Origin of the sequence: Rickettsia rickettsii, from assembly GCF_001951015.1 — a bacterium.
Classification (GTDB): domain Bacteria; phylum Pseudomonadota; class Alphaproteobacteria; order Rickettsiales; family Rickettsiaceae; genus Rickettsia; species Rickettsia rickettsii.
This window is the reverse complement of record NZ_CP018914.1, coordinates 230686-288356: the sequence shown is the minus strand read 5'-3', so window position 1 is coordinate 288356 and position 57671 is coordinate 230686. Positions and strand designations below refer to the sequence as shown.

Sequence of the window (57671 nt, the reverse complement as noted above, 5' to 3'; positions counted from 1 at the left end):
AGTTGATTTCCGACCAACCTGAGCTAACCATCGCGCGCCTCCGTTACTCTTTGGGAGGCGACCGCCCCAGTCAAACTACCCACCATGCATTGTCTCGGATCCTGATTCAAGGACCTCGGTTAGATGTCAAGCACCAAAAGGGTGGTATCTCAAGGGTGACTCCACAAAGGCTGACGCCTTCGCTTCGTAGTCTCCCACCTATCCTGCACATCTGATTCCTAACACCAGTGCAAAGCTATAGTAAAGGTTCACGGGGTCTTTCCGTCTGACCGCGGGAACTCCGCATCTTCACGGAGAATTCAATTTCGCTGAGTCGATACTGGAGACAGTGGGGAAATCGTTACGCCATTCGTGCGGGTCGGAACTTACCCGACAAGGAATTTCGCTACCTTAGGACCGTCATAGTTACGGCCGCCGTTCACTGGGACTTCAATTCAGAGCTTGCACCCCTCCTTTTAATCTTCCAGCACTGGGCAGGCGTCAGACCCTATACATCGTCTATTGACTTTGCAGAGCCCTGTGTTTTTAATAAACAGTCGCTACCCCCTAGCTTGTGCCACCTGCACATGGTTGCCCATATACAGGTCATCTTTCTTCCGAAGTTACAGATGCAATTTGCCTAGTTCCTTCAGCATCGTTCTCTCAAGCGCCTTGGTATACTCTACCTGTCCACCTGTGTCGGTTTCGGGTACGGTCTATAATGAAGGTGTTATTTCCTGGAAAATATTCACTGCACAATCAATCCAATAAGACTGTACAATTTACTATTTTCGTCACATCCTTCAGGTTCAGGAATATTAACCTGATTCCCATCGACTACGCCTTTCAGCCTCATCTTAGGGGCCGACTAACCTTGCGCAGATTAACTTTACGCAAGAACCCTTGGACTTTCGGCGAGAATGTTTCTCACATTCTTTATCGCTACTTATGTCAGCATTCTCACTTCCGATACCTCCAGCAAACCTTACGGTTCACCTTCGCAGGCTTACGGAACGCTCCGCTACCATTTATGCCAAATGCATAAACCCGCATCTTCGGTACATGACTTGAGCCCCGTTACATTGTTGGCGCAAGAAAACTTATTTAGACTAGTGAGCTATTACGCTTTCTTTAAATGATGGCTGCTTCTAAGCCAACATCCTAGTTGTTTTGGTCTTCTCACATCCTTTAACACTTAGTCATGATTTAGGGACCTTAGATGGCGGTCTGGGCTTTTTCCCTCTCGACTATGGACCTTAGCACCCATAGTCTGTCTGCTATGCTGTACTCATCGACATTCGGAGTTTGATTGAGTTTGGTAAGTCTGTGGGACCCCCTAGCTCATTCAGTGCTCTACCTTCGATGGTAATCGCTATAACGCTCTACCTAAATAGATTTCGCGGAGAACCAGCTATATCCGAGTTTGATTGGCCTTTCACCCCTAACCACAGCTCATCCCCTACTTTTTCAACAGTAGTGGGTTCGGTCCTTCAGTGGATTTTACTCCGCTTTCAACCTGGCCATGGCTAGATCACCCGGTTTCGGGTCTAATTCATCTAACTAAACGCCCTATTCAGACTCGCTTTCGCTACGCCTACACCTAACGGCTTAAGCTTGCTAGATAAACTAAGTCGCTGACCCATTATACAAAAGGTACGCCGTCACAAGACATATAAATACGCTTGCTCCGACTGCTTGTAAGCATTTGGTTTCAGATACTATTTCACTCCCCTTGTCGGGGTACTTTTCACCTTTCCCTCACGGTACTTGTTCACTATCGGTCACTAGAGAGTACTTAGGCTTAGAGGGTGGTCCCCCTATGTTCAAACAGGATTTCACGTGTCCCGCCTTACTCAAGGACTTCAAACTTTTTACCTATACGGGACTATCACCCTCTATGGTCAACCTTTCCATGTTGTTTTAGTTATTTTTTTGAAGCCACTGGCCTGGTCCGCGTTCGCTCGTCACTACTAACGGAGTCTCGGTTGATGTCCTTTCCTCCAGCTACTTAGATATTTCAGTTCGCTGGGTTTGCCTCATATAGCTATGTATTCACTATACAATACCTAATAAATTAGGTAGGTTTCCCTATTCGGAAATCTTCGGATCGAAGTTTATTCGCAACTCCCCGAAGCTTATCGCAGCGTATTACGTCCTTCATCGCCTTCTAGTGCCAAGGCATCCACCAAATGCTCTTATTATATTTACTTATGCTTTTAACTTGAGATTACACAATGCATACAGAATTAATTTCACAATTATTTTTCTTATTTTCAGCATCTACTCACGATATAAATTTTTATTATCGCGGTGTATTTAGTTTTTAGCTTTACCAACTTTTTAAACAGCTACAAAGTTTTACGTTTCAAACCTTGTGTGATGATTTTATATCTATATTTTTAAAGCTTGTCAAACACTAATTTCAAATAATTTTAATTTTATTTCTTATGAGAGGGCTTAAAGTTATTTAAACCTCTTTTTAAGGTAGGCTTTGTCGGCTTTTTGTTTAGATTTGTAGTCCCTAATTTATCTACCTTACCGCCTAAATCTTCAAACAAAAATCTGCCTTTTTGTAAAATATGATTTACTGCTGTTATTTCTCCTTCTCTGTTTATCACACCGCTTTGAGTTTTAACCCATAATAATCTACCGTCTTTTCTAAAGACTGGATTTTCATCAATTGCAAAATCTTTAGTTATACTTAAATTACCGTTCTTATCAAATTTACCTAAAATATTTTTCTGTAAATCAGCAAATACGGCATGAGCGTATAATTTTGAAATTTCTTTTATTTGTTTTGGATCGTTTATATGTTCGCCGGCTTTGTTAATAAAGCCGCTAATTTCATATTGAGATGTTTTACCATGTGGAGTTTTTGTCACAAGAAATTGAGTTTCCGTAAGTAGCTTAGTTTGATCCTCTACTTCATCATCTACTATAGATGCTTATAATGCTATCAAAGCTTTGTTACCATATTAATTACTTTCCTTTTTAAAGAATAAATATCACTATTCTTTTCAAACTTTGAGGTAAACTCCTTAACGTCTCAATTATCATTAAACCTAACTTCTTTTTTATCTTTACCCATAATAATACTCTTATTTTAATACTGTATCTTTTAAAATATTTGTACCACGTAAAAATTCTTCTATACTCAAAGCTTTTTTACTCTCTTGCTGAAGTTTTTTCACGCGTAATATACCGCTTCCACAAGCTATTTCCAGCTTATCGCTAATAACGGTACCGGAAGTAAAGTGATGATCCGCATTTAAATATTCTGCTTCAAGGATTTTAATTATTTTATCATTATAACTAAAATATACTCCGGGCCAAGGATTCATGCCCCTTATTTTACAATCTATTTTATATGCGGATTCATGCCAATTAATTTTTCCTTCTGCTTTAGTTAATTTATGAGCATACGTAACGCCGTCACTTGGCTGTGTTATTGGTACTATATTATCGATATTTGCAAGTGTTTTAATTAATAACTCCGCTCCGAGATTTGCACATTTGTTATGCAGTTCTTCCAATGTTATTCTTTCTTCTAAATCAAAATCTTCTTTCATCAATATATCACCTGTATCAAGCCCTGTATCCATACGCATAATACATACACTACTTTTCCGGTCACCCTCTATAATAGTACGCTGCAGAGGAGCCGCTCCTCTGTGACGAGGCAAATCAGATGGATGGATATTAAGACAGCCGTATTTCTTAGCTTCTAATATAGCTTTCGGCACAATAAAACCATAGGCAATAACAACTATAATATCAGCATTAACTTTATTAATTAGATTTATTATTTCATCATTACGAAGAGTAGAAGGAGTATAAACAGGAATTTGATGCTCAAATGCTAATTGATGTATTGGAGATTTAGCTAAGTTAAGTCCTCTGCCCTTAGCTTTAGGTTGCTGTGTAAAAACAGCTTTAACTTCGTGATGAGTTATAAGTTTTTTAAGAGCGGGAACAGCGAATTCAGGCGTTCCCATAAAGATTACTTTCACACTATATTATTTTTAAGTTTCTTAAGCTTACGAAGTACTACATCTCGTTTTAAATTACTTAAATAATCAATCATAAGCTTACCTTCTAAATGATCATACTCATGCTGGATAACTCTTGCAAGCCAATCATTTGCTTTAAGCTCTTGCGATTTACCATGATAGTCTAAATACCTAATCTTTATAGATTCCGGTCTTGCCACCTCAATACGTTGCTCCGGTAATGAGATACAACCTTCGTTAGCCGTAACTAGCTCTTCTGCTTTTTCTATTACTTCAGGATTCACTATAAAAAGCGGATAAAAATCTTTTGGTCTTGCTACCGAATCATGATCTTGTATATCAATTACTAAAATACGTTTCAATACCCCTACTTGTACTGCTGCAAGCCCTGCACCGTCTTCATGGTACATAGTTTTAAGCATATCATCCATAAATTTTCGTGTTTGATCGGTAAACTCTAAAACCGGCTGAGATTTCTGCTTTAATCTTTCATCAGGTGCCGTTACTATCGGTAATATTGACATAATTAAATCTTAATATTTAATTTTAATATACTATAAAATCACCAAAATGTAAAGAAAGCAAACCTGCCTAATTCCGGCAATAGTTGCATAATAAACTCACCTATTTGCAATAATTTGTCGAATTAATAATATTTAGTAAAAAATAATAGCAAATATCAGATAACATGTTAATAAATAAGGCTTGCATAAAATTAAGGAGGAATAATAATGCATTGGGGTGATATTGAAGAAATTGCAGAACAACTCGAAGAACATTGTAGCGATCAGTATAATGAAAAAAAAAATTTCATTATTAAAGCTAGAGAAACTGATTAGAGATTTAAAGGACTTTGAAGATGGAGAGAAAAAAGTCGAAGAAGTTACATTAGAAGAAATTTTAGACAAATGGGAAGAATTACGTGAAGAAATTAGAGAAATCGATTAAGTAGCTTTTGAGTTATTTTCAGACATTTATAAATTAACTTTATAAAAATACATTATAATCAATAAAAATATAGCAACTGCCTGAAAAAAAACCCTTAAAGTCATTAACTTTGAACTAAATTTCTTATCAAACTTTCCTGCGATAGCCATCGATACTACCCCTATAATAAGCACCGCAACGGTTAAACCAATCGCAATTAATAACCACATCATAATTTATTACCAATATATCACTTTCCACACAAAGATTATATGCTTGTTCTCTTTTAAATCAATTATATAATATTTGAGATTTGATTAAAAAATTCACTAATTCTTCGTAAAAAATAATAATTCAAGGAACACAAATATCTAATTTATCAAATATAGATAATTCAACAATTACTTTAAAAGCAAAAGAGATATTAGGCTCTTGCGTTCTTATTAATTTTTGCTCAAAAATATCTAAAAACACAAATAATTTAATTTTCTGCACGCAAGAACCTAGAGTATTTTGAGAAACCTCGTCCTATTGCTAAAATATTTATTAATGCTCACGGTGGAACATGACTTGCTCTGTGCAAATTTGCTTAAATTAAGCTTTCTGAGTTACACTATTATCTATCAGTTTAACAAAAGCACCATTTCCTAAAACATTAGCACAAGTGATCACAGGATCAAATAAGATATAAAGAGCTGTAATCAGAGACATCATATTAGTATTAAAACCTAGATATTGTTCAAGTATAGGGGGCATTACAATAATTCTACCACCTGGTATAGCTGCTACTGAAAATTTTGCCAATACAAAATAAAAAGTAAAATAATTAAATAAAGTAGGTTCAGCTAATCCATAACTTTTTAGTATAGCATAAGCCAAAATCGATATGGCAAAACAATCGCCAACAAGATGAATATTGACTGTTATTGGTCAACGGTACGAGCGAGTGCTTTATTATTTGTATTATTTTCTGCTCCTATTATACTAATTGGCATACTTATAACACTAGACATTGCACTAAATCCACTTATAGACGCTGGCATCATATTACTAAAGCTAGCTATGCATTCCTTAACTCGACAGTTACTCAAAATAAAATAAGCAAGAAAGATATAACCAAACTGAGCAAATACGATCGTCACAAAAATGAACATATAATCTTTAATAATTATATCTAATACTTCATCAAACTGTAGTTTTACGATAAAGCCCATTATAAATAAGGGCATTATATAGCAACAATCGCAATATTTTTGCCACAAATGCTTCTAGCTTACAAGCCAATCCAATTGCAACTTCAGCACACAATTTTGAGGAAATAAAGCTTAAGATAATACTACTAAATACGATTTTATCATTAGAAATAATATTAGGAAAATTAAGCAACAATAAAGGCTTTAAACTAGCATTTTCTATAGGAGAGCTCATTGATAAAGCGAATTGATATATGTATATACCTACATAATGACTTATGAAGGTAGAACAAACATTAGACCCACATACTAGTAATAATATTAAAAAACTATACGTGTTGCATCTTTGACTAGCATTACAACAGATTTAAAAAGTAAACCAAAAATAATTAAAGGCAGAAATAATCCAATTATAGAAATAGATAGACTTATTGAATACAATAACCTTTGTACTTCTAAACTCATTAGTGGGTTTAACAATATGATAGCTATGATAATAGCCATTAAAATAAGTAGCATTTTACGCAACATAAAACTTACCTAATAATTAGTTAATTTAAATAGATGAATATAATTAAAAGAAAGATATAGAGATATTGTGACCGGCTTAGACCGGTTATAGTAGTAAAAAAAGACTGGAAAGTTAATATCTGCATATTAATTCAACATAAAGTTATTATAGAGAGCAAAATTAGTGTTGCAATACTTTTCTAGAAGTTCTTTTTTTTTGGGGGGGGGTATTGTTAACTAAAAGCAGATCAATTAATAAATTAACGTCATTGCGAGGAAAATTACAAAGTACGTCTGCAATCTCAGGAGTTTTATTATTTCATGAGATTGCCACGTAACCTATGGCTGCTCACAAGGCATTGTTGCGTGAAGCAATTTCACCTCTGTCATCCCGTGGCGTGACCACGGGGTGACACAGTGGGTTTTACCGATCCACGCAACAATACCTCCTCGCAATGATGACTTAGGTATCTATGCAAAATGCTTTCGCAAGAATGACATCGAGAGCTTTTTAAGAGCTATGCGGGAATCACAACGCCTCAGCCCTTACACATCTTCAGATTGCTCTAATCCCTCTTCCTCTAACTCACTATCTTCTTCTCTTTCAGCAGTTTCAGCAATTAAAGAGACAGACACGACTTTTTCACCATCATCTAGCTTAAATAGGATTACGCCGCTAGTATTACGTCCCGTAATACGTATTGACTCAAGTTTACAGCGAATTAACTTACCGCTATTGGTAATCAGCATTAACTCATCATCCATTTTAACCGGCATAACACCGACGACTAAACCAGTTTTGTCGTTAATATCCATATTGATTATACCGCTACCGCCACGGTCAGTAATTCTATAGCCATAAGCTGAACTTCTCTTACCAAAACCGTTCTCAGTTACGGTTAAAATGAATTCTTCGGAATTTGCCATTTCTACAATAGCCGGGGCAGTTAAGCTTACGCCAAGTTCTTCAGGATTAAACTCCTCACCTTTAGCAATCTCTAATCTCTGCTCCCACGGCACTGATAAATAAGCATCTCTATCCTCTTTTGTACTACTAATACCTTTAAGCACAGTCATAGAAATTACGGAATCCTCTTTGGCAAGCTTCATACCTCGTACCCCATCAGAAGTACGGCTCTTAATAACACGCAGCGATTCAACAGGGAATCTTAAAGCTTTACCGGCTTTGGTAGCAAGTAAAATATGCTCATCTTCTTTACATGGTTTTACATCTATTAATTTATCGTCCTCATCAAGCCTAATAGCAATTTTACCGTTCGACTGAAGCTTTTTGAAATCTAATAAATCGCTTCTTCTGATATTACCTTTGGCAGTTGCGAACATAATGTTTAAATTATCCCTCTCATCCTGATTTTCAGGTAGCGGCATAATATTCGTAATATGCTCATTTGCTTTCAGCGGTAATATATTAACCATCGGTCTACCCTTACCCTGCGGATTACTTAAAGGCAGTTTATACAGTTTTAAACTATAAACCTGACCGATATTTGAGAAGAACAACATAGGAGTATGGGTACTACCGACAAAAACTTGCGTGGTAATATCTTCATCACGCATTGAAAGCCCTGATCTTCCTTTACCGCCACGTTTTTGCGCACGATAGCTACTTAGAGGTACACGCTTGATATACCCGCCAAGCGTTACGGTTACAACCATTTCTTCACGCTGAATTAAATCTTCTATATCTTGATCAAATTCGCCAAATTCAATTGAAGTAAGACGAGGAGTCGCAAATTCTTCTTTAACTTTAATGAGCTCTTCCTTTAAAATTTCAAGTAACCTTGTACGAGAGCCAAGTATATTAAGATATTCGGTGATTTCCGTAGTGAGGTTCTTTAAATCCTCTTCAAGCTTGTTTTTCTCCATAGCGGTCAGGCGTTGCAATCTCATTTCTAAGATTGCCTTAGCTTGCACTTCGGTAAAGTTACATTTACCCTGCTCGTTTAACATTGCTTTATCATCAACCAACTTTACAAGAGGTAGGATATTTAATGCTTCCCACTGACGAGCCATTAATTCTTGTTTAGCTGCATTCGGGTCATTTGAAGCTTTAATAATACGTATTATTTCATCGATATTACTAACGGCAATAGTTAGTCCTAGTAAAATATGAGCTCTATCTCTTGCTTTATTGAGTAAATATATAGTACGGTTAGTAACTACTACTTCCCTAAAACTAACGAAAGCTGCAATTACTTCTTTCAAATTCATCACTTTCGGTAACCCGTCTTTAAGAGCAAGCATAATAACACCAAAGCTAGTTTGTAGCTGAGTACATGCGTATATTTGATTTAAGACTACTTCAGCAACTACGTCTTTCTTTAACTCAATAAAAATCCTTACACCGTTTTTATTCGATTCATCACGTAAATCACTTATACCTTCTATACGCTTTTCCTTAACCATTTGAGCGATTTTCTCAACAAGCCTTGCCTTATTTACCATATACGGTATTTCGGTAATAATAATTGCTTGACGGCTATTACCGATATTCTCAATCTCGGCTCGACCTCGTATAATGATACTACCTCTACCAGTAAGATATGCCGATCTAATACCGCTAATGCCTAAAATCATTGAACCTGTAGGAAAATCCGGTCCTTTAACAACTTCAAGTAAATCTAATATTTCTATATCGTTATTATCTATATATAAACAGCACGCATCGATAACCTCACCAAGATTATGAGGCGGGATATTAGTTGCCATACCGACCGCAATGCCTCCGCTACCGTTCACCAATAAATTGGGAAACATTGCAGGAAGTACGGAAGGCTCTTCTTCAGAACCATCGTAATTAGGGTTAAAGCTGACAGTCTCTTTATCGATATCCTCTACGAGCTTATACGCAACTTTAGCCATTCGAGATTCGGTATATCTCATTGCTGCCGCCGCATCACCATCCATCGAACCGAAATTACCCTGCCCGTCTACAAGCGGTAAACGCAAGGAAAAATCTTGTGCCATACGTACTAACGCATCGTAAATAGCACTATCGCCGTGCGGATGGTATTTACCCATCACGTCACCGACTATTCTAGCGGATTTTCTATAAGGTTTATTAGCATGATTACCGGCTTCATGCATGGAATAGATAATTCGGCGATGTACCGGCTTTAAGCCGTCCCGAACATCCGGTATAGCTCTACTTACTATAACGCTCATAGCATAATCAAGATAAGATACTTTCATCTCATCTTCGATATTTACCGGTACTAAATTAGAAGAAGATTTATCAGTCACGATTACTTAGCCTTAAATTTAATGAATTATATTTAATAATAGAGACATAATAAATTTCTTTCAAGGATTGCTTGTATTTATAATCGTGGCATTGTTTCTAAGTTACCGATGTCATTGCTGCGGGGCATTGTTGCGCGGATGCCGATGTCATTCCTGCGAAAGCAGGAATCTAGTTTTTTAAGCAAATTATATACTAAATTTTTATGTAATTTTCTTTGTTTATCATTTTTTACTGGATTCCCGCTTGCGTGGAAATGACATAAACGAACCATACAATAAGGCCTTTAGTCGCTTACAATGACGACATCAACCGTTTCTATGCAATAACATAATCGTAAAAGTTAACAAACTTTATTATATATTAGAATTATTTTATACTTTCTAAATATAATGAACGCTGCTCTATTCTTGTTATCTCATCTACCATTACCTATTCTGCTAACCTTTGTTTAAACTGAGCTCTTAGTTTTTCTAAATCTTTATTTTTCTTAGAGAACGGTAATATTTTAGATAATAATTTATTATTTTTATTGAACATGTAGTTGCTCCCGTGATTACACTTAAATTGCTCAAGTTTTAACCACCGAATATTTTAACTTCGGGTGGTTGGGACGTTCAAAGAACCGTCACAGAACAGTTATAATAGCTTTTAGGTTTAAAGCTTACACTTTAAACCTTGTACATAGCTACTATCCCCCGACCATGAAGTCGAGGATTATACCATTTATACGGCTGATAATACCGCTTAGGATAGAGGCTTTGAAACCCCGGAATAACGTCACCGCTATTCTTGCAAGAGATTTTAGCCAATTTTTTGAAATATCAATTAGCTATCCATGTCATTCCTGCGTGGATCAGTTTTTTTGTCATTGCGAGGAAAATTACATAGTAATTTGACGCAGCAATCTTGAGAAAAATTCCTGAGATTGCCACGCAGCCTATGGCTGCTCGCAATGACGACTTGATATCCACTCAACAAAACCTCCGCGGGAATGACATCGAGCTGGTTTTACCAAACCACTTAATAAAGCTTGTAGTTGATATAATGATAAATTTTAAGAAGGTTCCTCTTCTTGCTGTTTATACCAAAGTTCGGCATAATAGCCTTTGTGCTGTAGCAAGGTTTTATGGTTGCCCCGCTCAACTATATAACCGTGATCTAAAACGATAATCTCATCTGCATCGATAATAGTTGAGAGTCTATGGGCAATGATAAGGGTAGTATGGTGAGCCGAGATCTCTTTAAGGCGTGCTTGAATTAGCTTTTCGGCTTTAGTATCAAGCGAACTTGTTGCCTCATCAAAAACATATATTGCTGGATTTTTTAAGATGGTTCTTGCAATTGCAATACGCTGTTTCTCACCGCCCGAAAGCTTTAAGCCTCTCTCGCCTACCTGCGTCTCATACCCTTCGGGTAACGTGCTAATAAACTCATGAATATGAGCATTTTTTGAGGCTGCTATAACTTCATCGTAGCTTGCTGCATTATTACCGTATGCGATGTTGTAATATATCGCGTATCGTTAAACAGTACCGTATCTTGCAGGACAATTCCAATAGATTTACGCAGCGATTGTTGCGTGACTTCTCTTATATCCTGACCATCAATAGTAATATTGCCGCTATTAATATTGTAAAACCTAAAAAACAAGCGTGATATCGTCGATTTCCCTGCCCCGCTACTACCGACTACTGCTAAAGTTTTACTGCTCTTGATCGTAAAACTTATATTATGTAAAATCGGACGTTCCTGATTATAAGCAAAGCTAACATTATCGAAACTAACCACACCTTTTAAGATAATTAGCTCCTTAGCGTTCAAAGCATCCTCTACTTCTACAGGTATATCAAGCAGCTTAAACATATCTTCCATACTAACTAGAGCGTTTTTAATTTCTCTATAAGCAAAGCCAAGTATTGAAAGCAGCATTGATAGCTGAAATAGATAAGTATTAACCATTATTAAATCGCCGACGATCATTTTATTTTGGTTAATAGCATTTGCTGAAAGTATCATAAGACTAACAAGCCCTAAGGATATTATAACATCCTGCCCGATATTTAAAATCGATATGCTGTTAGTAGTTTTAGTAGCTGATTTTTCATAAGTTTATAAAACCTCATTAAACTTTATCGCCTCATATTCTTCATTACCGAAATATTTAATGGTCTCAAAATTCAGTAAACTATCGATTGCTCTATTATTGGCGGTGTTATCGCTTTGGTTCATTTCCCTTGCAAAAGAAATACGCCAAATACTGATTAGGCAAGTATAACCAACATAAACTATCATTGTTATTAAAATAGTTACGGCAAACCAAATACTGTAAACATACCATAACATCCCGCTTACTAATATAATTTCTACGCTTGTCGGAAAAATATTAAATAACGAATACCGCAGTACTACTTCAATACCTTTAGTACCACGCTCTATTGACCTACTTAAGCCCCCTGTCTTTCTAGTAATGTGAAAACGCATACTTAAAGCATGTACTTAAAGACATTTAGAGCAACTAAGCGAGTTACTTGATGCCCTACTTTTGAAAAAAGATATTTCGTAATTCACTGTTGAACAAGTATTTTTGTTCCGCCATATGCAACAATAATCCCAATCATAACCGAAAGAGCAAAGTTTTTATTTAGCCCATTTATTATATATTTATAAACAATAGGAACAAAAATATTTATTACTTTAGCTATGACTAGACAAATTAAGAGAGGTAACAATACGCAGGCGTATATCAAAATCCTTCGACCATAAATACGGCAGAAGTAGAGAGAATGAATTTTTGCGAGTTTTGTTTTTGAACATTTTAAAGTTTTGGTAGTTTTCAGCATCATTACAAGCGGGCATTGCTCACGTGGATACTAAATCGTCATTGCGAGCGACCGTAGGGAGCGTGGCAATCTCATAAAATAATAACAACCTCCTTAGATTGCTTCGTCAATTACTTCGTAATTTCCTTGCAATGACGTTTTTATTAATTACGCTCCGGCAGCAGGTGCAGTCGTCTTTGGCTGATTTTCTAACAGCTTATCTAGCCTTCCCTCTTTTTCAAGATCAAACAGAGCATCACAACCGCCAACATGCATATTATCTATAAATATCTGCGGGACGGTCTTTTTTCCACCGGATTTCTTAATAAATTTTTCTTTCTCTTCCTGAGTAAAATTACTTAATTCAATTTCCTCATAAGCAACATTTTTCTCATCAAGCAATGCTTTAGCTTTTATACAATAAGGACAACTAGCGAGAGTATAAACAATAATTGTGTGTAATATAGCTTTATTCATAATGTTATATTTTTTTGTGAGATTTTAATATATTATCTTAAACTATAGTTTTTAAAGCAAGTAAAAATGCATGAATAATTTTTCTATTATCTCAGAATATAAACCGGCAGGCGATCAACCAAAAGCAATAGATGAAATTATAGCAGGGTTAAGTAGCAAAAAACGCTCACAAATGTTGCTTGGTATTACGGGATCAGGCAAAACCTTTACTATGGCAAATATTATAGAGAGAACTAATCGTCCTACTCTTATTATGGCTCATAATAAAACTTTAGCTGCCCAAATCTATTCAGAGATGAAATCGCTTTTTCCAAAGAATGCCGTTGAATACTTTGTCTCATATTATGATTATTACCAGCCCGAAGCTTATATAGCACGCACCGATACTTTTATAGAAAAAGACTCATCAATTAACGAACAAATTGATTTAATGCGTCATGCCGCTACAAGATCGCTATTAGAGCGTCGTGACGTTATAGTAGTTTCTTCCGTTTCCTGTATTTACGGCCTTGGCTCTCCCGATTTATATTACCAAATGGTGGTTAATCTAGAGCCTGGTCAAAGCTACCTTCGTGATCAACTACTAAACGATTTGATAAATCTACAATATGAGCGTAACGATATCGGATTTGAGCGTGGCTGTTTTAGAGTTAAAGGCGACAACATCGATATTTTCCCCTCACATTACAGCGATAAAGCTTGGCGTTTATCGTTTTTCGGTAATGAACTCGAATATATCCATGAATTTGATCCCCTAACAGGTGAAAAACTTGCTAAGCTCGATAAAGCTATAGTTTTTGGTAATTCACATTTTGTGATGCCTCAAGAAACGGTCAATAATGCCATATCAGGTATTGAAGAAGAATTACAAAAACGCTTAGAGTTTTTAAAGTCACAAGACAAACCACTTGAAACTCAAAGGCTAAATCAACGTACTCAATATGATCTTGAAATGTTAACGGAAACCGGCAGCTGTAAAGGAGTTGAAAACTACTCTCGCTTTTTCACAGGACGTAATGCCGGTGAGCCGCCTCCTACATTATTCGAATACCTACCAGAAGATGCATTATTATTTGTTGATGAAAGCCATGTATCCGTACCGCAAATTAGAGCGATGTATAACGGCGATCGAGCAAGGAAAAAAGTTTTGGTAGAGCATGGGTTTCGTCTACCCTCTGCACTTGATAACAGACCTTTAAAATTTGAAGAATGGGACAAATTTAGACCACAAACTGTGTTTGTATCTGCAACTCCAGGACCGTTCGAGTTAGAAGAAACCGGCGGCACGGTTGTAGAATTGATTATTAGACCTACTGGGCTGCTTGATCCTGAATGTATTATCAAACCCGCTACTAACCAAGTTGAGGATTTAATTAGCGAAATTCAAACCACTATCGCTCAAGGTTTTCGTGTTCTAGTCACCACCTTAACTAAAAAAATGGCAGAAGATTTAACCGCCTATTTGCAGGAGCTAAAATATAAAACTTCTTATTTACATTCTAACGTTCATACTCTCGAACGTATAGAGATTTTACGAGATTTAAGACAAGGTACTATTGATGTTTTAGTCGGTATTAATCTATTAAGGGAGGGGCTTGACATCCCTGAATGCGGCTTAGTTGCTATACTTGATGCAGACAAAGAGGGGTTTTTGCGGTCGGAAGTATCGTTAATACAAACAATAGGAAGAGCTGCAAGAAATAGCGCGGGTAGAGTTATACTTTATGCCGATAAAATGACTAAATCTATCGATAAAGCTGTTAGTGAAACGTTGCGTAGAAGGCAAATTCAGCAGGAATATAATGAAAAACACGGCATAATTCCAAAAACCATCAACCGTGCTATTCACGCTTTAGCAGAATTTGAGAAAATCGATAGTAAGCTTGATAAAAAACAAGCTCATACTTTATTTGATAATCCTGCTAAGCTAAAAACCCATATTGATAAATTAAAGAAAGAAATGCTTAAAGCCGCAAGTAATCTTGAATTTGAACAAGCCGTAAAACTTCGTGATCAGCTAAAAACTCTAGAAGAAGCGGCACTCGAGTTGAGTTAATGGTGTGCGTTGTGGATACCAAAATCGTCATCGTCATTGCGAGGCAAACCTGTAAGTTTTGACAATCTCAGGAGTTTGTTATTATTTCATGAGATTGCCACGCAGCCTATGGCTGCTCGCAATGATGATTCAGTGTCCACACGGGCAATACCATTAACAACACCTAAAACTCCTACGATGATACGGTGATAAGCCATGTATATTAATAGCTTCGATATGTTCTTTGGTACCGTAGCCGGAATTTTTGTGCCATAAATATTGGGGAAATTCAGCACTTAAGTCTAGCATCAAACGATCCCTAGTAACTTTTGCAATAATAGAAGCCGCAGCAATCGATAATGATAAATTATCACCGTTAATTATACTGACAAATCTTTCATCCTTAAACTGCATATTACCGTCAACTAACACTATTTCTGGCTCAAGGCTAAGATTTGCTACAGCAATAGAACAAGCTTTTTTAGTTGCCTCTAATATATTAATATCATCAATTTCGGTATGAGAAATAATAGCAGTTGCCCAAGCATAATTACTAGTGATTTGTTCATATAGTAATTCTCTTTTCTTTTTGGAAAGCTTTTTAGAATCTTTAATGCCCGTTATAATATTGGCGTTATCTACTATAACGGCACTTGCTACTACCGGACCTGCAAGCGGTCCTCTACCTGCTTCATCTATACCTGCTACAATACAGTTATGATATTTTTTTTCAAAATGTAATAGATCTACTTCCATAATTGTATTTTTTTAATTTTTGATATATGATAGAGCAGTTTAGAATTACAAAAAAGGAAAAGTGCAAAATTATTTTCAATTATTAGGACTTCCGCAAGAGTATAATATTAATTTAAAGATATTAGAAAAGCAATATTTTGCTATGCAGGTAAAATATCATCCCGATAAAGCAAAAACTTTGCAGGAAAAGGAACAAAATCTAATTACTGCGGCTGAATTAAATAACGCTTACTCTACTCTTAAAGATGCCTTAAAGCGTGCTGAATATATGCTGCTTTTGCAAAATATAAATTTGAATGACGAAAAAACACGTAGTTTACTTTCGCCGCTAGAATTAAGCATATTCTGGGATGAAATGGAAATAATCGAAAATACTATCTTATTTAGTGATTTAGAAAAAATAAAAGACAAATATGAATTAATGAAAAAGCTTGAAATTGATGCTTTAAAACAAGCTTTTGAAGAACAAAATCTATCAGACGCAACTATAAAAACTAGCAAGCTTAAATATATTGGGACATTGCTGCATAAACTGCAAGAAAAAATAAAATCATGCAAATAATAGAAATTAGGGAACCGGAGCAAGCTGATTTTAAGCCAGAACAGCAAATAGCAGTCGGTATCGATTTTGGCACTACTAACTCATTAATAGCTATTGCAGCTAATAGAAAAGTTAAAGTTATTAAATCTATAGATGATAAAGAATTAATCCCAACTACTATAGATTTTACAAGTAACAATTTTACTATAGGTAATAATAAAGGACTGCGTTCTATTAAAAGACTATTCGGTAAAACATTAAAAGAAATTCTCAATACTCCGGCACTTTTTTCGTTAGTTAAAGATTATCTAGATGTAAATAGTAGTGAGCTTAAGCTAAATTTTGCAAATAAACAACTGAGAGTCCCTGAAATTGCAGCAGAAATTTTTATTTACCTAAAAAATCAAGCAGAAGAACAATTAAAGACTAATCTAACTAAAGCAGTAATAACAGTACCTGCACATTTTAACGATGCAGCAAGAGGCGAAGTAATGCTTGCGGCTAAAATAGCAGGTTTTGAAGTATTAAGGCTAATTGCCGAACCTACTGCAGCTGCCTATGCTTACGGCTTAAACAAAAATCAAAAAGGCTGTTATTTAGTATATGACCTAGGCGGCGGCACTTTTGACGTATCTATTCTTAATATACAAGAAGGTATTTTTCAAGTTATAGCAACAAATGGTGATAATATGCTTGGTGGCAACGATATAGATGTAGTAATTACACAATATCTTTGCAATAAATTTGATTTACCTAATTCTATAGATACTTTACAACTTGCAAAAAAAGCAAAAGAAACTTTAACATATAAAGATAGTTTTAATAATGATAATGTATCAATTAATAAGCAAACATTAGAGCAATTAATTTTACCCTTAGTAGAACGTACTATCAATATAGCTCAAGAGTGTTTAGAACAAGCAGGAAATCCAAATATAGACGGAGTTATTTTAGTAGGGGGTGCAACCCGCACTCCTTTAATAAAAGACGAATTATATAAAGCATTTAAAATAGATATTCTATCAGATATTGATCCTGATAAAGCAGTTGTATGGGGGGCTGCATTACAAGCAGAAAATTTAATAGCACCCCATACAAATTCATTATTGATTGATGTAGCACCTTTATCGCTGGGTATGGAATTATATGGCGGTATAGTTGAAAAAATCATCATGCATAATACTCCGATTCCTATTTCGGTCGTAAAAGAATTTACGACTTATGTCGATAATCAAACCGGTATACAATTTCACATATTACAAGGTGAACGTGAAATGGCTGCCGATTGTCGCAGTTTAGCCCGATTTGAGTTAAAGGGACTTCCTCCTATGAAAGCAGGATATATTAGAGCCGAAGTTACTTTTTCTATTGACGCAGACGGTATATTATCCGTTTCTGCTTATGAGAAAATCAGCAATACATCACATGCTATAGAAGTAAAGCCAAATCACGGTATTGATAAAACGGAGATTGATATTATGTTAGAAAACGCGTATAAAAATGCTAAAATAGATTATACTACAAGATTATTACAAGAAGCAGTAATTGAAGCAGAGGCTTTTATCTTTAGCATAGAACGTGCTATAGCGGAATTCACAACTTTATTATCGGAAAGTGAGATATCTATAATTAATTCTTTATTAGATAATATAAAAGAAGCCGTACACGCTAGAGATTGGATCTTAATTAATAATTCTATTAAAGAGTTTAAATCCAAAATAAAAAAATCTATGGATACAAAGTTTAATGTAATAATTAATGATTTGCTAAAAGGCAAAAATATCAATCAAATTAAATAGCCTCAGTTATATATAAAATATTATATATAATCGAACTAATTTAGATAATGAAAAATAAGAAGAATGTCAGGAAAAATAAAAGTAACATTTATTATAAATGATGGAGAAGAAAAAACAGTAGAAGCACCGATAGGGCTTTCTATTTTAGAAATTGCCCATAGTAACGATCTAGACCTTGAGGGGGCTTGTGAAGGATCACTTGCTTGTGCTACTTGTCACGTTATTTTAGAAGAAGAATTTTACAACAAATTAAAAAAACCTACGGAAGCAGAGGAAGATATGCTTGACTTAGCCTTTGGTCTTACCGATACTTCTAGATTGGGATGTCAAATTATTTTAACCGAAGAATTAGACGGCATAAAAGTACACCTTCCTGCTGCTACTCGTAATATAAAATTATAATGGATTAAAAAAGTGATACGTAAAATACTTCTTTTTGTGTTTTTAGCCTTTACTATAATATGGTTTGCAACTGCATATACTATAAAAAATAACGTTGTAAGTTTAATAAAGAATTCTGAATCCGATAATCTTAAAATATCTTATAATGTAGTTAAGTTTTCAGGCTATCCTTTTAATTGGAAAATTACCGTAACGGATCCTAAAGTAAAATTAATTAATCATGTAAATTCTAAAGAATTTACATGCAAAAATATTGTCCTAAATATAGCTTTTAGTACTAAAAGAGCCGCTCTTAATTTCGGTCCTTTTATTAGAGAAGTCGATAATTACGGCGACAAAACATTTACCTATGATGTACGCAGCGATGATGACATAAAAGGTATAGGCAAATTTAATAAACCTTTATATAAAATATCAAAAGATGATAATTTAAAAGAAATATTAAAATCAATTCAGTTAAATAATAAAGCATTATTGATATTTAAAGATAATCAAGAAATCTTTAAAATTAATGATTTAGCATTTCTTATAAGAAAACAGAATTTAGCAAATGAGGAAAATATATCCTTATTTTTAAACATGAATTATTATTCAGAAAAAGATATTTTGAATTTTAAAAATGCTAATTTAGATATTGCTGCTTCTTTAAAATTTACTGAAGACGGAGAAGATTCAGCTATTTTACAAAATTTTAATATAGAGAGATTTATTTTTACTTGTGATAATGATTCTAAAATTAATTTAAACGGTGATTTACAACTCTTTGCCAATAAATTACCGAAAGGAAAACTATATTTTGAGCTGGAAAATTATAATGCCATAGTTGATAAATTATTACCGAATAATATTATTTTTTCTAAGAAAATAATTAAAACAATTATTGCTAAAGCAATTAATAAAGCTTCCGACGTGCAATTAAATACAGAGCAAAATGATTCAAATTCAGCTTACAACAATATAACAAAAGCTAAGTTTGATATTGAGTTTTCAGACAAAGGAATAAATATCGGTGCTATTAATTTATTAGAACTAAAACTTGGTGAACATAAAGAAGACCAAAATACCACAAATAATTCAAATTAGCTTTATGAACAATTTTAAGCTAGCGACTATTATTAGCATATTTCTTATTTGCAGTAATATTTATGCTGCTCCAAAAGTCATTAAAATCGGTACCGGCTCTATTTTAAAAGGATATTATGCTATTGGACTTGATTTATGCAAGACTATTACAAATGACGATAAAAATAATGAACATATTAAATGCGAAGTTGTTGCAACAAACGGTAGTATAGAAAATTTAAAATTATTACAACAAGGCAAAATTGATTTAGCCCTAGTGCAAGCTAATATTGCAGTAGAAGCATATGAGGGCATAGGTTATTATCACGATCAAGAAAAAATGCAAAATTTACGTCAGGTGCTTAATCTACATGATGAGTTTTTTACGGTTATTGTAAAAGATGAGGATAAAATAAAAGGTTTTGCTGATATTGACGGAAAAAAAATAACTAACGGTCCAGCATTTTCCAGTAGTCATATTACTTATGATGTCGTACGTTCTTTATATAAATTTGCTAAGGAACCTGAAGAGCTACACATTAATTATGAAGATTCTAGTGATCAATTCTGTAATAAGGAAATAGATGCTATAATAATGATGGTTGGACATTCTAACCCCTTAGTAAATTTAATAGCTAATAAGTGTGAAATTGATTTCATTTCTATTGACAATGATAAAATAACGGAATTAATAAAACAAAATAGAGCTTTTCATAAAGCCATACTTCATAAGGGCTTATATCCAGGGATTACCGATAATCACACTACAGTAAAAGTATCGGCAATCCTAGTAACTAGAGATGAGGCAAATCGTGATATTTTAGATAAATTTATCGGAGCTTTTCATAGAAACGTAGCAAATTTTAAACTTTCTAACTACTTATTAAATAACCTGGACATTAACTATTTCGCCGATACTAAAAATTTTGTCCTACCAAAACATGATTCAGTAAGAAACAAAAACTAACAATATCTTATGTCTGAAAATACTATATTTAAAAATATACTGATACCTATAGATTTAAATGATAAAAAATCTATAAAAGGTATTCTTTCTAAGGCTTTAATGCTTGCGACGAACTTTCAAGCAAAATTACATTTTATGTATGTAATTCCTGAATTCGGTACGAAAATGTTTGAAGATTATTTACCCAAACATTGGAGAACAGAGAAAAAAGAAAAGTATAAAGCTCAAATTAAAGAGCTTATCAAACAATATATTCCCAATGAAATTGAAACAGATTATTATATAGGTAGCGGTGCCGTTTATGATGAAATAATTAAGCACTCTAATGAAATTAAAGCCGATTTAATCATAATCTCTGCAGTCAGACTACAATTAAAAGATTATATGCTTGGACCTAATGCTTCTAAAATCGTCCGTCATTCAGATATATCAGTGTTAGTAGTAAGAGACGATTAATAAGTATTATTTACGACTCTTGTGAGTGCATTGCTAGCGTGGGTCCATAATCGTCATTGCGAGCAGCCATAGGCTGCGTGGTAATCCACAAAAAATAAAAAAAAATGCTATAAATTAGCATTTTTTACTGGATTGCTTCGTCAAAACTTACAGTTTTTTCTTGCAATGACGATTTTGGCGGTTATAACTTCACTTTCAACTTCACAAAGCCTTGATAGCTTTGATATTTCTTTTGTAAATGACAGTGATATTCAAGTAATACGCTTACATTATCTTTTTCAGTTAAAACGCTAGCACCGATATTATAAGCGACTTTAGGTTGCTTCGGTAATGCGATAGTTTCATTAACTTCTCTATCTTTCCATTTTACTTTAGCATTAAGTTTTTTACTATTATCATTAAGTAATGTTCTACAGATGCTTGAAGTACAGGCATAACACTGAAACCTTCAGCTATTTTCTACGGTGCTAAAGAGCTCTACCTTACCGCCTAAAATACCGCTCTATAAATGCTACTTTTAGAACCAATACTCAAATGCTGAATACCTACAACATCACTTTCTTGATATGTATTGTCTTTAGAGTGGCCGTATCTTATACCAAGATTTGGAGTAAGAGTAATATCACCATTCATAAGATGATTATAATTTAATAAAGTTTCAAAGTTATAATTATTATCCTTATATTTACCGGTTGCAATAGTACCTAAACGGTTGATTTACTTTTTACTATATTATAATTGTAAGCAAACATAGCTTGTATCATAAAGTTTTTCGGTAATTCTTTTTGTCCGTATATAAGTTACGATATGGCTATCGATATTAGTATTTGCCCTGCTACCGTTAGATTTAAACTTTGAATCCAATTTAGTATTAAGCAATACCGACTAAATCTTTGTAGTTATCAGAACCAATATCAAAACCTATAGTACCACCCGCAGCATGACCTTTATAACCGGCAAAACCTTTTTGCGTATTAGTACCGTAAGTACCTGCAATCCAAAGGCTTTTATCTAACACTTTTTCATCTTCATCACCCGCAGCAACCACAGCACTAGAGAACATTCTATGCGATATAATATTACAGCTCATTTGAGTGATATCATGAATCATATATATTGCTCCAATCATTTCTTCGTCTTGTTTTACTGCATTTTGCATTTCTACAACTTCAGCAGCTTCAACTCTTACAGCTTCAGCAATGCTTGCTTCTGCGGCTTCCTTTATAGAAGCAACTACTTTTGCCTCCTCTTCTTGTCTAGCGTCCTCTTGCTTCGAGTTTTCAAGGCTAACTTCAGAATCCTTAGATTCTGATTTATTTGTACTACTAGATACTTATACTTTTGTTCGCTCCTGTATTATATTATAATCATCATTTTCATAATCTTCTTCAATGTTAAAATCATCATCTTTATCATCAAAGCCTTCAATATTGCCTTCTACAGGAACAATCCTCTCTACAGTATGTGGAGCTTCTTCCACCGGAGGCGGAACTACCCCTACATCTTCCATATTAATAACTACCGGTGCCGGTGCTAATGGAGCTGCAACTGCAGGAACAGCTATTACCTCTCCTGCATCCTCTTCAGGATCTGCCGGTAAAACCAACGGTGCAACAGGAACCACAAAAGCAACAGCAGAAGCTACTACAACTACTCCACCATAGCTTACGTCTCCATTGGCTACTGCTTGTGCTGCTGCTGACTCCGGATATCTTGTAGCAACTTCTGCTTCATTTACAGCTGCCGCTTCTATAATTGCTGCTAACCTAGAATTATTCGCTTTAAGTTGCCGCATTAATCCTGCATCTTGATTCATTCTAATACATAAATTTCTTGTTTCCTGATCTATACCACTTGCTACTTCTCTTTTAGGACCTATGAACTCAATATTGGTTCCTTCTTGTATAGCTTGAGCTAATTGATTTATATTACCATCAAGTGCATCTGCATTTTTATTTGTATATTTCTCAAAAACTTCTTCTACAATTAATGCTTTTAGTTTTTCCTTTCCTTGAGTCTTTATTGCTAACTCTCTTTTGAAATCCGTGTCAACTGAAGCTGCTATAGCTTGAACAACGGTTTCGTATTTTTGCCCCTATTTTAGAAGTAGGAGCAATATAAGCTAATGCCACTGCAACCACAGCATTTTTTTAGGAAAAAGATTTACGATAGGCTTTAGACTGTTCCTCTTTCTGACTAAACCGTCCATACCAAGCCCATTATCTCCTATCCTCGTATGTAGTGGCAGGTCCACCTGCTACCACTATTACTGGTGCAATAACAGGGGTATTAGCAGCTTTACTCCTTTTAATACCGCTTCTATTTTCTCATCACTTATTTATATTAAGAAATTTTACAATTGCCTCTTTTAAGAAATCTTTAGTATTAGGTATTAAAGCTTTCATTTTTGCATTAAAATTATTTTGTACGGCGTCTGTTATATTTTTCTCTGTAATGGTTTTAGAAACTTTAGATAAACCAGCTGCATTATCGGCTAAAACTTTTCTTAGTAATCTAGCGTTAGTATCAACTGCCGTTTCATAAATTCTTGATAATGTTGCCGGTACAGCTTTATTTTGTAAAAATGTTAGCCTCTATCTATATTACTTTCCACTGTTAAATTAACAATATTGTTATTAATCCAATTATTTATTTGAGTATTTACTTTTTTTGCTTTAGGCGTAAGGGCTATATTATCGCGTACTTCTCCTTTATTAGGAGCTAGATCTAGTACATCGGAAAATTTTATCTCTATTTCATTATTTAAAGAATTTGCTCTTAAAACATTTTCATTTTTAGCAATATAATCTATTCTTGATATAATTGTTTTCTTATCTTGTAGTTCATCTTTTATTTTTATTTCAGTACTTCTTGCCGTAATATGATTTTGTAAGTCCAGCGGTAATTTATCAAAAGTATAGTTTAACGGTCTATTGCATTATGTTCTTCTTCATTAAATAACTCTTTAAAAAATTCCTTGTTGGCTATTTTATTATTTAAAGTTAAAGCTTGCCTTGAAATTTGCTTTATTACATCATCATCTTTTAGTCTATTCCAAATAATTCTCAGCTTTTATCATTAATTGTGCTTTATAAGGCTTTGCTTCTGAAAATAATGCTAAAGACTCAAGTGAACTTCCTTTCTTCTAAAGTCAAAAGTGTTTTGATAGTAATCCCTAAATCTCTTTCTGCACCTAATCTAATGTTCTTACTTCTAGCTTCCCGGGATTTCCATTATTTTTAGCTAAATACATCTCATTATGCAATATTCTGTCTAAAGTATTCGGAGCTACAAGAACTTCTGCGACTGCTCTGCCTACAACCGGTGCCGGTGCAGCTATTCTTCCTCTTAATGCAACATCTTCTTGTGCCTTTAGATTTATAACCTGCTAATTTTAATTCATCATCACCTATGGCATCTAGATTTGCTATATCCCTAGCTATTGCAAGTCTTATACCCACACCTGCCGGAGGAGGAGCTGCTACTCCACCCGGTAGAGGCAGAGGCGGCAGTACTACTCCTGCCATTGCTTGAGGTGCTATATTACAAGACCTACTAGACCCTCATTATCTATTCTTATTTCACCTACAGTCTTTTTTAGGACAAGTGCCAGATCACTCATTGTTAAAGCATCGAAATTATTTATCAATGCTTGCATTTTCTTACCATCCAAATCTTTAGTTATTAAACCGGCATCTTTTAAAATCTTGTTATAACTTTTTAGACCTTGCTCATCAACTACCTTATCGTTTTCATTCACTATCTTAATGTTACCGTTATCAATATATGCTTCTTTTAATTTAGCCATCTGCTCTCAATAATTAACTACTATTGCAGGATCAGCTAACTTCATTACGGATTGTCTTATGGGAATACTAGATTGTTTAGACTCAAGCTCAACTAAGTTTTGATTAACATAGTTTTTAAATTGATCTAATAATTTATGTTTTGCTTCCGGAGTAGCTACGCTTTTAAACTTATTTCAAAGGGCTGTTTCCTGATTCAGAGTATTTAGCATTAATATCGATGCTTCTTACAGATTATTTACAACTTTTAAATCGTCATCTACACCGCCTGTCATAGCTATATATTTTAACTGCTCCAAAGGTGTATTTAAATTTTCTATGTTATAAAATGTATAGCCTTTTTAATTTTATCGTTAATACTGACAGCATTTGCCCCTTCAGCTTTAGCAAGGATTTCCAATACTTGAAGTCTATTTTCTAGAGCCATCTCTTGCTCGTTACGTCCTGTTTCTACTGCTGTATTACCTGTTAAATCAACAACTTCAACACCAGCTGCACGTACTTCTCTACTTGCTCTAGCACCGTTAAGTACAGGAGCAACTGCTTGAAGTCTAGTGACTTCTATTATTGCGTTATTGAATAATCTTCTTTCCCCCTGCATAAGATGGTCAACAAGGTCACCACAATCTGTACGGTCCTGAATTCCTTTTATAACATTAAGCTTTTGAGCAGGAGTTAATATTTGGTAGTCAGCAGTATGGTTCAATATATCATAGATTTCTATATCTGCTCTTGCTTCCCCGGTCACAGCGGTAAGGATTGCAGCATTAGCACAGTTAAGTAAGAATAATTTTGTAAGTTTAGAATTTATAGATTTAATATTTCATAATCTCTAATTCCTCTTTAATAAATCTTATTACTTAAAATATTAATACTTTTTTGTTATTAAAGATAATGATACATAAAAAATATTATGTCAAAAATTTATATTGATGAGTTATAAAATAGGATAGTAACGTGGATTTTATATATATATTTTAGTATTTATAGGAAATGTTATTTTGTTAACGTTTAGTTAATTTATTAAAATCTCGTAGAATATTATACGATATTACTTCTATAAATGCAAGCTATATTATTAAAATTTTCATTATTTTTAAAATGCTTTATAATGATTGTTATATCACATGATGTCATTCCCGCATGAATACCCAAGTCGTCATTGCAAGCGAACGTTAGTGAGCGTGGCAATCTCAGGAATTGTTCCAATATTGCTTAGTCGACACTTGCAGTTTTTCCTCGCAATGACGCAAAAATCGTTCCACGCAACCGCGCTTTCTTGCCCACACGGGAATGACATTAAACTATAAGGTATATTACTTTGTCTCTCAAAACCAAATTACTTTTTATTACAATCAGCGGCATTATAATATTATATTTTGCTATTCCTCCTGCACCTTTACTTAAAGACGTAAGTTTCTCACAAAGAGTATTTGACCGAAACGGCGAGTTAATGCGTATTTCGCTTTCTAAAGACGATAAATATAGGATCTTCACTCCTATACGTGAAATACCGGCAAGTTTTATAGAAACAGTACTATTATATGAAGACAAGCATTTTTATGCGCATTTTGGTGTTAACCCTGTTTCTTTAGCCAAAGCTTTTTATTCTACTTATTTACAGAATAATCGTAAAATAGGCGGCTCTACTATAACAATACAAGTAACACGTTTAAGATATGGAATAAACTTTTCTACTATTCTTGGTAAAATCCATCAAATCATTAAAGCTATTAATGTAGAGCTACATTATTCAAAAGATGAAATCCTAGAAGCTTATCTAAATCTAGTGCCTTACGGTAGTAATATTGAAGGGATAGCAGCCGGCAGTTATATTTACTTCAATCGTGACCTAAAAGATTTAAATTTGATCGATATTCTAAGCCTTACAGTAATCCCACAAAATCCGCTTAAAAGAGGTGGGAATGATATTAATATTTTTAAAGTACGTAAATATCTATTTACCGAGTGGCTCACGATTCACCCACAAGATATTATTTATAATAAGTTAATTAGTTTGCCGGTTAAATTTAATCAAAATAAAAAGCTTCATTTTATTGCACCGCATTTTACTTTAGACATACTAGCAAATAATGATAGCCCTATTATACGCACTACTATAGATAAAAATCTGCAAGCTGCTATAGAACAACAAGTTCGGCTATATATTAATGATCGGAAAAAATATGGCATTAATAATGCCTCCGTAATTCTTATTGATTTTACTACTATGGAAGTACTTGCAAGTATTGGCTCCGGAGAGTTTTTTAATAACGATATTTGTGGACAGATTAACGCACTAAAAGCCATAGATCTCCAGGCTCAGCTTTAAAACCGTTTGTCTATGCACTTAGTTTTGATCAATCACTAATACATCCGTTAACTTTACTAAAGGATACACCTACTTACTATGATTATTATAAACCGGAAAATTTTGATAGTAGGTTTGCAGGCGGTTTAAGTGCTAGAGAATCGTTAATAAAGAGCCGTAACGTACCTGTAATATTTCTAGCGTCTAAGTTAAAAAACCCGAATTTTTATGAGTTCTTACAACAAGCAAAAATTAGCGGCTTACGAAAACCTGAAAATTACGGTTTATCTATAGTGCTCGGCACAGCAGAAATTACTCTTGAAAAGTTAATTACTCTTTATGCTATGCTTGCTAATTTCGGTACTTATAAACCGCTTAGAAAAGTATTGGATTCTACTATGTCATTCCTGCAACAGCAGGAAGCCATAAAAAATTACCTAAATGTTGGAACAAAAATTTCATATGATTTACTGGATTCCCGCTTTCGCGGGAATAACACAGGAGAGGACAAGGATGACACAGACACCGTACTACTATCCCCCGAGACAAGCTATTTAACACTTGATATCATAAAAGATACGACTCGTCCTATTACCTATAATAATACAAGGCATAACTTACCGATTTATTGGAAAACAGATACTTCCAGCTCATTTAGAGATGCACTTAGCGTCGGCATATTCGGGAAATACGTACTTGCTGTTTGGGTTGGGGATTTCAAAGGGCAAACTCACGGAACATTTACGGGTAATATTGCTGCAGCCCCTTTATTCTTTAATATTATCGAATCCATAGCTAGACCAAATAAAGATGAGGATTTAATCCTTTCAAAAATTAATGCACTAAATATTACTAAAGTAAAAGTTTGTGCAGATACGGAAGATATCGATAACGATATGTGTCCGGTTAAAGCAGAAACCTTATTCATTCAAGGCAAATCACCGATAAAACAATCCAGTATTTATAGAAAAATGTTGATAGATTTAAAAACCGGTATGCCTGCTTGTAACTTTATTAAATGACAAACAGAATATAAAACAGTAAATTTATGGCCAACAGATATGCTTGCGGTTTATCAAAAAGCAGAAATACATATATTACCAAAACCGATACCTACAAACCATTGCAATAGGTTGACAAATTGGCATCATCAAAAACCTAAAATTATATACCCGTTAAAAAATTCCGTACATTCAATTAAAAATAGTGATAACATTACTTTTAGTGCGATTAGCGATAATAAAACCAACAACATTTTTTGGTTTGTGGAAAATGAATTAATAGCAACCGCGAAACCAAACGAAGCATTAATATGGAAAGCAAAAACCGGTGAATTTATTATTAGAGCTATCAGCGATAGCGGCGAAAGCGACAGTATAAAAATTTATATTAAAGAATAGATTAGCGGTTATATATGAAATTTAAAATTCCCACAGAAATTGAGATTAAACCTTTCACAGAAGAAGAAACTGCTCTTGATTCTTTAAAAGCAAATATTCTCAATGCATTGACTGCAGTGAATTATTCACTAATACCAGCAGGAAAAACACCAGAAGCTAAAGAGTAGTAATAGGGTTACCTTATAGCGGAAAAAAACACATTTTTAAATGCTCTTGCGCACAACCTTAAGATTAACGGTGAAGAATTTACATTTGATAAATTATTTGATTTTGAAACAACGCCGGAAATTCAGCATAAATATGAACCGGCTATATATGATCCCAAAAAATTTGAAATTGCAGAAAAAGTATTTTGGGCATGCTCTAACGGAGTACCCGATACAGTGCAAGAGTTAATCAATGTATTTTTCATTCAAAAGCTAGTTCAAATGACCGATAAATTAAAATTTATCATAGTAGCAAAAAAAGAGACCGTAAAATCCCCTAGTATCTTTAACAGGATTATAGAAGACTTTAAAAATATTTTTCCTACAGAAGAACACAAAAAATTAAAAGGAAATGTTATATGCGTAATAACACAACATAATGAAAATAATCATGAAAACATTATACCGATGTACAAAATAGCATTGCTATTAACAAGGATATATTAGAATTCTCTGATATAAAATTTTTCTATAAACCTACTTCTCAAAATGGGGTAATAAACCTCTCTCTAGAACTAAAACACCTAGAAGAGCAAAAAGGAGTACAAAATTTAGAGATAAAGCAGCTAAATTCATTGTTAAAGGAACAAGACAGTCTGATAGAAAATTTACATACACAAATACAGATAAATGTAGAATGTATAATTAATACTATCCAATCAATTTTTGAAGACGTTAATGTATATACACCTCTTAACTACTCAAAATTTTTTAACTATAAGGGTTATATTAAACCATATTTACCAAGTTCTCCAATACAATACCAGCTATAGAAAAAAGTCTTTCTTGTTTTGAGGGATTAGCACAATTATCAGAATTTCAAGCTATCATATTAAACAAACAAGCTAATAACCTTATAGGGGTAATATTGCAAAGTTTAGACTCTATTGAGAAATTCACAGACAATAAACAGGTTATTCAAGCTTACCGATATGTATTAAACCTACAAATTAAAGAATTATCATTATTTGAAGAAATGTTATCTACAACATGGTCTCAATCCAATGATTGCTATAGTTCCTTAATTGAAATATGATTCATACAAAATCACTATCTATCTTCTATAAAAAATATAGAACCTAAACACGATCAACCAGTGCAATATTATAAAAAAGCCATAGAGTGTAAATAAGTACTCGGACAAATCAGAAGTGACTCAAACTATAGCTAGGCTGCTACTCTAAAATAGGCGATATATTGAGCGAAGCAGAAGATTATAATGAAGCTTTAGCTAATTATAATGCAGCTCTAACATGTAATGAAGAACTTAAAGAAATGTACAATAAAATCGACGATATGCTATTTAACTTAGGACGTGAAGACCCAGCTATCATATTTTATAGAAAGAATAATCAATTAGACTCTATATTAAAATGTTATGACAGTCTTATAAATAAGGCTGCAAAGCCTATAAAATATGATTTATATATGGCCTAAGGAAACGAACTTTGCTTTCAAAAACAACAGGAAACAGATGCTGCAGAATCATATTTTAAAGCAGCTGGTGTTGTACGTGATCCTCAAAAACAACGAGATGCAATGCTTATGGCATACAATATTCTTAGGAAACCCAAATAATAACGCAATTCAACAAACAGATATTTCAGAACAACAACAAAGAGAGGGATATCTTAATTGTATAATCGGCGATATTATTGATCTGTGACCTTTCACTGGTATTAAGCGGCTTATTATGCCTCTCTGTCATCCCGTGATTTATTCACGGAATCCAGTAAAACATATAAAAATAAATTTTTATATGTTTACTTTGTTAAACATGTAGTGTAGGTAACAATATTGAAGTTATTTTTTCTGGACCCCATGGTCAGGCCACAGGGTGACAGTGAAAAACCCATGAACGCTCACCTTGATCTATCTATCTCAGTAAATCATTTATTCTTACTTTAGCTCTAGTAGTTTTATCGACTTGTTTTACGATAACTACGCAATAAAGTCCAGGCTTACCGGTTTCCTTAGCAGGTAATACTCCTGGAACTACAACGGAATAAGCCGGAATTCTGCCGTAAATAATTTCACCTGTATCTCTGTATACTATTTTTGTAGAGCTACCGATAAACACCCCCATACTAATTACTGCTCCTTCCTCTACTATTACACCTTCTGCTATTTCCGATCTTGCACCGATAAAACAATTATCTTCAATGATAACAGGCTTTGCGTGCAACGGCTCAAGCACCCCACCTATTCCCGTGCCGCCTGAAATATGACAATTCTTGCCGATTTGAGCACATGAGCCGATAGTAGCCCATGTATCAATCATTGTTCCCTCATCTATATAAGCACCTATATTAATGAAAGAAGGCATAATTACAACATTTTTAGCTATATAAGCACCGGTTCTAACAATAGCTCCGGGCACTGTGCGTATAGCTGCTTCTTTGAATGTATTTTTATCAGTATCTGCAGAAAATTTAGGAGCAACTTTGTCATACCAACTATTATAATTGTTATTATAAAGTTGTGATTCCGTAGTGATAAAATATAGCAATATAGCTTTCTTTACCCATTCATTAACATGCCAACTATTTTCTTTCTTTTCACAAACACGAACCGTACCTTGATTTAAGCTTTCTATACTATCATTAAGAGTTTGCTTTAATGTTATAAGCTTTGAAGAATCTTGAAACAGTTTGTCCTTAATTTGCCAAGCTTCTTCAACTTCTTTAATAAGAGAGGACATATCTTTTAACTGTTTTATTGCCAAAAATAATAAATGAGATTATCATGAAAGTCAAACATAATAATTATAATTAACTATGCATATTACTTGCCCAAATTGCCAAACAAGATTTATTGTTACAAGCAATCAAATAGGTATTAACGGACGACGAGTAAAATGTTCCAAATGTAGCCATTTGTGGTATCAGAAATTAGACTATAATACTAGTACATTAAATGATTTTAAAGATAAAATAAACACGGAAACTATTAAAACTCATATTAAAAATCATTACAATGCTAATGTGCCAGTTATTTTACCGTATATTCCTCCTAAGAAAAAATATAATATATTTCCAATATTATGGACTAGCTTTATAATGTTTTGTTTAGTGATATTACTAATAGATAGCTTTAAATTCTTAGGTAAATATGATCAATTAAAGATAGAAGAAATTAATTTAGGCAAATCTCATCATATAGGCGGTATGAAGATATTTTATAAATTATCTAATGAGTCTGATTATTTAATTTCCGATCCTATAATCAAAGTAAGAGTAATGGATACTCATAATCAAGCTTTAGATGAATATGTATCAATTACAAAACTACAAACAAAAATCCCTGCAAAACAAGCAATATATCTAGAAATGAATATTGAAGGGATCCCTATTACAGCAAAATATATTGATATTGTTATAGGTAATAGATTAGGACTTTTATTTAAGTAAGGATGTTGTGGCATAGACCGACAAAATCTACTGTCATCCCGTGGTTTAACCACGTGATCCATCAAAACAATTAAAACACTATTGAGTATTGTACGAATGTTGCTGTTGACCTGAGTATAAAGGCCATTGATGTCATGCCCACGTAGGCGGAATCCAGGAAAACATATAAAAACAAGTTTTTATATGTTGATTTTTATTAAATATGTAACCTATATTCAGGTTGTCTTGTCCCTACCTTTGCAGGAATGACATAGGGGCTATGCAACAACATCACTTAAAAATAAAAATACCCATAAGCCGAAGCTTATGGGTATTACTAAAGATATAATAATTTTTTTGTGTATTAGGAAACACCACAATTTGAGCTATTAGTATCACTTGATACCATATTAACAATATCTGGAGCTTTAAATAATATAATGATTGCAGTAACTATCACTAAAGCTACTTCCCACTGCAATTTTCCTCTTAATGTTTGAATTCCCAGAACAATTATACCGACAACAGCTATACCTTTTGCAGTATTGCCTCTGAATACTTTAATTAACTTACATAATGCCTCACCTACAGGATCACCGACATTACTACCTAAGCTATCAAAAGCTACCATAATAATAGCCACGCTTAGAATAGTAAATAATATGCGTAATGATAGATTATAATCGATTAATTCTTCGTTTAATTTACGAATAGGAAAGTTCATATGTTTTACCTCAATAAAATAATTAGCATTTAAAAAATAATGTATAATTTATTTATATATAAATCAACTCCTAAATATATGCAATTTTAATTAATATGCCAAAATATTTTAAAAACACTTATTTTAAGTAACATTATAATCACATATAGTATAATTTAACTTCCAAATATATAAACAAACGTAAATAAAAATAACCAAACCACATCTACAAAATGCCAGTACCATGCAGCACATTCAAACCCTAAATGTCCATTACCTTCTGTAGTAAAATCTCCTCTTTTTGCTCTAAAGTAGCAAATTATTAGAAATATAGTACCTATAATTACATGAGCTCCATGAAAACCCGTGGCTAAATAAAAATTAGAAGCATATATACCATCTGTAAATTTAAACGCCGCATTGTAATATTCATATGCCTGCATAGTTGTAAAAAATATTCCAAGCAATATGGTAAGAGCAAGTGCAGTTACACAATCTTTTTGATTTTTTTCTTCTAAGGCGTAGTGAGCCCAAGTAACGGTAGTGCCTGATAAGAGTAGTATTAAAGTATTGATAAAAGGAATATCAAACGGCTCAAAAGTTTTAATTGTAGGTGGAGGCCAAATGCCCTGCTTTACAACCCATACACCGTCTAAAAGACCTACGGGTGATAGACTTGATTTTAAAAAAGAAGCAAAAAATACACCAAAAAATACTATTTCTGTTAAGATAAATAACGCCATACCTATTTGCAAACCTTTTCTAACAGGACTAGTATGCTGATGTTCGACTATTCCTTCTTTCACTATATCTCTCCACCAAGAATATAAACAGTAACCTACTGAAATAACCCCTGCAGATAAAATATATATATTAAATTTGTAGCCATGCATGAACGAGACGCCGCCTATAACCAAAAGAAGTAAAGCAAAAGATGTTAGGACGGGCCAAGGGCTTGGGTCTACTATATGGAATAAGTGCGATTTAGTAATAGAATATGAATTATTTAAAATTATCTTTTGACTCATATTGTTACATATTGTTATTTTATATTTCCTAATTATCACCAATAACAAACTACAAAAGTAATCTGCTATTCGCATGAGTGAAAATAAATATAAATTATTATTGATGTAAAAGCAAATGCGAGAAGGAGATTATATAGAAAATATACCCCCCAACTCAGAATTACATTATTTATTATCAATGACAACTAAAATCTCTTGACTCTATTATATTATTTAACATATATAGACCACTAATAATGTTTAAACTCCATTGTTGTAAAACCAATCTGTCAAAACTTAATATTAAGTTATGCCAGGAGTCTATTATTATCAGTGAGTAAAATCATTAAGTATAATGGAGGTTGTTGTCTTACAGCAACGGATCTTAACCCCTGGCCCCTTTATTTATTAATTCTAAAAAATACAAATGCAAAAAATAAAGAACAAATTTAAAAAAGTTTTTCTTTTCATCACCATTTCTAATAATATTACTAATGTTTTTTTATTATCTTCTTAATATCTTAGAAGTAAAATATTTCTAGATTTTTTAACTAATTAAGTTGTTAACTCTAAATTTTCTTACTTAAAATTATAGAGATACGACAAATTATCTTCACTAGTTTACTAGTTATTTCTGCAAATATTACTTCAGTACTATCATTCATTATAGCAATATTTTTATGTTCAATTTCATCAAGTCGAAATTTAATAATATTATTTAATAATTCTGGCTCAACATTTTTATTTTCTAAATAATTTATTTGCTGTTCATAATGTTTTTCTATTACTTCTTCTACACTCTCGGTAATAAGCATCGCCGTTTTGATTCCCATCAAGGAAGATAAAGCACCAAGTAAAAATCCGTAATGATGCCAAAAAAATAATAAAAACGTGGGTCTCACTTCTTTTTCCAGTAATTTTTTTTCAAAATAATTTAAATGCACTTCTTCGTGGTCAAGCATTTCTTTAATCAATATATGATCATTTTGAGATTTAATATATTTTAGCTGTCCTTGATAAATTCTTTTTGCACCATATTCTCCGGCATGATTAACTCTAATTATCTCGTGAATTTGTTTGTCAGGGTCAGAAAAATCAGGTCTAGGCATAATGTATACTCGTTTAATTTGAAAAATTGGCTACGTCATCTTATAAGAGCTACGGTGCTCACATATTAAGTATACGCCCCACTCCTCGCCGTATAGTCTTCCTTGCTCTTTGCCAAATTAAACTTCGTCTACTCTTCATTTACTTTGGAGTATACTTTGGAATAAATCGAAACTAGCAGGATTTAACTTATAATCCACTTCTGCCTGTTGTAGCACTTTTAAAGTCTTTAGACATTCAGTGAGGCTAAGACCGTTTGCTATCTTCGTAAAATCATTAATATACTGATAGAAAATCGGTGGTGATAATGATTTTATTGCGAGTTCCAAACGCTCACCGTTTTTTACTTTCGACAAAACTATATATAAATTTAAATAATGCCTTATTAATGCTCTAATAATTAAAACTTCATTGATATTTTGTTTTTTTAATATATCAAGCTCTTGCAGAAAATTACTATAATCTTTTTTTGAAAAATACATTGCTAAATCACTGCCGTTTGCCGTAATTTCGCTACTTATAACTTCTAGCACGTCGTTTAAAGTAATTTCGCGTGCGTCGTGAACAAAATATATTAATTTATTTATTTCGCTACAAATTAAATCATGATCACCTTTTAAATGAGCTTTTAAATAAGTAATAGCTTCTTTACTTATAACTTTATTATTTTTTTCTACTTTACCTAAAATAATTCGTTCAATTTTTGCTTCATCATCATGATAACAAGCAACTGCTGCTAAATATTCTTCCGTTTCAAAAAACTTTCTAATGCTCCCACTAGAAGTCAGTTCTTCACCTATAAATACAGGAAAATTTATATAATCACTGTTTAGAATTGTTTTTAAATTCTGATCTATTGAATTCCCAACCGATCTAATTTTAATTAATTCTTTTTGACCAAAAAAATTAGACGAATTAAGTAATATTTCTAAAGATGAAATATTAAGATCTGCGTATTCTATAGAAGTTTGTAGCATATTTAAGCTTTTTACTAAATGCTTACAAATTTTTTCTATATAACCTTTATCAGGACCATATAGTAAAAGAGCTCTAATTTTTCCGGATGTTATTAGTTCAAATAACCTACCTATTTGTGAAAAATAAAATTTCATAACTTAACTATTTCCGTGTAAAATATAAAATTAATCTGCTACGAATTTCTTCTGCTGCTTGATATGCCAAGTCTATTCCTGTTTTATCTCTTTCAACATTTGTCGCATATGGTGTAAAAATAGCATTATATGACATGTTTTGGTAAAACTTCTCTTCAATTAAAACCTTTTGGCTTTCTATATCAATTAATTTATATCTAACTAATTGATTAATATATTCCCTTAAAACATTGGAGTTTTTTTCAATAGTAGCAGGCATAGTTGTTGCGATAAGCTTTACTTTAAGCAGGTATTTTGCTTGTGCTTTCTGAGGTAAAATACTAGTTAAACGATGATAAAACTCAGCCCCTTCAATTGTTCGAATTGGTTCAACTTCAATAGCTTCTAAATCATTATTTCTACTGTATTTTTCACTATATACCGGTTTTAAATTACAACTGCTCGTTAGAAAGAATATAATTATTACAAATAAAGAACGCATATATTAGATTAAGATTGGTTTTTTATATTAATAACAGTTTATTTCGATTTTGTGAAAGAAAATTATAATAATGAGCATTTATTAATATTTATAATAATATGTTAATTGATGTTGACATTAATAAGTGAGGCTTGTATGATGCCACTTCAAACTTTTTAAGGTATTAGATGTTATTAAATCAACTTGTTCTAAGTATTCCAATACACATACACACAGCATGGATAAAAATAAAAGCATATTTTCTAGAAAAAGTAACTTTAACAAGATATAGCTTAACAGAAAATATTGAAACGCTCAAAGTAAATACAGATGAAGCTAAAACTGTAAAGATTACAAAAGAGGATTTAAAAAAATCTTTTGATTTATATGAAGAAAAGTTGATAATATTAGCACAAAAACTATCATTACAAACATCAATTAGTGATGATGATTATGACCTTCAAACAAAGTATTACCCATTGATAGGAGAAGATGGAAATATCAATTATATCCCTGTCACCGAATTATAATCTTTTAAGCTTTAAATTTAATCGCTAAGTTTTACATACTTACCGTTTTTTATTAAAGAACTCTCTATATCTTCCTTGCAAATCTCATACTCTATGTTAAATTTACAAGGAAGATGCTTGTCCGGTAATTTACAAAATTTTTATACAAGCTCCATTATTGTATGCTTATTGTTTCCGATTATAGACATATCATCTCTAAATATTTTATCTTCTGCCTAACCATGCCATGGTTCTATATTAAGCCGGTCTATAATATCTCGTTCACAATTTTGCAATATTTCTAATATTTCTTTACTAGTATTATAATATGATGGAGTAAGACCTGAAGCATCTTTGATCATTACTAAATAAGGATTTTTTGCTAATAAAGTTTTGATAATCTCTTTGTTAGCAATTCCTGTAACTGCTGAATGTAACACTGTTGAATCGTTATAGGTTATCTCTGTTACGTATTTAGCTAATTCTAATATTTTGTCAACTAATGTTTGTTCTTTATCCTCAACCGCATCATGTAAGATATACTTATTATTTTTATCAAATAGAAATGTAGTGCAGCTTCATCATTCTTGTCTATTAATGCTTTGAATTTTCTTAAGAAGCTTCTTTTTTAGAAACATCCCTCTCTATATCATAATCTGAACGTGGTGATGTTAGTGAATCCTGAGTATTAGAGTTATTACTATTTTTTGTAAAAAACTTAAAAAAAGATGTTTTTTGTTTTATCTACTGTAGGTATTGGTTCTTTAGTCATTAATTCTCCTAAATTTATTAATTATTTTAGGAGAAATTGTTAATTATGTTTCTTAGGTGGTGAGTAAGGGGCGTTTTTTCTGTCATTGCGAGGAAATTGCATAGCAATTGACGAAGCAAAATCTCAGGAGAGTTTGTTATTATTTCATGAGATTGTCACGCAGCCTAAGGTTGCTCGCAATGACGGTTTCAGTATGTATCCACGCAACAATACTGTCTCGCTTTTGCAGGAATAAAATAAAGAATATTGATCAATCCACTCAAAAATGACCTAGTTGGCGAACTACTCTGAGCTAATTTGCAATTCTCCTAAAATATAAGATTATAAATTTAAGAATAATAACACAACAAACCAAGTTGAATTATATATTACTTCATTGATTAAGAATTGTTAATTTATCACACTGTCATTAGTTACTGAAGGTTTATATTTTCCATATCCCAATCATGAGAAATAGTATTATACTTTAATATATAAGGCTTAGTATCTATAGAATCTAGGGTTACATCAGCAATCATATCATCATGCGACGAGATAAGTTCATTATAACCGAAATTAGCATAATAAGGTTGATAATTTCTAAATCTAACCGTTATAAACTTCTCTTTAGTAATAGCAGGCAAGAGTTTCACCAAATCATCAAGATTACTTAAAGCTAAATCTTTCATCTCAAAAATTTGCAATCTATAAACATTTTTATAATCTTTAGTAAAAAACGTTGGTATAGAGCTAAAGCTACTACCGGATTGAACGGAAGCTATACTTAGAGCTTTAAGAGGAATACCTGATTTATTACTAAAATAATCATCAGCTTCAAAAAATACTGCACCGCCGAAATTTATCATTTTAGCGATTTTATTATTGTTCACATCATATAAATCTACTGCTTGTTCTAGCTTTTTTCCGTCACGAAATATAGTAAGTTTAATAGCTATTCCTTGGAAATTATCCATTTCTCTATCAAATAATGCTAGATTGCCGCCGAGTTCCTTATCATTAACTGCCCAAATAATATCACCGGCTTTTAAAGATTTTGCGGCAGGTGATCCGGCTAGAACTGCCTTAATGCTTATCACTCTATTTCTACTATCAGGAAATTTCTTTATATATTTATCCATTTCTTCTTTAGGGAAATTGTGATGTCTAACTGCTTTATTTAAAGAATATAACTCGCTTATTATTCCTATATGTTTTCTGCCTGGTTGTTTATTATTCTTTAAACTTTCTAAAGTGCGAGCTACATAATCACCGTGCAGCGCTAGAGAATGAGTTTTACCGCCACCATATAATACTCCTATAGCCTCAATCTTATCGTTTAATACCGGTGAACCGCTAGCACCTCCTGTAGTATTTAAATTAATAACATAAGTACATTGCGGCATTAAACCTTCAATATTATAAAGATCAGACAAATAACCGGTATGGAAAGAAAAACCTTTTGATTCTGTGTTACCAACTACAAAAACCTTTTGATTTAATTTTGGAAATTCGCTTGCAAAAGATATTTGCGTTGCTGATGCCGGTATATCTTTACTCTCTACTTTTAAAACGGCATAATCTTGCCAAATATCGTAATAGATGAGTTTTGCTTCTGCCTGCTCACCGTTATAAAAAGTAACAAAATAAGTTCCGATAGACGCACCGCCGACAACATGAGTATTAGTAATTATATAACCGTTGTTCTTATCGTTGATAAATCCCGTTCCAGTCCAACTACTTGTATCGTCATATGCCGATACAGCAATTCTAGTATCGATCGTTACGATTGCTTTCTTTGCTTTTTCAAATATAATAGTGCTTGTTTCGCTAGATGCTAAAACTATATTATTTAGGAAAACTAAATTAATAATAAATAAAAGTTTTAGTAAAATCGGTAGTTTTTTCATTGTCACCTCTTGTAAAATCATTTAAGCCACACTATATCAAATCAAAAGTCATAATAAAATAAAAAAGAAAACGAGGAATCTTATGGGAAAAGTAATAGGTATCGACCTTGGGACTACCAACTCTTGTGTTGCAGTCATGGAAGGTAAAGAACCAAAGGTAATAGAAAATGCAGAAGGTGAAAGAACTACCCCGTCAATAATAGCTTTTGCAAACGGCGAAAAATTAGTCGGGCAATCTGCTAAGAGGCAAGCAGTAACTAACCCTCGCAATACTATATATGCGGTAAAGCGATTAATCGGTAGAAATTTTATCGATCCTATGGTTAGGAAAGACCAAGGTATTGTACCGTATAATATAGTGAAAGCCGATAACGGGGATGCATGGGTCGAAGCGGATAATAATAAATATTCACCAAGTCAAATTAGTGCATTCATTTTACAAAAAATGAAAGAAACTGCTGAGAATTATTTAGGGGACAAAGTAACACAAGCAGTAATTACCGTACCTGCTTATTTTAATGATGCACAGCGTCAAGCAACGAAAGACGCTGGTAAAATAGCAGGTCTTGAGGTCCTTAGAATAATCAACGAGCCGACTGCTGCAGCTCTTGCTTACGGTTTCGAGAAATCGGCAAGTAAAACTATTGCAGTATACGATCTTGGCGGCGGAACATTCGATGTTTCAATTCTTGAGATCTCTGACGGTGTTTTTGAAGTGAAATCAACAAACGGCGATACATTCCTTGGCGGTGAAGATTTCGATACAAGAATATTAAACCATTTAATAGATGTATTCAAAAAAGAAAACGGTATAGATTTAAGTAAAGATCCTTTAGCACTTCAACGTTTGAAAGAAGCCGCAGAAAAAGCTAAGAAAGAGCTATCTTCTGCAGTAACTACCGATATTAATTTACCTTATATTACGGCTGATAGTAGCGGTCCAAAACACTTAAATATTAAATTTACTAGAGCTGAACTAGAAAAATTAGTAGATGATTTAATTGAAAAAACAATTGAGCCTTGCCGTAAAGCATTACAGGATGCAGGTTTTAAAGCTTCTGATATTCAAGAAGTAGTATTAGTAGGCGGTATGACTAGAATGCCGAAAGTACAAGAAGCCGTAAAAAAATTCTTCGGACGTGAGCCGCATAAAGGCGTAAATCCCGATGAGGTTGTAGCTCTTGGTGCTGCTATTCAAGGCGGAGTACTGAATAAAGAAGTAACGGATATATTATTATTAGACGTTACACCTCTATCCCTTGGCATTGAAACTCTTGGCGGTGTATTTACAAGATTAATTGATCGTAATACTACTATACCTACTAAGAAAAGTCAGGTATTCTCAACTGCTGATGATAACCAGCATGCCGTAACTATTAGAGTATTCCAAGGTGAACGTGAAATGGCAAAAGATAATAAATTACTTGGTCAGTTTAATCTCGAAGGTATACCTCCTGCACCAAGAGGTTTGCCACAAATAGAAGTAACGTTTGACATTGATGCTAACGGAATAGTGCATGTTTCAGCTAAAGATAAAGCAAGCGGTAAAGAGCAGAAAGTAACTATTCAAGCTTCCGGTGGTCTTAGCGATGCAGAAATTGAACAAATGGTTAAAGATGCCGAACAAAATGCTGATGAAGACAAAAAGCGTAAGGAACTTATTGAAGCAAAAAATGCTGCCGATAGTTTAGTTTATTCTACTGAAAAAACTCTTACAGAATATGGCGATAAATTATCATCAGACGATAAAGGAGCTGTTGAAGAAGCATTAGCCGCTTTAAAAGCCGTGCTTGAGTCGGAAGATACTGCTTTGATTAAAGAAAAGACTGCAAGTTTAACTGCAGCTAGCATGAAAATCGGTGAAGCGATGTATAAAGCACAAAGCGAGAGCCAACCTGCTGCAGAAAATGCCACTAATGATGAAAAAATAGTAGATGCCGACTTTCAAGATGTAGAGAAGAAGTAGAAGTAATGTCGTCATTGCAAGGAACGAAGCGACGTGGCAATCTCGTCAAATCTCCTGAGATTGCTTTGTCAAATTACTATGTAATTTTCCTCGTAATGACGTTACAATCTCATTTTATAAATTAAATTATGTCACAAAATTATTACCAAATACTAGGGGTTAGTAAAACAGCTAGCCAAGCTGACCTTAAAAAAGCCTACCTCAAGCTAGCCAAGCAATATCACCCTGATACTACTGATGCTAAAGATGCTGAAAAGAAATTTAAAGCAATCAATGCCGCTTATGATGTTCTAAAAGATGAGCAAAAAAGAGCTGCTTATGACCGTTTGGGGCACGATGCTTTTCAAAATCAACAATCACGAGGGGGAGGAGGAAATCATGGCGGTTTTCACCCTGATATTAACGACATATTCGGTGACTTCTTTAGCGACTTTATGGGAGGCAGCAGAAGATCATCACGCCCAACTTCAGCTAAAGTTAGAGGCTCAGATTTAAAATATAATCTGACAATTAACCTAGAGGAAGCATTTCACGGTATAGAAAAAAATATTAACTTTTCTAGCGCAGTAAAATGCGATACTTGTCACGGTAGCGGTTCTGAAAAAGGTGAAACCGTAACTACTTGCGATGCTTGCAGCGGTGTTGGAGCGACTAGAATGCAGCAAGGATTCTTTACGATCGAACAAGCTTGTCATAAATGCCAAGGTAACGGACACATTATAAAAAATCCTTGCAAGAAATGTCATGGCATGGGACGTTACCATAAACAACGAAATTTATCGGTAAACATTCCTGCCGGTGTTGAAAACGGTACTAGAATAAGACATACCGGAGAAGGGGAAGCAGGTATTAGAGGCGGTAATAGCGGTGATTTATACGTTGATATAACAATAAAACCACATGATATTTATAAAGTAGACGGAGCAAATCTACATTGTAAACTACCTATTAGTTTTGTGAATGCTGCTCTTGGAGGAGAGATAGAAGTACCGGTAATTGAAGGCGGAAAAGTAAGCTTAACAATTCCTGCAGGCACACAAAACGGTGATCAATTAAGGCTACGCAGCAAAGGTATGTCTAAAATGAGATCAACTATTAGGGGTGATATGCTTACGCATATTCATGTCGAAGTACCTAAAAATTTATCTAAAAGACAACGTGAATTACTAGAAGAATTCAAAAAAGAATCCATAAATGAAAAAGAAAATGACGGCAGCTTTTTTAATAAAATGAAAAGTCTGTGGTCGTAAATTTTATTTACCTTTCCTATAGAAATGAAACCTCCAATATTATAAAATATTATTTGCATAATATTACCGGAGGTTTTTATGCATTATAAGAATAATAACGATTTACCTGATTCAGTTAAAAATCATCTTCCGAGCCATGCTAAGGATATTTATCGCGAAGCTTTTATGGCATTTGAACCATATAAGGATGCCGATAAAAGACGTGGAAATGACTCTAGAGAGACAGTTGCACATAAAGTAGCATGGTCTCGGCCGTAGAAAAAAATACCATAAAAATGATAAAGGACATTGGGTAGAGAAATAAGTACAAGAATATAGACCTATTCTTCTAGGGGTAATTTGTACGTCGATCCGGTACTCGAATCCTTACGTACAAGTGTACGCTGCGATTCTGCATTCTGTGTTTCCCTCAAATTCCTCCCTATAAACAAGTTTCTGAATAGGTCTAATTTATAAGTTTGTGAGATTTTAAATTGAATCCTTGAAATTCTGTAAGCCTATATGTATATTTAGTTATTAACTGAATTTAAGTTCTTATGAAATTAACAAAATTATTGAGTACCCTTTTAGTTATAGGGTTAGTTTTAGGCGGGTGCAAAAATAAAAAAACCAGTGATGACATAGTAGTCCCTATCGCTACCCTTTATAATGAAGGTATTACCTTATTGGAAAAGAAAAAATATAAGAACGCTGCAGAAGAATTCGGAAGAGTATTGTACCAACATCCAGGTAATGAAATGACGCCGCAAGCCGAATTGATGCAGGCTTATTCTTTATTTCTCGCCGCTCAATATGAAGAAGCGGTTGATGTGCTTGATATGTTCATTACGTTGCACCCTGCAAATGTTGACATTGCTTATGCATATTACCTTAAAGCATTATCATATTATATGTTAATTTCAGACGTAAATCATGATCAATCTAGAACTTTCCTAGCTAAAGATAGTTTTGAAGACGTAATAGCAAAATTCCCAAATACTAAATATGCTATTGATTCATCTTTAAAAATTGACCTAGTAAACGATCATTTAGCAGGTAAAGAGATGATGGTAGGTCGGTTTTACTTAAAGAAAAAGAATCCGATGGCAGCTATAAATAGATTTGAAGAGGTAATTGATAATTATCAAACTACTTCTCACTCGGTAGAAGCTCTTTACCGTTTAGCCGAGAGTTATATGATACTTGGACTTCCGGATGAAGCAAAAAAATATGCCTCAGTGCTAGGTTACAACTATCCTGATAGTCAATGGTATAGTTATGCATACAGGCTAGTTCAGAACCACCAAAATTAAGCGGCATATGTTCTACAGTCTCTCAGTTAAAAACTTCATTCTGATAGACGAGCTGGAAATTGAGTTTAATAAAGGTTTATGTGTTATTACCGGTGAAACGGGAGCCGGTAAATCTATTTTACTTGATGCTATTTTATTTTGCTTAGGTTATAAAACTTCAAATAATATAATAAAGCCTGGAAAAGAGTACGCTGTTGTTAATATAATATTCTCTTTAAATGAAGAAATAAAAAATTTTCTGATTCAAAATTTTATTGAACCTGAAGAGTTATTGTTTGTAAAGTGTCTGCAAAAAGCCGAAGGACGAAAAAATTTTTTCATTAATAATCAAGTGGTTACTAAAGCTCTTATGCAGCAATTAGCTACTTATTTATTCGAGCTTCATGGACAAAATAATAATATTTCTCTTCTAGAAGCAAATACGCAGCGTGATATTTTAGATAGTTATGGAAATCTTTTGGACTTTCGAGCGGAGCTTTCCAAATGCTATCAGGCTTGGCAAAATACTCGGAAAGAAATGGCCGAAATAACACTTAAACAAAATTCTATAGAACAAGAAATTGATTATTTGAGCTTTGCAACGGAAGAATTAACTAAACTGAACATTCAAACAGGTGAAGAAGAAAAATTAGCAAATATACGAAAAGATTTGCAAAATAAAGATAAGGATTTACAGCTAATAAAAGATATTCTAGAACAGATTAATAACCCTGAAATAAATACATCGATTAATAGAGCAGAGAAATTATTAGCAAGGCAAGGCAACAATGAGCGTTTTGAAGCTATCGTTACAAGTTTAGAGGCAGCCTATAATAATCTAGAAGAAGCACGCCAAGAATTATCAAATCTGTTAGATAGTTTCAATTATGAGGAATATAATCTTGAAGAAACAGAAGAAAGATTATTTTTAATAAAAGCTATTAGCCGTAAATATAATGTTCCTGCTGATGCGTTAGGTGTATTTTTAGATAAATCTTTAGAGCAGCTCAGTATATTAAAACACAAAATAGCAAATAGTAATGAGTTGAAAGCTCAAGAAGTACTACTGCAGAAAAAATATTATGAACTAGCGAGTAATTTATCTGCAAAGCGTCTTATTGTTGCAAAACATCTAGAAGAATCGTTGCATCAGGAACTAAAGCAGCTTAAAATGGCGAAAGCAATTTTTGAGATTGAGATAAATGCTAAAGAACCAACAGCCGACGGTAATGACGATATTGTGTTTAAAGCGTCTACTAACCCGGGAACAGCAGCTGCAGCAATTAATAAAATCGCTTCCGGCGGTGAATTATCAAGATTCATGTTAGCTTTAAAAACTTCTTTGTTTGATAAAATGGTAAAACCATCTATTATATTTGATGAAATAGATGTCGGGATTGGCGGAGAGGTCGCAGATAAAGTAGGTGAGCGATTAAAAAAACTTAGTAGCGTTACTCAAGTAATAGTTATTACGCACCAGCCGCAAGTAGCAGGTAAAGCGGATTTGCATATAAAAATCGAGAAAACACAGCTAGAGAAAGAAACGAAAGTAACGGTAAAAACTTTAAATTTAGCTGAAAGACAGGAGGAACTCGCCCGCATGATTTCAGGTAAAACAATAACCAAAGCAAGTTTAAAAGCAGCAAAGGAGTTGTTGCATTTGTAATAGGCACTAGCGGTACGGTTTTTATGTCATTCCTGCGAAAGCGAGAATGACATAATAGGGAACATATGAACAACAACTACACAAAATTAGAAAACGAATTTGCAACTATCTCACATTTTAATAATATCTTGAGCATATTATACTGGGATGTTGCCGTAAATATGCCTATGGGTTCAGGTGAGAGTAGGACAAACGAAATAGTAACTTTAACGTCGCTAGTTCATTCTATGCTCAAATCGCCTATTCTAAAGGAGCTACTTAGCAAGGCAAAAGAAGAATCAAAGAACCTTGATGAATGGCAGAATGGTAATATTAGAGAGATTGAGAGAAAAGTAACAGATGCAAATTGTATTGACGAGCAGCTACAAAAGAAATTAGTAGCAGCTACTACTAAAGCCGCACTTGTTTGGCGAGAAGCAAGAAAACATAACGACTATAATTTATTCAAATCACACTTACAAAAAGTCTTAGATTATACGAAAGAAGTTGCTAAAGTACGAGCAGATGCTTTTAATTGTGAATTATACAACTCATTAATAGATATGTTTGATCCAAGCAGAAAAAGTAGCGAGATCAAACAAGTTTTTTCAGTACTTAAAAAAGAACTCCCGCAGCTCATAAATAAAGTTTTAGAAAAACAGAAAACTGAGAAAGAACTAGTAAAACACAGCAAACTAGCTCCTGAAATGCAAAAGCGTATTGGAAAACGCATTATGGAAATTATGCAGTTTGATCTAACAAAAGGACGATTAGACGAATCGACTCATCCTTTTTGCGGTGGAACGCCAAACGATATACGTTTAACTACTAGGTATGATAAAGATAATTTCATAAGCGGTTTAATGGGAATTATTCATGAAACAGGACATGCTTTATATGAGCAGAATCTACCGGAAATGTATAAAGGGCAGCCGGTTGGGCTTGCTAAAGGTATGGCCTTCCATGAAAGCCAAGCTTTATTTATGGAAATGCAAGTAGGTAGATCAAGAGAATTTACCGAATTTTTAGCTAAATTACTTAGAGACGAATTTGCTCTTAAAAGCGAAGAATATTCAGCAGCAAGTTTATATAGAAAAATTACAAGAGTGACGCCTGATTTTATAAGAGTAGATGCAGATGAATTAACTTATCCGATGCACGTAATGTTACGTTTTGAGATAGAGGAAATGCTTATCAATAGCGACTTGAATCTCGATGAGTTACCAAGCTGTTGGGATAGTAAGATGCAGGAATACTTAGGCGTTAAACCGGTAAGTTTTAGTAACGGCTGTCTTCAAGATATTCATTGGTCACACGGAAATTTCGGTTACTTTCCCGCCTATACAAACGGTGCAATTATCGCATCAATGGTGATGAAAAAAGTAACAGAGATGCATTCAAATATAAAAGATGATATATTAAAGGGTGATTTTAGTAATTTAAATAATTATCTAAATAAGAATTTTAGAAATCTCGGTTCATTAAAAAATTCAGCCGATTTATTAAAAAGTGCTAGCGGTGAGGAAAAAATCAGCCCTGAGGTGTATATAAGATATTTAGAAGGGAAGTATTTATAGTAATAAATCGTTATTGCGAGGAAATTACGCAGTAATTGACGAAGCAATCTCGGAAGAATTGCTGAAATTGCCACGCTCCTTGCAGTCGCTTGCAATGACGGCTTATGACAACAACTAAACAATACAAACAATAATATGGAAGAAGACTTTAAAAAAACAGGTTATTTATTTGGCGGGAATGCTGTTTTTGTTGAAGAGCTATATAAGCAATATCTAGCCAACCCTGCCTCGGTTGATCAAACTTGGCAAGAATTTTTTGCCGGCATTCAGGATAATAATACTTTACTCAATAAAAGTACGGCAAAAATAATTATCCCTGATGAAATAAAAAAAGAATCGTTAAATAATAATTTATCTTCTGAAGACTTAAATAGTTTAAAAGCTAAGGAAATGATCAATGCTTATCGCAAGCATGCTCACTATTTAGCGAATCTTGATCCGCTTGGTCTTGAGCTACGTAAAACAAAAAATGATTTAAAGCTTAATATAGAAACTTTTGGTCTTGATAGCAGTCAGCTAGAAGAAAATATCAATATTACGGATGAATTTGTCGGTACTTGGAACTGTAAATTATCTGAATTAGTGACCAAGTTCGATAAAGTTTATACAGGTTCTATAGGTGTAGAGTTTGAGCAAATAGAAAATGTAGCAAGAAAAAATTGGTTATATAATAAGCTAGAAAGCGAAGTGACGTTTTCTTCTGAAGACAAAAAAACTATCTTAAATGATTTAGTAGAAGTAGAAGGGTTTGAGCAGTATTTACATACAAAATTTCCAGGAACTAAGCGTTTTTCCATTGAGGGTGGTGATGCTTCTATAGTTGCTATGAGTAAAGCTATAGATTTATCCATGCATCATGGCGTCTCAGAAATCGTTATCGGTATGGCACATCGAGGGAGATTAAACACTCTAACTAAAGTAGTAGGTAAGCCATATAAAGCCGTTATTGCGGGCTTCATAAGCGGCAACGTATTTCCTGATGAGCTAAATGTTTCAGGCGATGTAAAATACCATTTAGGCTATTCGTTCGATAGAACTCTAGAGGATAAGAAAATACACTTGTCGCTAGCCGATAACCCTTCACATTTAGAAGCGGTAAATCCTATAGTTGCAGGAAAAGTAAGAGCAAAGCAAGATATGCTTGGAGATACTAAACGCAGCAAAGTCAAAGCTATTTTAGTACATGGCGATGCTGCTTTTTGCGGTCAGGGCGTGGTTGCCGAGAGTCTATCAATGTCACCTTTAGCTGCTTATGATATCGGCGGGATATTGCATTTCGTCATTAATAATCAGTTAGGTTTTACGGCTAATGCTGCAGATACTAGAGCTAGTAGATATTCTACGGAGTTTGCTAAAATCATAGCTGCCCCGATTTTACACGTTAACGGTGACGATATAGAAGCAGTGTTAAAAGCCACCAATATTGCGGTAGAATACAGGCAGAAATTTGGTAAGGATGTTGTAGTAGAAATTATTTGTTACCGTAAATATGGGCATAATGAGGGCGATGAGCCGATGTATACTCAAGGCAAGATGTATAACATTATTAAAAACAAACTGACCCCTGGAAATATTTACGCAAATGAGTTAGTAAAAAGCGGTGTAATCGACAATAATTATTTTGCTAAGTTAAAAGAAGAATTTAAAGCAAAACTAGATAAGGAATATGAGCAGGCAAAAAGTTATAAGCAAGAAGCACATTGCTTAGGCGGATTATGGCAAGGTATTTCTCGTACTCGTACACAAGCTACAATAACGGGTATCAGTAAAAAAACATTACACGATTTAGGCACTAAACTATGCGAAATACCGAAAGATTTTGCCGTTAATCCAAAACTTGTAAAACTATTTGAAGCTCGAAAAGCCACTCTAACAGCTGATCAACCTATTGATTGGGCGACAGCAGAGCAGCTAGCTTTTGCAAGCTTGCTTGCTTCAGGTACAAATATAAGGCTAACCGGACAAGATTCGGGACGCGGTACTTTCTCGCATCGTCATTCAGTATTGCACAACCAAATTGATGGTACTACCTATATACCTCTAAATAATTTATCTAAAGAACAAGCAAAATACGAGGTAGCCGATAGTAATTTATCTGAATATGCGGTGCTTGGTTTTGAGTATGGTTATTCACTCGCAAACCCAAACAATTTAGTGTTATGGGAAGCACAATTCGGTGATTTTGCTAATGGAGCTCAGATTATTTTTGACCAGTTTATTTCAAGCAGCGAAACTAAATGGCTTCGTATGAGCGGGCTTGTGGTTTTGTTACCTCATGCATTTGAGGGACAAGGACCGGAGCATAGTTCGGCAAGACTTGAGAGGTTCTTACAACTGGCGGCTGAGAATAATATGTATGTTACATACCCTACTACCCCTGCTTCGATTTTCCATCTGCTACGTCGCCAAATACTTGATGATACCCGTAAACCGTTAATCGTAATGTCGCCGAAATCATTATTACGTCATAAATATGCCGTATCTAAACTTGACGAGCTAGGTGAAAATACTACTTTCTTACCAGTTTTAGATGAAGTAACTAAAGTAGATACAAACAATATTACTAAAGTAATTTTATGCAGCGGTAAGGTATATTACGATCTATTTGAAATGCGTGGCAATAACAGTAATATAGCGATTATTAGGCTTGAGCAATTATACCCTTTTGAAAAAAAACTTGTAGCATCGCTATTAAAAAAATATAATAGGACGCAGGAATTTATTTGGTGTCAGGAAGAACCAAAGAATATGGGAACTTGGTGTTATATAGTTTCTCACTTAAACGATGCTTTAAAAGAAGCAGGCATTAAAAATGAATTTAAATATGTAGGTAGAGAGGAATCAGCCTCGCCAGCAGTAGGCTCGCTGCAAGCACATAATAAACAGCAAGAGAAACTATTAAGGACAGCATTGGGAATATGATTCTTAGGGTATTGCCTAATAATCATCATTGCGAGCGACTAAAAGAGCGTGGCAATCTCAGGAATTTGCCTGAAATTGCTTCGTCGACGCTTATAGCGTCTTCTCGCAATGACGATAAAACTATACAGGGCGATGCTATACAAATATAGGAGTAAAATAAATTATGAGAGTTAACATTATAGTACCGTCGCTTGGGGAGTCCATAACGGAAGCAACTATTGCCAAATGGTATAAGAAAGAAGGCGATTCGGTTAAAACCGATGAATTACTGTTAGAAATCGAAACCGAAAAAGTGACTTTAGAAGTTCATGCTCCTTGCAATGGTACTATAGGTAAAATATCGAAAACTGACGGTGCAAATGTAGCAGTTGGCGAAGAAATAGGCGAAATAAATGAAGGAGCATCTGTAAATACTGCCGGTACTAATAATGAATCTGCTAAAGCTCAACCAGTAACACAACCTACTTCAGAAAAACCTGCCGTGGCTAATAATACTCTTGCTCCTTCTGTACAAAAATTAGTTACCGAAAATAAGCTTGACCCCAATAATATAAAAGGAACAGGTAGAGATGGTAGAATTACCAAAGGTGACGTGCTTGCAACAATAAACACTACGACTACTTCTGCTCCTGCAATAAGTAAATCTAATGAAGAAAGAGTGCAGCGTGTTCGTATGTCACGCTTGCGTAAAACTATTGCACAGCGTTTAAAAGATTCACAAAATACAGCAGCTATTTTGACTACTTTTAATGAAATCGATATGTCAAAAGTAATTGCTTTGCGTAATCAATATAAAGAAGAGTTTGAGAAAAAGCACACTGTGAAACTTGGGTTTATGTCTTTCTTTGTTAAAGCAACAATTGAAGCTTTAAAGCTTATTCCGTCGGTAAATGCTGAAATAGATGGCGATGATTTAGTATATAAAAATTACTATGATATAGGTGTAGCTGTCGGAACAGAGCAAGGGCTTGTTGTACCGGTTGTTAGGGATGCCGATAAAATGGGATTTGCCGAAGTGGAGAAAACTATAGGAATTTTGGCTAAACAAGCTCGTGAGGGTAAGCTTTCTATGGCTGATTTGTCAGGTGGGACATTCTCGATTTCTAACGGAGGCGTATATGGCTCATTATTATCTACACCGATTATTAATCCTCCTCAATCAGGTATTCTAGGCTTACATAAAACCGAGGAAAGAGCTGTAGTTATAGACGGTAAAATTGAAATACGTCCGATGATGTATATAGCTTTATCTTACGATCATCGTATAATTGATGGGAAAGAAGGAGTATCGTTCTTGGTAAAAATTAAGCAGCTTATTGAGAATCCTGAAAAGTTATTGTTAAATTTGTAAAAAATTGTCATTGCGAGCAGCCGTAGGCTGCGTGGCAATCTCATGAAATCATAATAAACTCCTGAGATTGCTTAGTCAATTACTTCGTAATTTTCCTCACAATGACGTGGTCCCGTTTTTACTCTTTGAAAAAAAAAGTAAAATCATTCAAAGAAAGGAAGTATATAATAATGATAAAATGTACTCGTCGTATTGAGTTCGATGCAGGACATAGAATTATAAAACATCAAAATAAATGTCAATTCCTGCACGGTCATCGCTATGTTCTTGAGATCACTATAGCCGCAAACAAAACCGATAAACTTGGTATGGTAATCGATTTTGGTTTAATTAAGGATTTAGCTAAAAAATGGATTGATGAAAATTTTGATCATAGCTTAATCCTACATCAAGACGATAAGGAAATGGGGCAGCAAATAGAAAATTGTACCGGTCAAAAAATATATTACATGCAAAATAACCCAACTGCAGAAAATATAGCGACGCATTTAAAGAATGAAATTTTTCCTAAACTTTTCGTAAGTCAAAACTTCTTCGTAACTAGCCTCAAACTATATGAAACACCGAATTGTTTTGTTGAGGTTTAGGCATGCAAGATTGCTGTTTAATTTTAACTACTACTAATGATTTACAAATTGCCGAGAAAATAGCATCTGTTTTGTTAGAATTAAATCTTACTGCCTGCATTCAAATTGACGATGTCAAAAGTTACTTTAGATGGAATGGTAGAGTAACTTTAGAAACTGAATATAGACTTGTAATTAAAACAAAATCTTCTAATTATAATGAAATTGAAAATAAACTCCTTGAAATGCATAATTATGAATTACCACAAATAATAAAAATAAATATTGACTATGGCTTTCAAAAGTACTTAGAATGGATTAACCAAAATAATAAATAAACTTATAGTTGAGAAAATTTAAATTAAGTAAGTAAATTATGAAATTATGGCAAAAAGTTACCTTAGGGTTAATCTTAGGTATTATATTTGGTATATACTTACCACAATATGTTAATTATATTAAACCTATCGGTGACATTTTCTTACGTTTGATAAAAATGATCATTACCCCTTTAATTTTCTTCAGTTTGGTTTCCGGTATCACTAGTATGAATGATAATTCTGCCCTTGGTAGAGTAGGAATGAAAGCGGTAGTCGCTTTTTTAGGTACTACTTTTTTTGCCACGGTTTTTGGACTCACTGTTGCCTTAGTATTAAAGCCGGGAGTAGGCGTACATATAGATTTCACCTCTTCAGGAACGACAAGCAGAACTTCATTTAATATAATTGATTTTTTTGTAAATATCGTCCCTGATAATGCTGTTGGAGCTTTTGCAAACGGTGATGTCTTACAAGTTGTATTTTTTGCTATTTTTGTTGGAATTACCTTAAACAAAATGAAATCTATCGGTGAACCTATTACTGATTTAATTCATGTAATGTCAAAATTAATATTAAAAATGATATCGTTTGTTATTCAATTATCCCCTTACGGTGCTTTTGCTTTAACAGGCTGGATTGTAGGCATGCAGGGAGTTGAGGTAATGATTAGTTTATCGAAACTTGTTGTAGCGGTAGTTGTGGCGATGACATTCCAATATTTAGTTTTTGGCTTACTTATATGTGTATTCTGTCGTGTTTCACCTATACCTTTTTATAAGAAAAGTTTTGAGTATCAGATACTTGCTTTTTCTACTTCAAGCAGTAAGGCAACTCTTGCAACTACTATGCAAGTTTGTCGTGAAAAGCTTGGCATTTCAGAGTCTAGTACTTCGTTCGTACTTCCGATAGGTGCATCAATTAATATGGACGGCTTTGCTATAAATTTATCTCTTACCACCATATTTTTTGCTCAGATGATGGGAGTAACACTTGCTCCTCACGACTATTTAGTCATTATTCTCACCTCAACACTTGGATCTATCGGTGGTGCCGGTATTCCCGGTGCCTCTTTGATAATGCTTCCTATGGTTCTTTCTTCGGTTCACTTACCTATAGAGGGAGTAGCAATTATTGCTGGTATTGACCGAATACTTGATATGCTACGTACTACTATCAATATTACCGGCGATGCAACAATTACTATGATTATAGATAACAGCGAAGATACTTTAGATAAGGAAGTATATTTATCTTAATGATATTGCTAACTAAGACCAGACATTGTCATTGCGAGCAACTATAAGCATTGTTGTCTGAATTGAAAAATGCGTTTTATGTCATTCCCGCGAAAGCGGGAATCCAAGGAAAAGCGCAATTAAAATATAGTTATCAAAAAGAAGATAATAGAATAGAATTTTTACAAGGTGATTCTAATAAAGTAGAGGCAATATTCCCAAAAGAAAAAATATCTGAAATAGTACATCCTATACTTTGAATAGAAGATGCTCATATTAATACTATAGGTATTTTAGAATATTTTTGAAGAAGGGGATTATTTCATCATTGAAGATACTAATATTGACTATAATAATGCGTGCTATGATGTTTGGAGGAAAATTTTAGATGAAAAAACTTGTATAGCAACATTAGAAAATTTAAACAATACAATCGTTAGATTAACTAGCTGGTTGAAAGAAAACAAAGATTTATATTTAGAGATACAAAATATGTAAATTATACAAAAGAAATTAAAGATGCCGGAAATAATAATGCAGAAATTATACATATAAAAAATATCGATCAAAAAAATTATAATATAATGACTCCCTATGACGGTGAGGTACGGATTAGCGGAATAGAAGAATTAATTTGTCATATGTATGGAGTAATAGGGATAATTGGTAGTTTGCCTGTATTATATAAAGAAGATAAGAATATTATTAGAGCAGTAGCACCAAGACATAATTCGCATAATGAACATAAGCTCTCAATCGCCGTATAATGATTGAGATTGGCATGTAGATGCTGCATAACGTCCAAATGACCAAGAAGAGTGATAACTTATCGCCTATAGTTGACACTTAATTTTGGGGATTGTACATAAAGGACATGAGAATCTACCTATAGTATATATTAGCCTTAAAGATATTATTAAATCAATTGAGCTACCAAGATATCTTAATCGGGCTAACAACATCGCAGTCGTAGACTGCATGGCACTCCCCAAAAAATAATAAAAGAATTCTGTAAATCAGAATTTTTTCTCTTCCTTACTTCGTCAATTGCTATGCAATTTTCTTGCAATGACAGAGACAGAACATAAGGCAGAAAATTAAGATAGGTTTTTATCCTAACTTGTGAAGTATAAATAGAAACGCTACAAAAATTTAACGGTGAGAATTGAGAAGCTTTTTTATTACTTTTCTTTGTTTTGAGTCTTTATGCTATTTCTTTCTTTTATAATTTTCAGTTTAGTTTTAAATGGAGCAACAAATAAAGCAGTATAGTATTCTACGTCATAAGCATGTAAAGTTCTATTAGCATCCACCGCTATCCAATCTAAAGCTCTTTTCCCTTTGCAATCTTTAATTTTTGATCCGCTCCATATTCTAATAAAATACGAGTAGATTCAACATTAAGATATGATGATGCATAATAAGGGAAGTCATTCCGGTTTTAGAATTTTGAACATTAGGATTAACACCTAACGTAAGCAAAAGTTTTATTAAATCAAGATTATTTCTTTCTGCGGCTAGCATCATTCCGGTAATACCGCCTTCATATCTTAAATTAGGACTCATGCCCTGATTAATTAAAAGTTCGGCAATTTCCGGCTTCATAAATCCTATATTTATATGGATTAAATTCATAGGTGCACCACACTTTAATAAAAAATCGGCAATTTTTATATTATTATTCGATATAGCATAATCTAAAGGAGTCCAGCCCAAGTATGGTTGATTTACTCCATATCCCTCATCTAATATTTTTTTACTGCATCAATATTATCTGCTTTAATAGCATTTGCTATCGGTGTAATTGGATTTTCGACTTTTTGATCATACTCAACACCATTCACATATATCTTTTTTAAACTCAAGTTTACATTCCATAACATGAATAGAAGCAATAATAAAAATAATTATAAACTTTAAAATTACTTGAATAATTTTCATATAATCAATCTAGGTACTATGTAGCTATACAGCATTAAACCTTTGTCGGTAAGATAGATATTTTCATCTAGTCTAATTAAGTCTAACGCTTGATAATGCTTAAGATTATTCATATCTAAAATATTCTCTAATGTCGTGTTTAATTTCTGCTCTAATGTAGAAATATTTATACCTTTGCTAAGGCGTAAACCCATCATTAGCATTTCTTCAATAATCTCTTGATGTGTTAACTTAGTATTAGTTTGAATACCAACATTTTTTGTTTTAACCGCATCTAACCATTTTTCAGGTTTATGCCACATCATAATTGCCGATACCAAACTTGAGGATTCAATGATTCTACTATGAGCTCCGGGGCCTATACCTAAATAGCTATTATAATTCCAATAAGTTAAATTATGCAAACATTCATACCCTATCATAGCATAATTGGATATTTCATATCTAAAATACTTTTTAGATTCTAGATAATGATTCGTCCATTCATACATTTCAGCTGCCGCATCTGAATGCGGCAAAATCAGATTACCCTCCTTAAACAATTTATAACACGGCGTACCTTTTTCAATAGTCAATTGATAAAGAGAAATATGTGAGGTAGCGAGCTGCATAGCTTGTTTTAATTCTTCTTGCCAGTCTTTTAATGTCTGACCGCTACGTGCATATATTAAATCAAATGACACTCGTAGAAAAATCGTATTTGCCGCCTCAATTGTTTTAATGGCCTGCATACAATCATGAGTCCTACCTAATTTTTTTAAATCGTCCTCTTTTAAGGATTGCACTCCTATTGAAACACGATTAATCCCGGCGGCTTTGAATGCTTTAAATTTTTCAGTTTCAAATGATGTGGGATTAGTTTCTAGAGTTATCTCGGTTTGATTATCAATAATTGCTAGATTACTGATTTTATTTATTATTCCTTCAACTATTACAGGATTCATTAAAGAGGGAGTACCGCCTCCAAAAAAAATAGATTTTATATATTTATTTTGAATAATATCCTTAAAATATTCAATTTCAGTTTCATAAGATTTAAGCCACGGATTATGATCTATAATACTTGCTACATGAGAATTAAAATCACAATACGGACATTTGGACAAACAAAAAGGCCAATGAATATAAATACTTAAATCATTAGCCATAACTCTCATATTTTGTATTTTTGCTAGTGCTAACTTAGGTTTTGTGGACATTGCTAAAAAGATTTAATTTTGGTTATTTTTTGCTACAAATTATAAGATTTTTTTGAAAAATGAATAACTATTTCTACAAAAATCTTATTAATTTTCGCTAAAAAAGACCTCAAAATAGCAAATCAATTAGCAATGTCTACAAAACCTAGCATCTTCTTTGATGTTATTCAAGGTGTATGATAAAACACTATTCTAATTCAAAGAAAACTTTAAATAAAGCTTTTAATTTAATAGATATTATTAAAATAATGAAAAAATTACCCACTACTTTATAATTTTTTGTGTTCAAGCTATGGGAAGTAATAATGAACAAATATATAACCCAAAAGACACTAAATTTCTAGAAGAAACTAAAGCTCTAAAATGGGCAAAAGAGCGTACTGATAAAACAGCAAAGGCTTGCAAATCTATACCTACTTATAAGGTAGTTAAGAAAGAAATAGAATCTGTTTGCTATGATCAAAGAAAAACTCCTTTTGGTGCTATACGTAAAGGTTACGTGTATAATTTTTGGATGGATTATAAAAACCCGCAAGGGTTATGGCATAGGACATTGGTTGAG

At 33.6% G+C, this 57671-nt stretch carries 53 protein-coding genes, 1 rRNA gene and 7 pseudogenes (2 of these 61 only partly in view); 31 read left to right on the top strand and 30 right to left on the bottom strand.

The window, feature by feature from the left end:
- The 4 genes from BTU51_RS01630 to def all read right to left on the bottom strand — a co-directional run.
- Nucleotides 1–2189: ribosomal RNA gene (locus BTU51_RS01630) — 23S ribosomal RNA — on the bottom strand (it extends 572 nt beyond the left edge of the window).
- Between the two features lie 228 nt (nt 2190–2417).
- Nucleotides 2418–2861 carry a hypothetical protein gene (locus BTU51_RS01625; protein ID WP_012150496.1) on the bottom strand — a complete coding sequence of 148 codons (444 nt, stop codon included), beginning with the start codon at nt 2859–2861 and terminating at the stop codon, nt 2418–2420.
- A gap of 216 nt (nt 2862–3077) precedes the next feature.
- Complete coding sequence (gene fmt / locus BTU51_RS01620; RefSeq protein ID WP_012262264.1) at nt 3078–3989, bottom strand: methionyl-tRNA formyltransferase; 912 nt, start codon at nt 3987–3989, stop codon at nt 3078–3080.
- Nucleotides 3986–4513 carry a peptide deformylase gene (gene def / locus BTU51_RS01615; protein WP_012262263.1) on the bottom strand — a complete coding sequence of 176 codons (528 nt, stop codon included), beginning with the start codon at nt 4511–4513 and terminating at the stop codon, nt 3986–3988. Before def ends, fmt begins: the two co-directional genes overlap by 4 nt.
- A gap of 207 nt (nt 4514–4720) precedes the next feature.
- Here def and BTU51_RS01610 point away from each other — a divergent pair.
- Nucleotides 4721–4937, top strand: a pseudogene (locus tag BTU51_RS01610) (Fe-S cluster assembly protein IscX).
- 26 nt (nt 4938–4963) lie between these two features.
- Here the strand turns inward: BTU51_RS01610 and BTU51_RS01605 are convergent.
- From BTU51_RS01605 to BTU51_RS01585, 5 genes are all read right to left on the bottom strand, one after another.
- Nucleotides 4964–5149 carry a twin transmembrane helix small protein gene (locus tag BTU51_RS01605; protein WP_012262261.1) on the bottom strand — a complete coding sequence of 62 codons (186 nt, stop codon included), beginning with the start codon at nt 5147–5149 and terminating at the stop codon, nt 4964–4966.
- Nucleotides 5150–5270: 121 nt separating this feature from the next.
- Complete coding sequence (locus BTU51_RS01600) at nt 5271–5411, bottom strand: hypothetical protein (protein ID WP_012262260.1); 141 nt, start codon at nt 5409–5411, stop codon at nt 5271–5273.
- A 99-nt stretch (nt 5412–5510) separates the two neighbouring features.
- On the bottom strand, nt 5511–5795 hold the full coding sequence (locus BTU51_RS09665; RefSeq protein ID WP_014362301.1) for a cation:dicarboxylate symporter family transporter: 285 nt from the start codon (nt 5793–5795) through the stop codon (nt 5511–5513).
- Nucleotides 5796–5839: 44 nt separating this feature from the next.
- The gene (locus tag BTU51_RS09660; RefSeq protein WP_014362300.1) at nt 5840–6130 is read right to left on the bottom strand and encodes a cation:dicarboxylate symporter family transporter; all 291 of its coding nucleotides are present in this window, start codon (nt 6128–6130) and stop codon (nt 5840–5842) included.
- Nucleotides 6102–6344, bottom strand: coding sequence for a hypothetical protein (locus BTU51_RS01585; protein ID WP_012150490.1), 243 nt, complete (start codon nt 6342–6344; stop codon nt 6102–6104). Before BTU51_RS01585 ends, BTU51_RS09660 begins: the two co-directional genes overlap by 29 nt.
- 43 nt (nt 6345–6387) lie before the next feature.
- Here BTU51_RS01585 and BTU51_RS10130 point away from each other — a divergent pair.
- Nucleotides 6388–6653, top strand: a pseudogene (locus tag BTU51_RS10130) (hypothetical protein).
- A gap of 512 nt (nt 6654–7165) precedes the next feature.
- Here the strand turns inward: BTU51_RS10130 and gyrA are convergent.
- The 3 genes and pseudogenes from gyrA to grxC form a co-directional block, all read right to left on the bottom strand.
- Nucleotides 7166–9883: a DNA topoisomerase (ATP-hydrolyzing) subunit A gene (gyrA, locus tag BTU51_RS01575; protein ID WP_012150488.1), complete on the bottom strand. Its 2718-nt coding sequence runs from the start codon at nt 9881–9883 to the stop codon at nt 7166–7168.
- Between the two features lie 1055 nt (nt 9884–10938).
- Nucleotides 10939–12698 (bottom strand): annotated as a pseudogene (locus BTU51_RS09655) (ABCB family ABC transporter ATP-binding protein/permease).
- Between the two features lie 173 nt (nt 12699–12871).
- The gene (grxC, locus tag BTU51_RS01565) at nt 12872–13180 is read right to left on the bottom strand and encodes a glutaredoxin 3 (protein WP_012150484.1); all 309 of its coding nucleotides are present in this window, start codon (nt 13178–13180) and stop codon (nt 12872–12874) included.
- A gap of 70 nt (nt 13181–13250) precedes the next feature.
- Here grxC and uvrB point away from each other — a divergent pair, with 70 nt between their 5' ends.
- A complete protein-coding gene (gene uvrB, locus BTU51_RS01560; RefSeq protein WP_012150483.1) occupies nt 13251–15236 on the top strand; it encodes an excinuclease ABC subunit UvrB in 1986 nt (661 codons plus the stop codon).
- 153 nt (nt 15237–15389) lie between these two features.
- On the opposite strand, the gene BTU51_RS01550 is transcribed toward uvrB, so the two are convergent.
- Nucleotides 15390–15971 (bottom strand): ribonuclease HII, encoded by a 582-nt coding sequence (locus BTU51_RS01550; protein ID WP_012150481.1) that lies wholly within the window; start codon nt 15969–15971, stop codon nt 15390–15392.
- 61 nt (nt 15972–16032) lie between these two features.
- Between BTU51_RS01550 and hscB the strand changes: the two genes are divergently transcribed.
- The 6 genes from hscB (at nt 16033) to BTU51_RS01520 (ending at nt 21198) form a co-directional block, all read left to right on the top strand.
- Nucleotides 16033–16533 carry a Fe-S protein assembly co-chaperone HscB gene (hscB, locus tag BTU51_RS01545; protein ID WP_012150480.1) on the top strand — a complete coding sequence of 167 codons (501 nt, stop codon included), beginning with the start codon at nt 16033–16035 and terminating at the stop codon, nt 16531–16533.
- Nucleotides 16524–18311: a Fe-S protein assembly chaperone HscA gene (gene hscA / locus BTU51_RS01540; RefSeq protein ID WP_012150479.1), complete on the top strand. Its 1788-nt coding sequence runs from the start codon at nt 16524–16526 to the stop codon at nt 18309–18311. The genes hscB and hscA overlap by 10 nt, the downstream gene beginning before the upstream one ends.
- A 63-nt stretch (nt 18312–18374) precedes the next feature.
- On the top strand, nt 18375–18713 hold the full coding sequence (locus BTU51_RS01535) for a ferredoxin family 2Fe-2S iron-sulfur cluster binding protein (protein WP_012150478.1): 339 nt from the start codon (nt 18375–18377) through the stop codon (nt 18711–18713).
- Nucleotides 18714–18725: 12 nt separating this feature from the next.
- Nucleotides 18726–19796, top strand: a complete 1071-nt coding sequence (locus tag BTU51_RS01530) for an RP198 family tick cell line-upregulated protein (protein WP_012262257.1) — start codon at nt 18726–18728, stop codon at nt 19794–19796.
- 4 nt (nt 19797–19800) lie between these two features.
- The gene (locus BTU51_RS01525) at nt 19801–20742 is read left to right on the top strand and encodes a TAXI family TRAP transporter solute-binding subunit (protein ID WP_012262256.1); all 942 of its coding nucleotides are present in this window, start codon (nt 19801–19803) and stop codon (nt 20740–20742) included.
- Between the two features lie 9 nt (nt 20743–20751).
- Entirely contained in the window at nt 20752–21198 is a 447-nt protein-coding gene (locus BTU51_RS01520; RefSeq protein ID WP_012150475.1) for a universal stress protein, read from the top strand.
- A 489-nt stretch (nt 21199–21687) separates the two neighbouring features.
- Here the strand turns inward: BTU51_RS01520 and BTU51_RS08060 are convergent, their stop codons facing one another.
- The 3 genes from BTU51_RS08060 to BTU51_RS01500 all read right to left on the bottom strand — a co-directional run bounded on the left by BTU51_RS08060 (nt 21688) and on the right by BTU51_RS01500 (nt 23014).
- Nucleotides 21688–21897 carry an autotransporter domain-containing protein gene (locus BTU51_RS08060; RefSeq protein ID WP_075807900.1) on the bottom strand — a complete coding sequence of 70 codons (210 nt, stop codon included), beginning with the start codon at nt 21895–21897 and terminating at the stop codon, nt 21688–21690.
- 172 nt (nt 21898–22069) lie between these two features.
- Nucleotides 22070–22357, bottom strand: a complete 288-nt coding sequence (locus tag BTU51_RS08055; RefSeq protein WP_155105193.1) for a hypothetical protein — start codon at nt 22355–22357, stop codon at nt 22070–22072.
- A gap of 174 nt (nt 22358–22531) precedes the next feature.
- Nucleotides 22532–23014 carry a hypothetical protein gene (locus tag BTU51_RS01500; protein ID WP_041472472.1) on the bottom strand — a complete coding sequence of 161 codons (483 nt, stop codon included), beginning with the start codon at nt 23012–23014 and terminating at the stop codon, nt 22532–22534.
- A 425-nt stretch (nt 23015–23439) separates the two neighbouring features.
- Between BTU51_RS01500 and BTU51_RS01495 the strand changes: the two genes are divergently transcribed.
- The gene (locus BTU51_RS01495) at nt 23440–23742 is read left to right on the top strand and encodes a hypothetical protein (protein ID WP_012150473.1); all 303 of its coding nucleotides are present in this window, start codon (nt 23440–23442) and stop codon (nt 23740–23742) included.
- Nucleotides 23743–24455: 713 nt separating this feature from the next.
- On the opposite strand, the gene BTU51_RS01480 is transcribed toward BTU51_RS01495, so the two are convergent.
- The 3 genes from BTU51_RS01480 to BTU51_RS01465 form a co-directional block, all read right to left on the bottom strand.
- Nucleotides 24456–24725 (bottom strand): hypothetical protein, encoded by a 270-nt coding sequence (locus BTU51_RS01480; RefSeq protein WP_012150472.1) that lies wholly within the window; start codon nt 24723–24725, stop codon nt 24456–24458.
- 11 nt (nt 24726–24736) lie between these two features.
- Nucleotides 24737–25006, bottom strand: coding sequence for a hypothetical protein (locus BTU51_RS01475; RefSeq protein WP_012150471.1), 270 nt, complete (start codon nt 25004–25006; stop codon nt 24737–24739).
- Nucleotides 25007–25320: 314 nt separating this feature from the next.
- Nucleotides 25321–25752 carry a hypothetical protein gene (locus BTU51_RS01465; RefSeq protein ID WP_012150470.1) on the bottom strand — a complete coding sequence of 144 codons (432 nt, stop codon included), beginning with the start codon at nt 25750–25752 and terminating at the stop codon, nt 25321–25323.
- 573 nt (nt 25753–26325) lie between these two features.
- On the opposite strand from BTU51_RS01465, the pseudogene pbpC reads away from it, so the two are divergent.
- The 4 genes and pseudogenes from pbpC to BTU51_RS08760 all read left to right on the top strand — a co-directional run bounded on the left by pbpC (nt 26326) and on the right by BTU51_RS08760 (nt 30358).
- Nucleotides 26326–28715 (top strand): annotated as a pseudogene (gene pbpC / locus BTU51_RS01460) (penicillin-binding protein 1C).
- Nucleotides 28716–28729: 14 nt separating this feature from the next.
- Nucleotides 28730–28882 (top strand): hypothetical protein, encoded by a 153-nt coding sequence (locus BTU51_RS08485; RefSeq protein ID WP_012150469.1) that lies wholly within the window; start codon nt 28730–28732, stop codon nt 28880–28882.
- Between the two features lie 216 nt (nt 28883–29098).
- Entirely contained in the window at nt 29099–29368 is a 270-nt protein-coding gene (locus BTU51_RS07730) for a hypothetical protein (RefSeq protein WP_012150467.1), read from the top strand.
- A gap of 750 nt (nt 29369–30118) precedes the next feature.
- On the top strand, nt 30119–30358 hold the full coding sequence (locus tag BTU51_RS08760; RefSeq protein WP_012150465.1) for a hypothetical protein: 240 nt from the start codon (nt 30119–30121) through the stop codon (nt 30356–30358).
- 439 nt (nt 30359–30797) lie between these two features.
- On the opposite strand, the gene dapD is transcribed toward BTU51_RS08760, so the two are convergent.
- Nucleotides 30798–31622, bottom strand: coding sequence for a 2,3,4,5-tetrahydropyridine-2,6-dicarboxylate N-succinyltransferase (dapD, locus tag BTU51_RS01435; RefSeq protein ID WP_014362457.1), 825 nt, complete (start codon nt 31620–31622; stop codon nt 30798–30800).
- 76 nt (nt 31623–31698) lie between these two features.
- Between dapD and BTU51_RS01430 the strand changes: the two genes are divergently transcribed.
- Nucleotides 31699–32331, top strand: coding sequence for an MJ0042-type zinc finger domain-containing protein (locus BTU51_RS01430; RefSeq protein ID WP_012150462.1), 633 nt, complete (start codon nt 31699–31701; stop codon nt 32329–32331).
- 343 nt (nt 32332–32674) lie between these two features.
- Here the strand turns inward: BTU51_RS01430 and BTU51_RS01425 are convergent, their stop codons facing one another.
- The 5 genes from BTU51_RS01425 to BTU51_RS01400 all read right to left on the bottom strand — a co-directional run bounded on the left by BTU51_RS01425 (nt 32675) and on the right by BTU51_RS01400 (nt 36720).
- Nucleotides 32675–33034, bottom strand: coding sequence for a TrbC/VirB2 family type IV secretion system protein (locus BTU51_RS01425; protein ID WP_012150461.1), 360 nt, complete (start codon nt 33032–33034; stop codon nt 32675–32677).
- A gap of 155 nt (nt 33035–33189) precedes the next feature.
- A complete protein-coding gene (locus BTU51_RS01420) occupies nt 33190–34041 on the bottom strand; it encodes a cytochrome c oxidase subunit 3 (protein ID WP_014362294.1) in 852 nt (283 codons plus the stop codon).
- A gap of 548 nt (nt 34042–34589) precedes the next feature.
- Nucleotides 34590–35129, bottom strand: coding sequence for a demethoxyubiquinone hydroxylase family protein (locus tag BTU51_RS01410; RefSeq protein ID WP_012150458.1), 540 nt, complete (start codon nt 35127–35129; stop codon nt 34590–34592).
- A gap of 135 nt (nt 35130–35264) precedes the next feature.
- The gene (holA, locus tag BTU51_RS01405) at nt 35265–36239 is read right to left on the bottom strand and encodes a DNA polymerase III subunit delta (RefSeq protein ID WP_012150457.1); all 975 of its coding nucleotides are present in this window, start codon (nt 36237–36239) and stop codon (nt 35265–35267) included.
- Nucleotides 36240–36246: 7 nt separating this feature from the next.
- Nucleotides 36247–36720, bottom strand: coding sequence for a hypothetical protein (locus BTU51_RS01400; RefSeq protein WP_012150456.1), 474 nt, complete (start codon nt 36718–36720; stop codon nt 36247–36249).
- A 167-nt stretch (nt 36721–36887) separates the two neighbouring features.
- On the opposite strand from BTU51_RS01400, the gene BTU51_RS01395 reads away from it, so the two are divergent.
- Nucleotides 36888–37229, top strand: coding sequence for a hypothetical protein (locus BTU51_RS01395; protein WP_012150455.1), 342 nt, complete (start codon nt 36888–36890; stop codon nt 37227–37229).
- Between the two features lie 140 nt (nt 37230–37369).
- Here BTU51_RS01395 and BTU51_RS01390 read toward each other — a convergent pair.
- Both BTU51_RS01390 and BTU51_RS01385 read right to left on the bottom strand, forming a co-directional pair.
- A pseudogene (locus BTU51_RS01390) lies at nt 37370–37648 on the bottom strand (hypothetical protein).
- A 745-nt stretch (nt 37649–38393) separates the two neighbouring features.
- Complete coding sequence (locus tag BTU51_RS01385) at nt 38394–39887, bottom strand: S1C family serine protease (RefSeq protein ID WP_012150453.1); 1494 nt, start codon at nt 39885–39887, stop codon at nt 38394–38396.
- A gap of 61 nt (nt 39888–39948) precedes the next feature.
- On the opposite strand from BTU51_RS01385, the gene dnaK reads away from it, so the two are divergent.
- The 3 genes from dnaK to BTU51_RS01370 all read left to right on the top strand — a co-directional run bounded on the left by dnaK (nt 39949) and on the right by BTU51_RS01370 (nt 43340).
- The gene (gene dnaK, locus BTU51_RS01380) at nt 39949–41832 is read left to right on the top strand and encodes a molecular chaperone DnaK (RefSeq protein ID WP_012150452.1); all 1884 of its coding nucleotides are present in this window, start codon (nt 39949–39951) and stop codon (nt 41830–41832) included.
- 128 nt (nt 41833–41960) lie between these two features.
- Nucleotides 41961–43082 (top strand): molecular chaperone DnaJ, encoded by a 1122-nt coding sequence (dnaJ, locus tag BTU51_RS01375; protein WP_012262250.1) that lies wholly within the window; start codon nt 41961–41963, stop codon nt 43080–43082.
- Between the two features lie 78 nt (nt 43083–43160).
- Nucleotides 43161–43340: a ChaB family protein gene (locus BTU51_RS01370; protein WP_012262249.1), complete on the top strand. Its 180-nt coding sequence runs from the start codon at nt 43161–43163 to the stop codon at nt 43338–43340.
- Nucleotides 43341–43408: 68 nt separating this feature from the next.
- Here BTU51_RS01370 and BTU51_RS08050 read toward each other — a convergent pair.
- Nucleotides 43409–43517: pseudogene (locus BTU51_RS08050) on the bottom strand (palindromic element RPE1 domain-containing protein); the annotation flags it as partial.
- Nucleotides 43518–43618: 101 nt separating this feature from the next.
- Between BTU51_RS08050 and BTU51_RS01355 the strand changes: the two are divergent.
- The 11 genes from BTU51_RS01355 (at nt 43619) to BTU51_RS01305 (ending at nt 54736) form a co-directional block, all read left to right on the top strand.
- Nucleotides 43619–44374, top strand: coding sequence for an outer membrane protein assembly factor BamD (locus BTU51_RS01355; RefSeq protein WP_012150448.1), 756 nt, complete (start codon nt 43619–43621; stop codon nt 44372–44374).
- Between the two features lie 7 nt (nt 44375–44381).
- Nucleotides 44382–46019, top strand: coding sequence for a DNA repair protein RecN (gene recN / locus BTU51_RS01350; RefSeq protein WP_012262248.1), 1638 nt, complete (start codon nt 44382–44384; stop codon nt 46017–46019).
- Nucleotides 46020–46084: 65 nt separating this feature from the next.
- Nucleotides 46085–47575, top strand: coding sequence for a carboxypeptidase M32 (locus tag BTU51_RS01345; protein WP_012150446.1), 1491 nt, complete (start codon nt 46085–46087; stop codon nt 47573–47575).
- A gap of 135 nt (nt 47576–47710) precedes the next feature.
- Complete coding sequence (locus BTU51_RS01340) at nt 47711–50497, top strand: 2-oxoglutarate dehydrogenase E1 component (RefSeq protein WP_012150445.1); 2787 nt, start codon at nt 47711–47713, stop codon at nt 50495–50497.
- An 11-nt stretch (nt 50498–50508) separates the two neighbouring features.
- The gene (locus BTU51_RS01335) at nt 50509–50646 is read left to right on the top strand and encodes an alpha-ketoglutarate decarboxylase (protein ID WP_230453510.1); all 138 of its coding nucleotides are present in this window, start codon (nt 50509–50511) and stop codon (nt 50644–50646) included.
- Between the two features lie 14 nt (nt 50647–50660).
- Entirely contained in the window at nt 50661–51848 is a 1188-nt protein-coding gene (odhB, locus tag BTU51_RS01330) for a 2-oxoglutarate dehydrogenase complex dihydrolipoyllysine-residue succinyltransferase (RefSeq protein WP_012150443.1), read from the top strand.
- 170 nt (nt 51849–52018) lie between these two features.
- Nucleotides 52019–52435 carry a 6-pyruvoyl trahydropterin synthase family protein gene (locus BTU51_RS01325; RefSeq protein ID WP_012150442.1) on the top strand — a complete coding sequence of 139 codons (417 nt, stop codon included), beginning with the start codon at nt 52019–52021 and terminating at the stop codon, nt 52433–52435.
- Between the two features lie 2 nt (nt 52436–52437).
- Complete coding sequence (gene cutA / locus BTU51_RS01320; RefSeq protein ID WP_012150441.1) at nt 52438–52752, top strand: divalent-cation tolerance protein CutA; 315 nt, start codon at nt 52438–52440, stop codon at nt 52750–52752.
- Between the two features lie 38 nt (nt 52753–52790).
- Nucleotides 52791–53990 carry a dicarboxylate/amino acid:cation symporter gene (locus tag BTU51_RS01315; protein ID WP_012150440.1) on the top strand — a complete coding sequence of 400 codons (1200 nt, stop codon included), beginning with the start codon at nt 52791–52793 and terminating at the stop codon, nt 53988–53990.
- Nucleotides 53991–54043: 53 nt separating this feature from the next.
- The gene (locus BTU51_RS01310) at nt 54044–54229 is read left to right on the top strand and encodes a hypothetical protein (protein ID WP_012150439.1); all 186 of its coding nucleotides are present in this window, start codon (nt 54044–54046) and stop codon (nt 54227–54229) included.
- A gap of 324 nt (nt 54230–54553) precedes the next feature.
- Nucleotides 54554–54736 carry a hypothetical protein gene (locus tag BTU51_RS01305; protein ID WP_012150438.1) on the top strand — a complete coding sequence of 61 codons (183 nt, stop codon included), beginning with the start codon at nt 54554–54556 and terminating at the stop codon, nt 54734–54736.
- A gap of 607 nt (nt 54737–55343) precedes the next feature.
- On the opposite strand, the gene BTU51_RS01295 is transcribed toward BTU51_RS01305, so the two are convergent.
- Together BTU51_RS01295 and hemW are read right to left on the bottom strand one after the other, a co-directional pair.
- Nucleotides 55344–55685, bottom strand: a complete 342-nt coding sequence (locus tag BTU51_RS01295) for an ankyrin repeat domain-containing protein (RefSeq protein WP_012262245.1) — start codon at nt 55683–55685, stop codon at nt 55344–55346.
- Nucleotides 55686–55906: 221 nt separating this feature from the next.
- Nucleotides 55907–57109 (bottom strand): radical SAM family heme chaperone HemW, encoded by a 1203-nt coding sequence (gene hemW / locus BTU51_RS01290; protein WP_012150434.1) that lies wholly within the window; start codon nt 57107–57109, stop codon nt 55907–55909.
- 292 nt (nt 57110–57401) lie between these two features.
- On the opposite strand from hemW, the pseudogene BTU51_RS09015 reads away from it, so the two are divergent.
- A pseudogene (locus BTU51_RS09015) lies at nt 57402–57671 on the top strand (prolyl oligopeptidase family serine peptidase); it runs 1810 nt beyond the window's last position.

Coding starts and splice junctions, on each gene's coding strand:
- def (WP_012262263.1), bottom strand. CDS start 4,513: ATGTCAATATTACCGATAGTAACGGCACCTGATGAAAGATTAAAGCAG.
- BTU51_RS01605 (WP_012262261.1), bottom strand. CDS start 5,149: ATGATGTGGTTATTAATTGCGATTGGTTTAACCGTTGCGGTGCTTATT.
- BTU51_RS09660 (WP_014362300.1), bottom strand. CDS start 6,130: ATGGGCTTTATCGTAAAACTACAGTTTGATGAAGTATTAGATATAATT.
- BTU51_RS01585 (WP_012150490.1), bottom strand. CDS start 6,344: ATGAGCTCTCCTATAGAAAATGCTAGTTTAAAGCCTTTATTGTTGCTT.
- grxC (WP_012150484.1), bottom strand. CDS start 13,180: ATGAATAAAGCTATATTACACACAATTATTGTTTATACTCTCGCTAGT.
- uvrB (WP_012150483.1), top strand. CDS start 13,251: ATGAATAATTTTTCTATTATCTCAGAATATAAACCGGCAGGCGATCAA.
- BTU51_RS01550 (WP_012150481.1), bottom strand. CDS start 15,971: ATGGAAGTAGATCTATTACATTTTGAAAAAAAATATCATAACTGTATT.
- hscA (WP_012150479.1), top strand. CDS start 16,524: ATGCAAATAATAGAAATTAGGGAACCGGAGCAAGCTGATTTTAAGCCA.
- BTU51_RS01535 (WP_012150478.1), top strand. CDS start 18,375: ATGTCAGGAAAAATAAAAGTAACATTTATTATAAATGATGGAGAAGAA.
- BTU51_RS01525 (WP_012262256.1), top strand. CDS start 19,801: ATGAACAATTTTAAGCTAGCGACTATTATTAGCATATTTCTTATTTGC.
- BTU51_RS01520 (WP_012150475.1), top strand. CDS start 20,752: ATGTCTGAAAATACTATATTTAAAAATATACTGATACCTATAGATTTA.
- BTU51_RS08055 (WP_155105193.1), bottom strand. CDS start 22,357: ATGCAAAATGCAGTAAAACAAGACGAAGAAATGATTGGAGCAATATAT.
- BTU51_RS01500 (WP_041472472.1), bottom strand. CDS start 23,014: ATGAATCAAGATGCAGGATTAATGCGGCAACTTAAAGCGAATAATTCT.
- BTU51_RS01480 (WP_012150472.1), bottom strand. CDS start 24,725: ATGGCAGGAGTAGTACTGCCGCCTCTGCCTCTACCGGGTGGAGTAGCA.
- BTU51_RS01475 (WP_012150471.1), bottom strand. CDS start 25,006: ATGGCTAAATTAAAAGAAGCATATATTGATAACGGTAACATTAAGATA.
- BTU51_RS08485 (WP_012150469.1), top strand. CDS start 28,730: ATGAAATTTAAAATTCCCACAGAAATTGAGATTAAACCTTTCACAGAA.
- dapD (WP_014362457.1), bottom strand. CDS start 31,622: ATGTCCTCTCTTATTAAAGAAGTTGAAGAAGCTTGGCAAATTAAGGAC.
- BTU51_RS01430 (WP_012150462.1), top strand. CDS start 31,699: ATGCATATTACTTGCCCAAATTGCCAAACAAGATTTATTGTTACAAGC.
- BTU51_RS01425 (WP_012150461.1), bottom strand. CDS start 33,034: ATGAACTTTCCTATTCGTAAATTAAACGAAGAATTAATCGATTATAAT.
- BTU51_RS01420 (WP_014362294.1), bottom strand. CDS start 34,041: ATGAGTCAAAAGATAATTTTAAATAATTCATATTCTATTACTAAATCG.
- BTU51_RS01410 (WP_012150458.1), bottom strand. CDS start 35,129: ATGCCTAGACCTGATTTTTCTGACCCTGACAAACAAATTCACGAGATA.
- holA (WP_012150457.1), bottom strand. CDS start 36,239: ATGAAATTTTATTTTTCACAAATAGGTAGGTTATTTGAACTAATAACA.
- BTU51_RS01400 (WP_012150456.1), bottom strand. CDS start 36,720: ATGCGTTCTTTATTTGTAATAATTATATTCTTTCTAACGAGCAGTTGT.
- BTU51_RS01395 (WP_012150455.1), top strand. CDS start 36,888: ATGTTATTAAATCAACTTGTTCTAAGTATTCCAATACACATACACACA.
- BTU51_RS01385 (WP_012150453.1), bottom strand. CDS start 39,887: ATGATTTTACAAGAGGTGACAATGAAAAAACTACCGATTTTACTAAAA.
- dnaK (WP_012150452.1), top strand. CDS start 39,949: ATGGGAAAAGTAATAGGTATCGACCTTGGGACTACCAACTCTTGTGTT.
- dnaJ (WP_012262250.1), top strand. CDS start 41,961: ATGTCACAAAATTATTACCAAATACTAGGGGTTAGTAAAACAGCTAGC.
- BTU51_RS01370 (WP_012262249.1), top strand. CDS start 43,161: ATGCATTATAAGAATAATAACGATTTACCTGATTCAGTTAAAAATCAT.
- BTU51_RS01355 (WP_012150448.1), top strand. CDS start 43,619: ATGAAATTAACAAAATTATTGAGTACCCTTTTAGTTATAGGGTTAGTT.
- recN (WP_012262248.1), top strand. CDS start 44,382: ATGTTCTACAGTCTCTCAGTTAAAAACTTCATTCTGATAGACGAGCTG.
- BTU51_RS01345 (WP_012150446.1), top strand. CDS start 46,085: ATGAACAACAACTACACAAAATTAGAAAACGAATTTGCAACTATCTCA.
- BTU51_RS01340 (WP_012150445.1), top strand. CDS start 47,711: ATGGAAGAAGACTTTAAAAAAACAGGTTATTTATTTGGCGGGAATGCT.
- odhB (WP_012150443.1), top strand. CDS start 50,661: ATGAGAGTTAACATTATAGTACCGTCGCTTGGGGAGTCCATAACGGAA.
- BTU51_RS01325 (WP_012150442.1), top strand. CDS start 52,019: ATGATAAAATGTACTCGTCGTATTGAGTTCGATGCAGGACATAGAATT.
- cutA (WP_012150441.1), top strand. CDS start 52,438: ATGCAAGATTGCTGTTTAATTTTAACTACTACTAATGATTTACAAATT.
- BTU51_RS01315 (WP_012150440.1), top strand. CDS start 52,791: ATGAAATTATGGCAAAAAGTTACCTTAGGGTTAATCTTAGGTATTATA.
- BTU51_RS01305 (WP_012150438.1), top strand. CDS start 54,554: ATGACTCCCTATGACGGTGAGGTACGGATTAGCGGAATAGAAGAATTA.
- hemW (WP_012150434.1), bottom strand. CDS start 57,109: ATGTCCACAAAACCTAAGTTAGCACTAGCAAAAATACAAAATATGAGA.